Consider the following 52,954-nt stretch of genomic DNA (forward strand, 5'->3'; position numbering starts at 1 on the left):
GCGTTCCCGAAAATATGGTTGATCAACTGCTTGCAGAACCTATGGAGACCTGGACATCTATTTATGATGACGAAATAAAAGCTAGCTTCACCGGAGCGCTTGAAACAAACAAATCCTACACAGATTCTGTAAACAAAGGAAAAACGCTCGAAACAGATCAATCAACGAATACTGAAGCAATTGAGAAAGCCAAATCTGACATCAAAACAGCAACAAAAGATCCAGCAGAAAAAGCTGCAGCTGCACAAGAAACAGCTCAAAGATTCTCTCAAGGTACAGCTGCTCAATTGATAGCAGGTTCAGTCCAGAATATCACACAACTTATTAGCGGTGCGTTTAACTTGGTGAGCGCTGATAAAAAATATAAAGCTGATATGGACAATGCAAGAATCACTAAACTTCAAGCACAATCAAGTGCTGCAAGCCAATATATGAGCACTGATAAATCGCAATATGATAATTTTTTACAAACCCTTTTAACGATTCTCAGTAAACTCTCCGATGCACAGTCCTCGAATACGCGCGCAGGAGGTTAAAATGATGATTGCAAAGGTTGAGTCAAATGCGCTATAACTGAGCATGTTTATTTAGGAGGAGACAATGAGTACGATTCAAGAAATTTTATCAGAGTTTGGCAGAAAAACAGGCCTTGGCAATTTACGCCTCAATGAAGATGGCCTTTGCAGACTCGTTTTTGACGGGACCCTCACCGTTGATGTTGAAAAAACAAGCGCAGGCTTTGTATTACACTCTGTCGTTGGTCAGATCCCTGGCACAAACAAAAGTGAATTTTACGAGATGCTCCTTGATGCAAATGGCCCAGAACAAGTTGTTGGTCAAACGGCTCTTGGCATTGATTCAAACTTAAATGAAGTTTTGCTCTTTCAAAATTTCACAGACATGACACCAACCTATGCCTATTTCGAAAAAGCACTTGATACATTCCTTGGTGAAATTGGCAAATGGAAAGCGCGTTTAAGCGGCGATTGGGAAAATTTTGATGACTCAACCTTGCCTCCTAAAAAAGAATCTGGCGATTACAAGCCTGCTGAATCAGTCATTAAAAAAGAACCTGCCGGTGATTTTGATCCCTCAAAACTGCCGCCTGGCATGATCAAAGCGTAAAGGAGCAACACATTATGTATGCAAAAGATATGATCCTAGAACTAGGCGATAAATTAGGCCTTGGCAAATTAGAACTCGATGAAAACAACACATGTAGTCTTGTTTTTGATAATATTCACGCAATCGACATGAAAGTGACAGATGATGGGAATGAAATCCAGATCTTTTCACCCGTCTCAATTGTCCCTGAAAAAAACAGAGAGGCTTTTCTCTGCCAGCTGATGGAAGCAAACTTGTTTGGTCAAGGTACCGGCGGCTCGCTTTTCTCTGTGATTAAAGAAATTGATCTGCTCTTCATGTATCGTAAATTCAGACTTGAAGTCAGCGATTATCAAAACTTTGAAAAAGGCCTTGAGACCTTCCTCAACTATCTTGAAGCCTGGAAAAAGAAAATCGAAACAGAATATGGTGAAGGTGATGGCTCAACAACGCCTCCAGCTCCCGCAAAAGGACCAACACGCGAACCATCCTCTGGCGGTGGTGGTCTTCCTCCAATGTTAAAGGCTTGAGATTCTCAATCCCGTCATCGCGAGCGAAGCGTGGCGATCTTTTCTCAAGCTCCATAAGATTGCCACGTCGCGACAAGCCGCTCCTCGCAATGACGACAAGTAAAGTAAGATCTCCTTCTAAAAACAATAAAAACCCAAAGGACACACTCATGACACTTTCTCGTTTATTTTCCGTGATCGCATTTGTCGGTCTTTGCACTTTTTCAACTCAATCTTTTGCTTGTAACGGCACCATCATTGATGATGCTCAACAAGCTCTTTTGAAAAAAGACCTCAGACAGTGGCCATCTGAAACTTTCGGGAAAGGGACGCCAACACTGATTATTTTCTATGATTATCTCTGTGGCTATTGCAAAAGAAGTGATATTGAACTGGAAAATTACCTTAAAAAAGGTGATCGCTCGCTCAAGATTGTCTATCGTCCTTTAGGAAAACTCGGTCCCGTCTCTCAAAACATCTCACGATCCGTTCTCTCTGCAGCGCGTCAGGATAAATTCAATGAATTTCATAATGAGCTTGTTCACTATAACGACACCCCAGATGATACCTTCCTCATGAAAACCGCAGAAAAACTAAATCTAGACATCGACAAGTTTGAAAAAGACAAACAGCATCCCGCAATCACAAAAATGCTTGATGAGAATAACCAGCTCGCTAAAAAACTCGGCATCAAAACAGTTCCTAGCTTTTACTTAGAAAGCTGCAACATTCCGCATTCAATGACAGAAGAAGGCTTTGAAAAAGAAATCGGCGATGCAGTCAGCAACACAAAGGCAAAATAGACGCTTTTTGCCTTTATTTGTGATTATTAATGGGAAATACAAAAATTAGTATTGACATTGTGTTTATTTTCCGTAATAAATAGGAACATTATCAAAGAACTCTTTGAAATTCTTACCCTTTCAATTGATTAATGGATTCCATCACGATGAAAATTGCGATTCTTGTCTCAACAGGCTTTACAGAGCTTGATCTTACTCACCTTCAAAAACACCTCATTCAAAACAAGATCTCATTCGATCTTATCTCATCCCAGTCAGGCCTTGTGCAAGCATGGCATCAAAAGACTTGGGGAAACTACTACCCAATCACAGTAAGCCTCAATGACGCTTTGGCAACTGATTACGATGTGCTATTTGTCCCTGGTGGTCGTCATATCTCAAAACTGATGGACCATGGCCATATTGCCCGTTTCATCAAGTATTATTCTTTAAACCAAAAAAAGGCGATCTATCTGGGTGAAGCTATTGAACTGCTTACACTGTCTAAAGATGCAGCACGTCACGTCATCTCAACACCAGAAAGCCTAAAAACAGCATTATCAGAGAAATCTTTTGACCTATCCGATGATGATATTTGTGAATCAGGCCATCTTCTGACAATCAAATCGCCACAACAGCATAATGATCTGGGGCAAAAACTAGTTGCTTTTATATCTAAAAAAATTGAACAATCATCTGACAATTCAAGCACTTTCCAAAAAGCTGCATAATTCAAAAGAGAACCATAAGATGTTTATCCAAACGCAAGACACCCCAAATCCAAGAACATTAAAGCTCTTACCTGGGCATGTTGTTTCTGACTCAGGCAATTACGATTTTCCGGATCTACAATCGGCTCAGATTTCACCTTTGGCGCAACAATTGTTTACGGTTGATGGCGTTGAGCGCATTTTTCTTGGATCGGACTTTATTTCCATTACAAGATCAGAATCTTCAGACTGGATTCTCTTAAAACCATCTCTGCTCAGCATCATTATGGAGCATTTTACCAAAGGCGCTCAAACGATCATTCTAACATCAAAAAAACAAGAGCCAGTTAAATCCTCAGCTCCACAAGATGAAATCTCTCATCAAATCGCAGAAATTATCAATGTCAAGGTTCGCCCTGCTATTGCTCAAGATGGCGGCGATATTACTTTTGAAAGATTTGAAAACGGAATTGTTTATGTTCATCTTAAAGGCGCCTGTGCTGGTTGCCCAAGCTCAACATTAACACTTAAATCTGGAATTGAAAACCTGCTCAAGCATTATGTGCCTGAAGTGATTGAAGTTCGTCAACAACTTGACTAAGAAGAAAGATTACCAATGGGCCCTCTGATATTCCAAAGAAGCTTTTCTCAGACTCTTTTTGTATCTCTTCAACGTCCATTACAAACGGCCCTGTACTCTTTCAGTCGAGTGACGTCCTTATCTCCTCATCCTTTTACACCTCTCACACAAAGACGTTGTATTGGTGATTCTAATGATTGGTGGAATCATGCCCTCAAACGTGTCACAAATAACATGCAATCTGCTTTTAACGATGACAAATCTACCCAGATTCCATTGCTCCAAAAATTTGTACCTCTTATAGGCAAAACATCACTGGAGCTCAGCAGTCAAAGCCAGATCCCCTTAAATCACTTCAATACACTCCCCCAGGATTCGCTGATTGCTCTTCGCCATCTTGTGATTAGACATGCAGGTTTTTCAAGTAAAGATATTGCCTGCCTCATCAATGCATCTCCTTATTTGCAAACGATTGATCTTGAAGCAAGCCCAAATCTCCTGACCTTTCAAGATTTCCGTTCTGATTTTGCATCTAGATTCACAGGAGGCGAGAAACATTATAGCCTCAAGCGCCTCAGACTTGCCAACGTTGGCGTAACGACTCAAGATATTATAACCTTCTTTGAATTCTGTCCAAGATTACAAGAGCTTGAGCTGAACAGAGTTTTACTAAAACCAAACGATCTCAAAAAGACAAACTTCGCTGCTCTTCCTTATGACACAAGAGCAAACCTTAAGGAACTCTATATTTTCAATGAAAATATTGTAGGCTTTGATATTTCTCACATGCTTGCTCATTTTCCGAATCTGAAACGCATTAGTCTTTCAGGTTGCGCCTATGTAACCACTGATCACATAGGCATTCTCCGAAAGCATTATCCAAAAGTCCTTTTTTTATAATCTTTTTTAGCGTTCATAAAAAAATTGAACTACCCGTGAAACACTTTTACACTGATTTCTGTTCAATCAATAACAATAATAAGGATCTTTTATGGTGACTTCCTCTCTTTTATACTGTGCGCGTACATTACCTAATCCCTTACTTCCTGCTTTAACTAAAAGCAATCGATTTGTTCCATTTTCTATTTTTACAACAAGACCTTTTGCGAGTGCGAGCCGAACGGCCTCTATTGCACAAACACAAGTACATACAACGCCCTTCCCTCTGCGAAAAAGACCTGTAAGGCTAAACCCTGACCTCATTGTTGATCATGCCATTATCAGTTACAAAGGCAACAAAGATATCAAGCCTACTTACTTTAGCTCTCTTATCCCAAATGATTTACCGAACCTCTCAAATATGAATCTCTCTGGTGTCGATATCGACTCAAAAGACTTAAATAGCATTTTTGGCGCCGCACCAAACCTTGTGTACCTCAACTTTGATTGGAATACAATCATCAAGCCAGGTGACATTGCAGAGAAACTCTCAACAGCCGCTAAGAACCTTAAATATCTAAAATGCATGCAAACAAAATTAAACAGCGTTGATATCAAACAACTCTTCTCACTCTCTCCAAATCTTGAAAAAGCAAGCCTACACTGCCTTGAAAACATTAAGCCTCATGAGTTTAAACGTCTCAACTTAGCACATGCGACCATTCAAGAGCTCAGCCTCTTTGGAACAAGAGTTGCCCTTGATGATGTAAAACAGATTCTGGGACATTTTCCGAAATTGAAAAAATTAGGACTTACACGTTGCCCTCATATCGACTCGCATGATATTATAGAATTGAAAGAATGCTATCCCCATATTCAATTTGTTTAACTAGTCCCTAACCAAAGGATCAACCATGTCGCAAGCACTCTCAACCGAAGATGCAAATCTTATTTTCAAAGAAGCCCGAACCTATCGTGCTTGGAAAAATACACCTGTTTCGCAAGGTCTCTTGACTGATATTTACAACCTCTGCAAATATGGACCAACAAGTGCGAATTGTTCACCTATGCGGATTACTTTTTTAACAACAGTCTCAGGCAAAGAAAGACTCAAACCGCATCTAGACCCAGGAAACGTTGATAAAACTATGTCAGCGCCTGTGACAGCAATCATTGCTTATGATCTCGATTTTTATGAGCGCATGGATGTCCTTTATCCTCACACCAATGCAAAAGCTTGGTTTGTCGGAAAACCTGACTTCATTAAAACAACAGCAGCCTTAAACAGCACACTTCAAGGTGGTTACTTTATCATTGCAGCACGAAGCTTTGGCCTTGATTGCGGCCCTATGACCGGTTTTAATAATGATGGACTTGACAAAGAGTTCTTCCCTGACGGCAAAACAAAATCTGTTTTCCTCTGCAATTTAGGACATGGGGATGGTACAAACCTTGCTCCGCGCGATCCTAGACTTTCATTTGACGAGGCTTGCCAAATCCTCTAAGATCCGATAGACATATTATAGGATTTTATTGTGAACTACATTCTGACCATTGACACCTCTTTCTCTCAGTCTTGTCTTGCTTTATTCAAAAACAAGGAGATGCTTGAAGAGGTGTTTTTGTCTGGATCACCTCGCGATAATGATTCCCTCCTCTTTCGGCTTGAAGATTTACTAACCCGTCATCAACTCACTCTTAAAGACATTGAAGGCATCGCAATTGCCATCGGACCAGGCAGCTATACAGGCCTTAGGCTCTCAATTGCAGCCGTTAAAGGCATTGCCCTTGTGACAAAGTGCACAATCAAAGCTCTTTCTGTTTTTGATATCTTTATACAGCAGTATAAATCTGAAAACCCCGTTGCTAAAGGCGAGCTTTTATCTGTGATCGACACATCAAAGGGAGATTTTTACTGCCAGCGCTATTCCCAAAATTTCACCGCAAAAGGCGAACCCTTTTTTGCAAAGTTGGATCAATTACAAGATCTCCTCAAAAATGAACCCGCCCTCGCCTTTGTTGGTCAAATTCAGCCTCTCGGAACATCAGGCCTACTGATTAATTTCCCAAGCGCCAGAAGCATGGTTGAGCTTTACTTTGACCCTAACTGCCAAAATACATCAACAACCACTCTAGAGCCCTTATATATGCGCCAAACAGGATTCGTCAAATTGAAGGAAAATCCTGAATGAGTCAACATGACTTAACCCTGTCATTCGAAAAGCTCACAGCTCACCATGCTATTTTACTAGCAGAGCTTCATCCTTTAATTTTTAAATATCAGACATGGGCTCAAAAGGATTTTGAAACTCTCTTTGCCCTCTCAACGATTGAAGGCATTCTTCTGAGGTCACCAGAACAGCCCATCGGCTATCTCATCTGGCAAAATACGCCAAATGAATCTGAAATCATTACTTTTGGGATTATCCCATCGGCTCAAAAGAGAGGCTATGGGCAGATTCTGTATGATCATTATGAAGGCTCCAGATTTCTTGAACACTGCCATAAAATTCTCTTAGAAGTCTCATCCACCAATAAGCAAGCTATTCGCTTTTATGAGAAAAATAGCTTTGTCACAACAAGCATTCGCAAAAATTATTACAATGAATTAGGACGAAAAGTCGATGCCATTCTGATGATGAAGGCGCTGTAAAGCAAACAACACTTGATAAATGATAGGATTTATGATAAATTACCTAATATTAAATTTATAAATTATCGTTTTATTTCATACACACATATAGGTTTTACCATGGCAAGCATCTCACAAACTGTTATTACACCACAAACAGAATTTACATTTCACTTTTACAAAATTCAGTCTTTCTCAAATTCAACAAAGGAATCTCGGTTTCATTTTCAAAAAAGAGTCCAATCAGAAACATTAAGCCTTGATGCCTTCTTAAATCTACTCACCGGAAAAAAGGCATTTCTCTATACGCGAACTGTTATTTATGTAGGAGCTCTCGAACTCGGTCGCATTAATATCGACAGTGAAATGGGTGATTTGAGATATTTTTTGGAAGCCATGTATCATATGGTGCCCGGAAAAATCCTTCCAGAATCATCTCATCTAACTGAAAAAGAATCGAAAAAAGTCGATTTTGCAAAAGCCACTACATTATTAAATACACTCATACCGCTATTTGCTAAGCCTGAATTTGCAAAACACACACAACTTCAAGCTTTGGTTAATTATTTTGTTGGTTATCTTTGTACGTATGGCATTGGCTATTCAAAAGACTTAGAGATTGCCACTAAATTCTATGATAATGCAATAACGTTAGACTATGTAGAAGCCCATACTTTAAAAGCGCTCCTTGAGTTAGAGAAAGAAAACTTCATCCCAAATATTGAGCTTTATGAGAGCAAAGCAAAAATGGACGCCCTCAAAAAGAAGCTCGGACCAAATAGCAATATGGTTATATGGCTTTTTAATAGAAGCACGAGCGCCTCTCTAGGTTTTCACACAGCAAGTAAAAACGGCTCTCTACTGTCTCTTCAAGAACTTGCACATCATTATACTGGCGCGATGGTTGCACAACATTTAGATTATGCAGTCGCAAATTACGCTTTAGCAATTGAAAATGGCGCAACAAACCTAATCCCTCGACACGCCTATTATAAACACTATTACTGTAAGGTAAAAACGACTGACAAAAACACCCTAAAAAAAGAGCTCATCAAATTAATCAATATTCTGGAAAGAGCCGCAAAAGCAGGTACACCTGAGACTTACTTATATTTAGGACACCTTTATAGAGATGGCGCAGGTGTCACTCAAAGCAACCCAAAGGCATTGGACTATTATTATAGAGCCGCAGATCATCATTTCAGTGAGGCATATCCTGCAATTATAAGACTTAAAACAAAATGCAGTACCCCAGCTGATATCAAAGAAGCGATAAGATTATTTGGCAAATGGATGCGCGTTAACCAAAAAGAACTTCAAATTCAGGAAGAAACAAAACTTAAAATTGAATTTAAAACACGGCTAACAAAGACTCTCATGGCCACCTTATACGTATTTACAGAAGAAGACTATTCGACCTCCATACAAGACCTGCAAAAAGCGATACTAAAATATAACATAGAGCCCGGGGTCGAAATCCCAAAAACGCTTGCTGAAGCCAAAACAAAACTTCGAAGACAAGATCACTTATGGGATCGACTTTCTCCTGAAACACAGATCCCAATTTCTAGGCTTTTTGATCAAATTGGCCCCCTTAGAAAGGCACAAATTATGGATTTCTGCCTTCCTCTTTTAGCTGACTTTAAAAGGCATGTCGATTTATTTGAAGATACATCTAGCAAAAGATTATCAGCTGATAGTCTATTCGAATTTCTAAAATCAAAAATACCTGGTTTTGGAACAATGGAAAGAGAAAAACCATTGCTTCTTATTCTATCAAGCCTTTCAGTCTCTGAATTTCTTGCTCTTAGAAGGCTGCTAAATGATCAGGATATTATTGAGGAATATATAGACGCTGTTGCCCTGTACAAGTGGGAAGATAAAAATGCCATAAGGCAAGTTCACCAGAGTCTTATTCTCCGTCAATTAAGATTTGCGAGGGTCACAGAGTTAGACTGTGAAAGCATTCTCCCAGGACAGTCCCAAATTTCGTCAGAACTGCGACTGCTTGCATCAGAAGGTATCCAAAGGATGATGTATCAAGCTGAGAATGATGATAAACAGATTCGAAAAAGCAATAGTTTTATCGAAGTGATTTGGCTTGCGATTGACAGATCCTACCTGAATAAAAACTACCTTGCAAGCAAGAAAATTGGATATTTAACACTAACTGATTATCAAGAAATTCTGATGTATTTCTATACAAACTGCACAAGATTGATACAGAGTACGCCTCATTTAAAAGAAAAATGCCGCATTGAACTTTTAGCTCTGCCTCTCAGTCAGGCTATCGATATTCTAGAGGGCATATGTTCACTGGGTCTCAGCATTACCCCATTCAAAGAGATTTTTTCAACAGCTATAAAACGCAAAGTTGGCGTAAAATTCGAGCGCAATCTGGAACCCAAAATGAACCAACTTCAAAGAATGATGGAAGAATTGCTAAAAGAATTCAATCATGAAAAATTGGAAGCAGATAAAAAGGAAAAAGAAGCAAAAAATCGTGAAGCAGCTCTTGCACAACAACAAAAGTTAGAGCAAGTCAGAGCAAATTTGTGGCAGAAAATACAAGACGAAACAAGTGCAGATATTCAAGCCTCTTCTGAATATTTAGAATCTGCAAAAGACCTTTCTCTAGCGATCAGAATTGAAGCTGAGGAAGTTCTGGCTTTGATGACTGAATTGAATATAACAATTCAAGCAACTAAAGCTTACAGCAATGATTTAAAACAAAAATTGACGGAGCTTAAAAAACGACTCTACACCCTGATCAAAGTTGAAAAAGGCACCGTGAATGAAAATGCCATAACGACCTTCATTAACCCTGTAGCTTCGGTAAACTTCAAAAAGGAAATTCTAGAGAGCCATGCAACTCTTGAAGAAAGCAATAAAGCACGCCAGGAAAAAGTAAAGGTTATTACGACAGAGAAAGCCGAAAAACAGAGACAATATCAAGAAGCGCAAGAGACTGCTGGAAAGATTGAAAGTGCTCAAAAATCAGATAGTTCTTCAAGTGATGACGATAAAGAAACAGCTTTGAGTACACAAAAGTCAATTGCTTCTTTTAAAGAAAAAAGGGCAAAGCAAATCTTTCACGCCCAAGATGATGAATTCGCAGGCAATGCTGTTCGCCTTCTGAATATTCTCAATGACGCTGAGTCCTTTAACGATATTGTAAATCAAGCCACACACGGAGATGATCTGCACGATTTAAAAGCAGAAGATCATAAAATATATGGCACTCGCTATGCATTGAGAGTTAATGATCAATTCAGAATCACTTTCTATTGGTATGAAAATAAAGCTCATCTAGTTTGGTTTGGTGATTATCATACAAAATAATTGCCAAGGGCCGAATTTCAAAGAATTTTGAAAAGTTAGAGTCAGTGACAATTTGACAAGATGATACATAAGTGTTACACTTATAACACAAACCAATATGAGGAGATTGACTATGGTGACCAAAAACCCAAGGATTAACATTACTTTTGATAGGCCTGTTGCATCTTTGCTCTCAAAACTTGCAGAAAGTGAGCATAAATCTTTATCTGGCCTTGTAAGAGAATTAACGCTAGAAGCACTTGAGCTACGTGAAGACTTTCAACTGTCAAAAATAGCAAAAGCTCTAGACAAAAAAAATGCTAAAACTGTGAATCATGATGACGCTTGGAAATGACTTTTGAAATCAGATATTTAGAAGAAGTCGTCGAAGAGCATATTCCTAACTTACCTTCTAGCGCAAAGGCCCTCATCAAAAAGGTAATCGAAGACAGGCTTACCGTTAACCCTATCGCCTTCGGAAAACCGCTCCGATACAGTCTAAAAGGTCATAGACGATTACGTGTAAGCGACTATAGGATTGTCTATCGTATTGACGACAAGATTGTTATCATTATCGCTATAATGCATCGAAAAGATGTTTATGAGGACATTTAAAACAAGCGCTACAAGCGGGGCATCTCTTCAAAACTTGTGAGCAATTCAACCAATTTCGAGAGCTCCTCTGCCTTTGTAAAATGAATTGTAAACTTGCCTTTTCCTGCATGATTTTGTATCTGAACAGGCATTCTGATCTTATGGGAAACTTCATCCGCAAGCCCTTGAAATTCAGCCTTGATTTGCTCTAAGGATGAGTCTGTTTCATCAGAGTCTTTTTGGACATCATCACCGCTTTTAATCATCTTTTTGATGAGCGCCTCAGTTTGGCGAACAGAGAGCTCCTTTGTCACAACTTGTTCTGCAATCGCCTCCATTTGATCGCCAGCGCCTAAAAGTGCACGGGCATGACCAAATGATAATTTCCCATCGCGGACATACTGCTTCACGATGAGAGAAAGATCATTCAATCGCAGAATATTCGCAACATGACTTCTGCTTTTTCCAACAATTTCAGCCAATTCCGCCTGCGTATGACCAAAATCATCCACTAATTTTTGATAGGCTTCTGATTCTTCAATTGCATTCAAATCTTGACGTTGAATATTTTCAATCAAAGCGATTCTGAGTGCTTCCTGATCTGTAATATCGCGTATCAACACAGGAACTTCAGAAAGACCTGCAATCAAACTTGCGCGCCAGCGACGCTCACCAGCGATAATTTCATACTCATTACCTGAAATAGACCGAACCAAAATGGGCTGCAAGACACCATTCTGCCCAATTGATTGAGCCAATTCTTCCAAAGCTTCTTGAGAAAAATCATGACGCGGCTGAAAACGACCCGCTTTTAGAGAGCCAATTGGCAAATTGACCACTTGAATTCCCTTTAGGGTAATAAGCTCAGACTTTTGCGCTGTCTCTGCCAAATAAATGGGCTGATCACTTGGATCAGTTGACGCTCCCCCTTCCTTAACATCTTCTGGCAACTGAGCAGCAACCGCAATGGCTGCCTCACCAAAAAGAGCATCGAGCCCGCGACCTAATCTTTTTGCTGGTTGTTTTTCAATTGATTTTTCTGTTGTCATGCGCTTATTCTCATTTGTTCTGATTTTAATAATTCACTTGCTAAATACATATAGGCTCTAGATCCAGGACAATTCAGATCATAAAGCAAAACAGGCTTTCCGTGCGATGGGGCTTCTGACACTCTTACATTACGCGGAATGACAGTTTTAAACACCTTTTCGCCGAAATGCTCCCGCACATCCTCTTCAACCTGTTCTGATAACTTATTACGACGGTCATACATTGTCAAGACAACACCTAACAAATCAAGCCTTGCATTAAAGGAAGCCTTCACGCGCTGAACTGTCTGCATTAAAAAACTAAGCCCTTCTAATGCATAAAACTCACACTGTAAAGGAACAAGGACACGATCTGATGCTGTTAAAGCATTTAATGTCAAAAAACCCAAGGCAGGAGGGCAATCAATGAGGACATAATCAAAAGGTATCTGCGCTTTCGAGAGGGCATCTTTCAAACGATATTCACGTCTTGTCGCATCAACTAACTCTACCTCTGCTCCGCAAAGCTCTGAATTGGCTGTGACAATGAATAAATTCGGTATTTCTGTTTTCATTGCTGCTTCTTGGATAGTCGCATCGCCAAAAACCACATCATAAGAGCCAATTTTACGCGCTGATTGAGGCAAGCCCAAGCCTGTTGATGCATTTCCCTGAGGATCCAGATCTATCAACAAAACAGTTTTGCCACAAGCAGCCAAAGCTGTTGCTAGATTAACTGTTGTTGTTGTCTTCCCAACACCGCCTTTTTGATTTGCTATCGATATAATCATCTATCCCCCTTGGCCTTATCATTATTGTTCGTCCAGAAGTCATACTTAACAACTATTATTTTAGCTTAACAAGATTATCAAGATATAAAATAGATCCATCTGAACTGACCTTTGATGGATAAAGTCTATCATTGAATTGCCAATTTTTCCTAGCGTCTTTTATCTCATCTTGAATTTTTTTCCCTTTTAAGAAATAACAGGCTCCTCCAGCTTTCAAAACTGGAGCCGACCAAGAAAGCAACAGAGATAGATCAGCACAGGCCCTACTCACCACGATATCCGCCGATGATCGCGGTAAATCTTCAATACGACAATGATGAATCGTCACAGACAGACCCAATGCTCGCTTCACAGCAGCCAGAAAATGAGACTTGCGCTCATCACTTTCAACCAAATGGATATTTGTAAAACCTGCGCAGGCCAAAACCAAGCCAGGAAACCCTGCCCCAGATCCAAAATCATAGATAAAGGCATCTTTGTTCTTGATAAAAGAAATCAATTGCAATGAATCATAGAAATGGCGCCCCCAAATGTCATCTAATGTCGCATTTGAAATCAGATTAATCTGCCTTTGCCATTTGACCAACAGATCAGCATAGTCTCTTAATCGATCCAATGTTTCACGTGGAACATCTTCCTCCCTCACCATATTTTCAATTTTTTCAATGACTTGTCTATAGGTCATGATGCAATAGGGAGCGACTGAGGTAACTGGTGAAGAGATCCCTTCTTAATATACTTCAAAAGAGCCATCACCGCTGCTGGTGTGATCCCAGGAATCCTAGATGCTGCTGCAATTGTTTCTGGTCTTACCGCCATAAACTTAGCCTTCACTTCATTTGATAAAGATCCAACCTGTGCATAATCTAAATCTGCAGGGATCTTGAGAGCCTCATCTGAACGATAAGACTGAATATCAGACTCTTGGCGATCTAAATAGCTCCGATATTTCGCATCAATTTCGATTTGCTCTAAAATTTGAGAATCATACTTCTTGAATTCTGGCCAAGTCCCTAAACAGAAATCCATTGTCACATCAGGATAAGCAAGGAGCTCCAGAGCATTTCTCTTCACACCATCAAGTTTCATCTTAACACCCAATGCTTGAGCCTGATTCGGCGTCAAATGAACGGCCGAAAAATCATTTGTTGCTCGGCTCAAAAGCGATGACTTAGCCTGAAATGCACACGCTCTTTCTGAATGAACACAACCAATCTCAATCCCTTTTTGTGTGAGGCGCGTATCAGCATTATCAGCGCGCAACGTCAGCCTATACTCAGCACGTGATGTAAACATGCGGTATGGCTCAGTTGTTCCCTTTGTGATCAAATCATCAATCATCACGCCAATGTAAGCCTCTGATCGGCTCAAGGTAAATTCTTTTGATGAACCAGATGCCTTCAATGAGGCATTAATACCTGCGATAAGCCCTTGGGCTGCGGCCTCTTCATAACCTGTGGTTCCATTAATTTGCCCTGCTAAGAACAGGCCTGGGACCTTATGAAGCTCCAAAGTTGCTTTCAACTCACGCGGATCAACATAATCATATTCAATGGCATAACCTGGCCTTATCATCTCTGCATTTTCGAGCCCTGGGATATTTTTGAGTATCTCTAATTGAATTTCTTTTGGCAATGATGTTGAGATCCCATTTGGATAGACTGTTGAATCATCCAAACCTTCTGGCTCCAAAAAGATCTGATGACGCTCTTTATCTGCAAATCGCATGATTTTATCTTCGATAGAAGGACAATAACGTGGCCCAATACTCTTAATCTGACCAGAATACATTGGAGACTGCAAAATATTCTCTTGAATCAAAGCATGAACTTCAGGGCTTGTATAGGTCAAGTAACAAGGAATTTGAGGCGTTGTTATTTCCTTTGTCAAATATGAAAAAGGCACTGGGGGATCATCCCCATGCTGCTCTTCTAGAATTGACCAATTGATTGTCTTGCCTTCGAGTCTTGGCGGGGTCCCTGTTTTTAAACGACCCATATTGAGCTTTAAAGAATAAAGAAAGTCAGCCAATTCAATAGATGGATTTTCATCGATCCGTCCAGCCGGGAAAATATCTGTCCCCATATGAATGAGGCCTTTTAAAAAAGTTCCTGTTGTAATAACAACTGCACCAGCCTTAAACTCTGCGCCATCCTCAGTCACAACACCCTGAACAGCACCAGCATCAGAAACAAGCAATTTTCCTGCAGGCTTTGCAATAATCTCTAAATTTGAATAATCCGCTAAAAGATTCTGAATTGCTTCCTTATACAATTTACGATCCGCCTGCGCCCGTGGACCTTGCACTGCAGGGCCTTTACTCTTATTCAAAATCCGAAATTGAATACCACCACGATCAATTGCTTTTGCCATAATCCCATCAAGCGCATCAATCTCACGAACCAAATGACCTTTGCCAAGCCCTCCGATGGCAGGATTACATGACATCTCTCCAATTGTCTCATATTTATGTGTAATCAAAGCAACATGCCCACCCATGCGTGCGGCTGCAGCTGCAGCTTCTGAACCCGCGTGACCGCCACCAATAATAATCACATCATAATGAGTTCTGCTTGATGATTTGAATGGAGTTGAGTCTAAAGACATGAGATGTTCCGTGATTAAATGCTTATAAAGTTCAGTCATTCTATAATATTAAAGACTAAAATTCAATCTCTTTTCATTTTCAAAAAATTTGTTTCACGTGAAACACTTTTTATGTCTTCTTTGACTTTTTTGCTAAATGACTCCAGTGCGCATAAAAAGATTTCCCTATCGAAAGAGCAAAGAAAATGACAGCTGCGGCAAAGACAATTGATGGGCCTGTGGGTGTATTAAAATAATAAGAAGCTCCTATGCCAGAAATATTTGCAAAAATTGCGACAATCGAGGCGCCAATTGCCATTCTTTCAGGCGTTGAAGAGAAAGAATGAGCTGTTGCTGCGGGAATAATAAAGAGAGCTGTGATGAGCAAAACACCTACAATTTTAACAGCAAAAGCAATGATGAGAACCAACGCAAGCAGGAGGAAAAATTTGTATTTTTTTACAGGTATATTCTCAGACAATGCAATGTCTTCAGAGAGCGACATCGCGATTAATTTTGTCCAACTGAAATAGAGAATGAGATAAGTGATTGCAGCACCTGCATAGATAAAAATGAGATCTTGCATTGTTAATGATAAAATATCACCAAGCAAAAAAGTCATTAAATTCAATTTTTGAGACGGCAAAAGAGAGAGTAAAATTAAACCTGATGATAAGCACGTATGTGAGGCAATTCCCAGATAAGTATCGGTTGCTAGCATCTTAAATTTATCAGCCCATAGTAAGAAAAGAGCAATTGCAAAAGAAACTGACAAGATCGTCAAAAAGGGATCGATTTTCATATAAATTCCAAGGCCTACACCCAAAAGTGCACTATGAGAAATCGCATCACCAAAAAAGGCCATTTTTCGCCAAATAACAAAACAACCTAACGGCCCTGCAATTAAAGAAAGGCCTATACCTCCAAGTAATGCATATAATAAAAAATGATCTATCATTTTTTCTCTCTTTTCTCATGTGACGATGGACAATCATGATGGTGATCATGATGGTGATGATAAGGTCTCAAATACTCAGATTCTTCTTTGAACAAAGCCAAATATTCTGGATTGTTTGACACTTCTTCAGGATGGCCTGCACAACAAATATGATGATTCAAACAAATAACATGATCTGTTTTAGCCATCACAAAATTTAAATCATGAGAGACAAGAAGAATACTCAACTGAAGCTCATCTCTTAATTTGCCAAGCAAATTGTAAATATCTCTCTGACCAATAACATCAACGCCTTGAACAGGCTCATCAAGAATCAAAAGGGTTGGATTTGACAGAAGAGCCCTTGCAATGAGCACGCGTTGAAATTCTCCCCCTGAGAGAGATTGAAGCGATTTTTTGAGCGTATGAAAAGCACCAACTTTTTGAAGCGCCTCTTGAACCTCTGCTTTACTCGACGCATGCCATAATTTTAAAAACCGATTTACTGTAATCGGAATGGCAGGCGATACAGAAATTTTCTGAGGAACATAACCAATTTTCACTCCCTCCGATAAAGTAATCTTGCCTTTGTAAACTTCATAAAACCCAAGAATAGTTTTCAGAAGACTCGTCTTACCTGCACCATTCGGACCAATGAGCGTCACGATTTCACCCTTCTTCACATCAAAAGAAATATGGTCAAGAATAAGGGTGTCATGAAACTTAAGAGTGAGTTTCTTAACAGAAAGGAGTCGGTCGCCTCGCTCATATTTGATTGCTTTGCTCACTTTTTACACAGCCTTTACCAATTTGATTTAATCTTTGAGTAGAATAGCATTTGATGCTAGATTAGCAAAATAGTTTCATCTCTCTTCATCACTTTTGTCTCGGAGCCCAAATAAATGCGTCTTTTCATGGCATCTCTTTTTCTGACAGCTTCACTCCTTGCTCCATGTGCGCATGCGCGTGAAAAAATCAAAGTTGTGTCATCTATTAAGCCCCTTTCAGGACTCACCAGGGCAATTGGCGGGGAATATGTCACAGTAGAAACCATCCTCAGCACAAATAATTCTGAACATGTCTATCAATTAAAACCACAAGATATGGCCAATATTGAATCTGCTGATCTTATTTTTTGGGTTGGACCAGCACTTGAGACATATCTTAAAAAGCCACTTAAAAACAGCAAATCAAAAAATATCTTTAGCCTGATAAATATCCCGAATCTTATCACATATAAAACACGTCAAGGCCTTGAGTGGCCTGATTCACATGATCATAAGCACGAACACGATGCTTTAGACGCCCATATTTGGCTTGATCCTAATAACGCTCTTACAATCATCACTTTTATAACCAAAAAATTATCAGAGATAGATCCTACACATGCCAAAAATTACGAACACAATGCGCATGAACTATCGGATAAAATTATTGCGTTTGATAAAAAGACCATCAGTGAACTCTCACGGGGCCAAAACAAAAACTTTCTCGTCTTTCATGATGGTTATCAATATTTTGAAAGACATTACCATCTGAAAGCTGCAGGAGCTATCTCACTGGGTCATGATCAGGGCCTTACTCCGAAAAACATCGAAAAAATTTTAACGATGGTGAACAAAAATCAGGTAAGCTGCTTATTTATAGAACCAGGTCAAGAAGCACCTATTATCGAAAAAATTGCACGCGAAAAACATATCTATCTTGGTCAGCTCGATCCAATGGGAAGCCTTTTACCAGATGATCAAAATCATTATCTAAACATGCTTGAAAAGATGAAAGATAGCTTTAGGGCTTGTTTCACTTACAAACCTGAAGGAGACACACAATGATAAAATGCGCAATCTCAGGCATTACAGGACGCATGGGACGAGAAATCACAAAGCATTTGCAAGATGACAAAGACATTGAAATTTTAGCTGGTGTTGCTCGTAGCGTTCCCCTTGATATGATCGAAGAAATCCCGATTGTGCAAACATTTAAAGCGCTCCCCACAAATTTAGATCTTATGATTGACTTTAGCTCTCCTGTCCATTTAGATGATCTTCTAAACCATGCAATTGAACATAAGCTTTCTCTTGTCATTGGCACAACTGGCTATACAGATGCACAGATAAAACAGATTGAAAAAGCAGGGCAAAGCATCAACATTTTTTATTCGGCCAATATGTCGATCGGTATTGCTCTTTTAAAGTCAATTGTTCAAAAGACAGCAAAGGCTCTTGATGAAGACTTTGACATTGAAATTCTTGAAACACATCATAGACTCAAAGTTGATGCACCATCTGGAACAGCTCTGTCTTTGGGTGAGTCCGCCGCAAAAGGCAGAGGCAAAAAGCTCTCTGACTTGCAAATCTATCCACATCCAAACAGAACCTTACGCGAATCTGGCTCGATTGGGTTTGCTGTTCAAAGAGGAGGCAAGATCGCAGGTGAACATCAAGTCCGCTTTATTGGAGATGAAGAAGAACTCAGCTTTTCTCATCGTGCACTTGATCGCTCAGTCTTCGCAAAGGGCGCCATTAAAGTTGCAAAATGGCTAAAGGGTCAATCAAAAGGTTTCTACACAATGGAAAATTTATTTTCGCCTCAGTGAAAATCAAAATCATTCTTTAAGAAAAAAATGCTATAATACGTCTTATGAGTATTTTGCCAAGATTAGAAATGAAACAAAGCCAATCTTTGATCTTAACGACAAAGATGCAATTGGCATTGAAATTATTACAATTATCAAATATAGAGCTCGAGGCCTATATCCTTGAAGAGCTCGATCAAAATCCCATCTTAGAAAAAGAAGATACAATCACAGAGCTTGATAATGAAGGTGCAACTGATCATGAATCTTCAGAAACCCCTGAAGCTGCTCTTGATGAAAATGCCTCAGGAGATGGGCAATTAGACCTATCAGAACAAGTTCCTCTCGATACAGATTATGACAATCAATGGCAAGATGATCAAAACAGCTCTTTCGGATCAAGTCACACTTCATCAAACCACGGAAGCTCAGGAGAGCATGAAAATTACATTGACCAGATCCCTCAAAAAGAGAAATCTCTTCAAGAACACCTCCAAGAACAAGTAAACATTGATATTCTTGAGCCAAAAGATAGATTTATTGCCTCAAGGCTGATCGATCACATGACAGAAAGTGGATACATTCTTGAGCCCCTTCAAAATATTGCTGATTCTCTACATTGCCCTCTAGAATGGGTTGAGGCCGTTTTGCTCAAAATGCAACAGTTTGACCCGATTGGTATCATGGCAAGAAATCTCCAAGAATGTCTCTCTTTGCAACTAAGAGACAAAGATCTTTACACAGAAAAGTATCAACTTTTGCTCGATCATTTAGATCTTTTTGCTGATCATAAATTTGATCTTCTCATGGAAAAATGTAGCGTCACACGTGATGAACTCAAAAGCATGATTTTAGAGATCCAAAAATTGAATCCAAAACCAGGACATCAATATAGCTCTGAGATGATCGAAGTCATGATTCCTGATGTTTATGTTCGCCGTCATTCTGATGGAACCTATTTTATTGAGCTCAATAATGAAACACTCCCTCGCTTGCTTATCAATGATAAATATCTCTCAAAAGTTCAATCACAAGCGAAATCATCAAAAGAGAAAGAATATCTCATTCAAAAACTCAATACTGCTCACTGGTTGATGAGTGCTCTGCAACAACGAGCAACCTCTATTCTAAAAGTTGCAACAGAAATTGTGAAGACACAAAGAGACTTTTTAGATAAAGGCATCGAGCATCTAAAACCAATGACAATGTACGATGTTGCAACAACGCTTGAGGTTAATGAATCAACTGTCAGCCGTATTACGATGAACAAATTTATCTCAACCCCTAAAGGGCTTTTTGCTTTAAAAGACTTCTTCACAAGGTCTGTGACAAATACTGAGGCAGATTCAGATGAAAGCCATTCAACGGAAACTGTCAAATACCTGGTAAAGAAATTTATCGAAGCTGAAAAACCAGATAACATCCTTCAAGATGATCAAATTGTCGAACTTCTAAAGGAGCGCGGCATGGTTGTTGCCAGGCGTACGATTGCCAAATATCGAAAGATACTGAATATTCCCTCATCGCTTGAAAGAAAGAAATTCAAAAACGCTGAGATTCTTTAAAAGGCATTGAGAAAATAAAAAGAATAAAAAAGAATTCATGGAAACATTTATGAACAGGTCGGAATTATATAGAAAATTTTTCTTAATGATGGTAAAACAAAGTCTGCATTCATATTTTGTGATAGAATAAAAGAAAAGAAAACAAGATATCATTTTAAAGAGGAGGAAACCGTTATGCAAATTGTCGTTAAAGGAAAACAGATTGATGTTGGGGACTCACTGCGCGAACATGTCGAACAAAATGTGAGTGACGTTGTCCGTAAATATTTTCACCAACCGATCGAAGGAACTGTTATTTTCTCAAAAGATGCCTCTTTTTTCAAAACTGAGATTATCATCCATGCGAGTTCTAAAATTTCTCTCCAAAGTTCTGCTGAAGCTGCAGACATTTATCCGTCATTTGACTTAGCTCTTGAGAAAATTACAGCTCGCTTGCGTCGCTATAAAAACAAATTACGCGATAACCATCACAAAACACACAAAGAAGAAGCTATTTCAAATCAATATGTGATTGATACAAACAGTCAAACAGACACAATGATTGCAGACAGTGACGCTGAATCAATGATTATTGCTGAGATGGAGCATCGCATTGAAACAATGACAGTCAGTGAAGCTGTTATGCGCATGGATCTAGGTAAACACGTTGCTTACATGTTCAGAAATGCCGCTCACGGTGACCTGAACATGGTCTACCGTCGTCTTGATGGTAATGTTGGCTGGGTTGATCCTAAAGGGAATGAACAAGTTATGGCAGGAGCCAAATCATAATAACAAAAGAGCCTAAAATGAGCCTTTTAGAAAATGGACATATTTTCTTTCTGCCTCGCATCGAGACAAAGAAAGCTCTCTTAACTGAGATTTCGAAAAGAATAGCGAAATCTTTGAGCCTTGAGGGATCAGCAATCCTCGATCGTTTGGAGAAAAGAGAAAACCTTGAATCAACAGCAATTGGCCTTGGGGTTGCTGTTCCACACCTAAAAACCAATGGGCTCAACGAGACCATAGGTTTCCTTTTCAGGCTTCAAGTACCCATTCATTTTGGCGCTCATGATGATATCCCCGTTGATCTTCTCTTTGTTTTATTATCACCTGAAGATCTTGGAGCGAGTTATTTGAAAACACTTGCGCATGTTTCTCGGCTACTTAAAGACGAGCAAATAGGGGCAAAGCTAAGAGGATGTGAAACCCCTGAGGCAATTTATTCATTTTTTGATGAGCTTGAACGCGAGTCCAATGATTTTAAAAGAGCCGGATAGCAAAAAGACCCGTAACAACGGGCCTTTTTCTCAATATACACCCGCTATTTTTTAAGCTTTTTTGTACTATTCAACGTTCCTTCAGGTGCAAACAGAATGAAAAGCGAAAAGATGATAACAGTTAAGTACCAAATTCCACCCCATATAAAATACGGAACAAGAGGTGCAATATCTTTTGTTTCTTGTAATGCTGCAAAATCAACTGTCATTACTAGATGCAAGAAAAATCCTCCTAAAACACCGAAAAAGTACAGCATATAGAGACAAAAATACAGGATTGGCCTTGAGAATCCAATATTGTGCATTCTCTTAATCATCAGAACTGCAGTTGCATAAAAAGAAGCAATCCAATAAATGACTAAGAGTATCATGACAAAGACCCCAATGATGGCGAGCAAAAAGGTCGAACCAAAAAACATCATGAGCATCTGAAAAGGTAATGTGATCAGATGCAATAAAAACCCAAAGAAAATACTTGTAAAAAGCAGATAACCAAAATAGGGCAATCTTCTCAGTTCGCCTGTTTTAGCCTCACAGAACAAGACACGAAATGGCCTCTTCTCTAAAAAAGCCCCAGGAATACCCCAAAGCAAAAAGACGGCATAGGTAATAAGTTGGTATGGAGTCATCGACATTAATTGATTATTAGCCTGGCTCACTGGATCCAATGGCACGACAAATAAAGCAAGCGTCATGAGTGCAAAAAATGATAAGACTAGTAAAATTGGGGATTCCAACCCAATATGTCGCACGCGCTGAACGGAAAGTGAGAAAGCAACATATATCGACAAAGCAAATAAAAGCCCGAACAGAACCATGAGGGAGCCCCCCTCAGGAAGATACGTTATAAAAATAGTCCCACTGACCAGCATCACAAGAAAACCAACCAGAGAATACAGCAGATAGGGGATACGTTCTAACTCTCCCGATCTGAAATCGAATAATGTTTTGAGTACAGACATGTCTCTCTCCTACAATATAAAATCCCATGAGTCAATCACGGCTCATGGGATCATTATATCACGGAAAAACAATATCCGGCAGAAATATACAATTTTATGTATTTTTTGTGATCAAATCTGTCTCAGCTTTCTTTGCTTCTTCTGTATTAAAAGTCAGCAACCATCCTTCAGGTATACAACACAAAGCAATAAAGGCAACAGGAAGAGGCAAAAGCATCCCTAAAATAAGACAAATGACGCTCCACAAATAAGGACGATCACTTCCCATATTTCTCAACCTTTTAACACCTAAAACAAAAGCTACATACAGGGACAGACCTACAAAAGCGAGAAGAAGAGGAATAAAGAAAACTAAAAACCATCCCATACCCATATTTTCTTGATAGATCACAAAAGGAACAACTAAAATCGTCCCACATACTATAAGGAAGAGAGTAAACAATAGTGAATAGCCCAAATATGGCAATCTTCTTATACTGCCTGTCTTGAGACCTGAAAAAATTACATTAAACATTTTGAACACCTTTTTTATTTTAAATTATATAACGATGAATTAGAAACTTCATGAAGGATAAATATATACAATAAGGATATACTTATCAATGCAATTTCGTTTATAAAGTACCTAGCCATATGCAAGCCAGAAAGATGAGGGAGGGTGGCAATCCCCCTCCTGGTTTACTTTAAGCAACTAAAGCGCTATTTGCTGCTTTTGATTCCCAATATATCCCTCTGGTGCAAGGAATAAAAACAATTGAACAAACACATAAAACAATGTGTAAAGCACATTTAATACAGTACCTAGAATAACAGGGCCCGTGACATCTACATACTCAATTAATGTTACCATAAGGACGGCCATAATGATCAGGGCAAAAAAGTATAGAATTGGCCTTTTAAATCCGATATTTCTCATTCTCTTGATGGTCACAACAATTGAAGCATATAAAACAAGCGCAGACACAATAACGTACGCACCTCCACCAATTATAAGCATAGACACGCTTAAATTCAGGTAGGCTAAAATAGCAATTCCACCAAAAAGAAAAAGGCATCCCAACACAATTGCAATCACAAAAAGAAAAGCATTATACCCCAAATAAGCCAATCGCCCCATACTTCCAGTCTTCAATCCACAAAACATCGTTTTCAATAAGTTCATTTTCATTTCCTATTTTATTTTGATCCATATAAAGATCTTTCTTTATATTTGAAACAGAAAATAAACAAATCAGAAAATATTGTCAATATTATTTTAACTTTTAAACCAAACGCTTGACGGATATGTCCCATCAACCTGAGGGAAATTCTCTAAAAATACTGGTGGCAACAAGGCTTTCTTCTGAGTCAATACATAATGACTTGCCCATAAAAATGTAAATCGAGAGTTAAACAAAAGTGGAACGATGGCCTGCTGCTCATTGTACCCGCGCCAAGTCCATTCGGTTGGATAGGCGTTTGGGAGAAAAATATCATGAAAATGAATATAAACACCCTTTGCAAGCAAAGGCAATATCTCACTGAGAATCACATCAACATCACTACCAGGCAAACAAAGATGAGACGAATCAATCAGCAGAAAATCTCCCTCACTCAGGGTTTCAAAGAGCTTCAAATCCTGATTTTGTAAAATGTCCTGGTGAAAAGATACAGAAACCTTCTTGTTTTGAGATTGTAAAATCTCCTTGCGCGGCACAGGATCGATCAGATCAACCTGACAGGCTTGGTTATTTTTGTCGAGCGCTGATAAAACAAAACGCGTTGAATGCCCAGAGCCCACCTCAATCACTCTCTTCGGCTTCACATCTCTTAAAAGCGCGTACAACATGCTTGCATCAAGGGCAGGGAACCAAGACTGTTCAAATGAAACCCTATAAGGATTAAGCTTCTTGAGCTCCACCAATTCTGGAAGATAGGCCTCCAACAAAGCAGCCTGTTTTTTTAAAACAGACCCCTGAGAATCGAAGAAAGACTCAACTTGACTATATTTCGTTTTTAAAGGGATTTGAGCCGCGTATCGATAAGGAATGAAGTAACCTCTATGACGACCCAAGCAAAGTGTCTGCAGCCCCATAAAAAGACGCCTCACTCTTAAGGCAAGTGATAGTTGCATGATAACCTTCTGGATTCACAAATCTTAAATTTTACGCAAGCGTCTTAAAAAGTTTAAATTATCCCAACCAGGCTGACGATCTTCAAGAATAATCTGCTCACCCTTTTTGGTGCCAACGTTAATCTGTATAAAGCGCGGCAAGATTTGGTCATTAAAATCAGTTAAGATTTCACGTGTTAAAACCTCAGGCGTTGTCTCTTTAGAATTCAAAAAGCGGCAATAATCTTCAAACGTCTTTTGTGTGACCACATCCTTATCTGGAACATATCGAATCAGAATAATCTTATCTGCATATTGATGATTATAATTAAGTTCTATCAAGTAATCCAGGTGCGGTAATGGATTTTTATCCTTCCCAAAGGCAATCTTTCCGTCTTGGTTCGTCTCATTAGGCAACGTCATGTTCTATCTCCCATTGATTAAATTGTTGTAATAAGTGATTTGCTAGTGTCTTTATATCCTGAGCTGCCATACAGTCTGGATGACGTCTCAAAAGAGGGGATTGATGGCGAATGGCATCAGAAACATGAGGATCATCTCGAATAATGCCTGAAAGCTCTGGTGTAAAATGCAAAAAATTCTGGCATGATTTTTGAATCACACCATATGTTCTCTCGCCATCTTTCAATGATTTCGCGCGGTTAATAACAATGTTGATTTTGGCATCTGGATGACTCGTATGCGTTAACTTCACGAAAGCATAGGCATCGGTTAAGGCTGTTGGCTCTTCTGTTGTTAGAACCAAAATCGCATCCGCTGCTGTTGATAATTGCCTGACTGGCCTATCAACCCCTGCCCCTAAATCAATCAAAAGAAAATCATAACTACGACTAATAGAAAACAGATCCTCTTTCAGTTCTGCTAACTTTTGAGCTGATAATGTTGCAAGGCTTCCTGATCCAGAATGACCTGCGAGAATATCAAAACCGCCGTCTTTATAATGCGTAATAGCATGAACAAGTGATGTCTTCCCAGAAATAACATTGCTCAAATCCTTTTCAGGCATCAAACCAAGTTGAATGTCAACATTTGCAAGGCCTAAATCACCATCAAAAAGCAATATTTTATATCCCAATTGACTGAGAGCTTGAGCAAGCGAAACTGAGAACAATGTTTTTCCAACGCCTCCTTTCCCACTCGCAATTGCAATAGATTGGATCGGTAAGTTTGTATGTCTATTCGATCTTGTATGATTTGGCATTTCTTTTACTCTATCTTGTTGACTGATTATAGGCCTGGGCATTGATCGTTTTTTTCGAACCCCCTGAAATCCTTGTCTAAGTTCAGCTTCTAAATCAGAAAACAATAATCTGGTCATCATCAGAGGATTGAATGCATCTAAATCAGCCGTGACATCTTGTTTATCTGAAAAATTTGTGAGTTGAATCGTCTCCTGAAAAGCTGCAGAAATAAGACTTCCATACCGGCGCGTTAAATCTAACTTTGTCATCAACATTTTCGAGGCACCAATATCAAGATAGGAGGCTGTAATTTCTTGCGCTTCATACGGATCTATACCCGATGGCAGTACAAAAACAGGATCAAGATCTATCTCAGAAATCACGGACTGATAGATCCCCATATCCTTTTCCTGAAAAGGGTTAATTCCTGGTGAATCAATCAAAATCAAATCTGTATGGTTATAAACATCAATTGCCGCCTCTAAACAATCCAAATCTTCTAATGACAAAAGCTCTATGTTCAAAAGCTTTGTAATATTTGCAAGTTGCTCCGTAGCCCCTGCCCTCAAAGTATCAAGCGTAATAATACTAACTGATTTTCCCATCATTGAAGCTTTTGTTGCAAGCTTAGAGATGGTGAATGTTTTCCCCACCCCCGGCTGCCCTAAAAAGAAAAGGGGGCGATTCTTAACCTCTGGAGATAAAGCGATCGGAGAAAAAGTAAATCTGTTTTCAAATGCGCTACTAATAGCAAGACCGGGGTCTTTAGAGGGGAAATCTGCAATCTTATCCATAAAGTAATCAGTGATTGGCAGAGGAACACCATGAAAGAAAAAAGCCTCTTCTATCAAGTCAAGTGAATCTCTTTGATCAAAAGAAATCCCTTTCTCTAAACGTCTTTCTGTGTCGTCTCTTTCATCAATAGCAGCTGTGATACGGATTCGTCCATCAGACTCTTCGCGGGTTGAAATAATAATGGCCTCATCACCAAGGCTATCACGAACCGATGCCAGAACCTCTTTCATATGATTTCCAAGAAAAGACTTTAATCGCATTTACTCTGCTTTCCTATATTTGATCAACTGTTTTAATTTTGACCTTAGCGTGAATTTCATTTTGAGACATCACAATGGTTGAAGATCGAAACCGCTCAATAAGAGAGCGCACATAAGGACGCACTGTTGGTGTTGTTAGCAGAACCGCTTGATTCCCCAATCCCAACTGCTTATTAAATTTATCCTTAACTATCTTAATAAATTCTTGCAATTTAGACGGTGGCAAGGCTAATTGCTTTTCATCACCATCGCCAATAAGAGACTCATTGAAGATTTCTTCCCATTCAGGAGACATGGTTATTAAAGGAATAAACCCATCTGAATTTGTATAAGAATCTGAGATTTGCCGTGCTAATTTTGCTCTCACATGCTCTGTCATTAAACTGATGTTTCGTGTAAAGGCAACGGCTTCTGCAACACCTTCTAAAATTGAAGGTAAATCACGAATGCTAACACGCTCTGCAAGTAAATTTTGTAGAACACGTTGAAGATTGCCAATTGTGACCTGGCTTGGAATTAAATCGGCAATTAGTTTTTCGTATTCTTTTCCTAGCTCATCAACAAGATTTTGAGTTGCAGCATAGTTCAAAAGCTCAGGCATATTATCTTTAATCATTTCAGTTAAATGTGTTGAAATCACAGTTTGAGGATCAACAACCGTATAACCTTTAAATTGAGCCTCTTCTTTTAGTTTTGGATCAATCCAAGCTGCAACCAAATTAAAAGTTGGTTCTTTTGTTTGCTCACCCGGAAGATCAACCTTAGCACCAGATGGATCCATTGCAAGCAAGGCACTCGCCCTCACCTCACCTTTACCTGCTAATATTTCCTTGATATAAATTGCATACTCATTCGAATTCAAGTGTAAGTTATCTTGAATGCGAACAGATGGAATAATAAACCCAACATCTGAAGCAACTTGTCTGCGAATGCCTTTGATTTGATTCGTAAGCTTTTTGCCTTCTTCATTATTAATCAAACTCAATAGACCGTAACCAAGCTCTAATCGGATCTGATCAATTGCTAAGGCCTTAGAAACCGATTGCTCATCGGTTTCTTCTTTTTTCATATGCTCAATTTGCTTTGTTTCTTGAGCCTTTGATTTTACATCTTCTTGTTTCTTTTGAAGTTGAAAAGCGACAATCGCAGCAATACATGAAAGAACCAAGAAAGGAAACATAGGCATGCCAGGCAGCAAAGAGACAGCGCCCATCAAAATAGCACTGAGACCCATCGCACTTGGATAATAACTCAATTGACCGAACAAAGCCTTATCAGTTGACCCAACAGTTCCTGATTTTGACACAAGCATACCAGCTGCAATTGAGACAATCAGCGCTGGAATTTGTGTCACCAGCCCATCACCAATTGTCAACAAAGTATAGCTATGAGCAGCATCGAGAAGTGTGATTCCTTTTTGGGTGGTCCCGATAATAATACCACCAACAATATTGATAAATGTAATCATCAAACCAGCAATTGCATCACCCCGCACAAATTTAGCCGCACCATCCATTGATCCAAAGAAAGTACTCTCACTTTCCAAATCTTTTCGCTTTTGTCTCGCTTCATCTTCACTCAAAAGCCCTGAGGATAGATCAGCATCGATTGCCATTTGTTTTCCAGGCATCGCATCTAAGCTAAATCTTGCAGCAACTTCAGCAATCCTGCCCGACCCTTTTGTGATTACAACAAAGTTCACCAAAGTCAAAATCCCAAAAACAATAATCCCGATGATATAATTGTTCCCTGTCATATAGCTACCAAAAGCTTCAATCACCTTTCCTGCAGCCTCACCTCCATTATGGCCATTCGCAAGAATCAACCGTGTTGAAGCTAAGTTCAAAGAAAGCCGTAAAAGGGTTGTGATCAATAAAACTGTTGGGAATGAGCTGAATTCTAAAGGCTTTGAAATAAACAAAACAGTCATCAGAATCAAAACAGATAGGGTGATCGATAAAGCCAAAGACAAATCCAGAAGCCAGGTCGGCAGCGGCATAATCAAGACAACTAAAATACAAACCAAACCAAGAGCCAGCGAAATATCTCCGCGACGCAAATAGGATGTCATCTGATCAAATGATCCATTTGGTTGCCCTGTGATTGTATTTACTTTACCCTGCGACATTTAAAAGTCCTTTGCACCCTAGAGAGAGGCGTTATATTGCTTCAACTTATTACGCAATGTTCTGATTGAAATCCCTAAAATTGTTGCTGCGTGGGTTCTATTTCCCAAACAATGCTTCACTGTGTTAATGATCAGTTTCTTTTCAACATCCGCAACCGTTTTGCCAACAAGACTAATTTCCTCACCATCTAGTTCAATTGTCTTTGCAGGAATTCTGATTTCACTTGACTCATTCACGGTCTCTTGTTTATCTGAAAACGAGGAGGTTAACATAATCGCATCTTTTTCAATTCTTGATCCTGTTGATAAAAGAACAGCACGATGAATTGAGTTTTCAAGCTCACGGATATTTCCAGGCCAGGCATGAGCCTTTAAAATACCTAAGGCATCCGATGACATGGTTTTTGTCTCATAACCATTGGCCTTTGAGTAACGTTCAATAAAATAGTCCGTTAAAGCTTCAATATCCTTCTGGCGATTCCGAAGCGGTGGTATTTTCAAACTCACGACATTCAGTCTGAAAAAGAGATCTTCTCTAAACTGCCCTTTTCGGACTTCTTCTTCTAGATTTCGATTGGACGTCGCAAGGATTCGGATATTGACCTTAACTGGTTTTGAGCCGCCAACGCGATCAATCTCTTTTTCCTGAATTGCTCTTAAAAGTTTTGCCTGCAAACTTGGGTGCATTTCAGAAATCTCATCCAATAATAAGGTTCCGCCGTTTGCTTCTTCAAATTTACCAATCCTTTTTGCAATCGCGCCTGTGAATGCTCCTTTTTCATGACCAAATAATTCTGACTCTAAAAGATTATCTGGAATAGCAGCACAATTGATGGATACGAAAGGTTTATCGGCTCTTTTGCTCTTCTCATGGATATATTTTGCCATGATCTCTTTCCCTGTACCAGATTCACCTGTAATGAGAATAGATGCATCACTCGGAGCTATTTGCTCAGCCATTTTCAGAACATTTAAAAAATTCTGATCACGTGAAATAATCTGGTAAGACTCTTCTGAAACAGCCTCTAGAATAGCAGCAATCAAATCTGCATCCGGCGGTAAAGGAATATATTCTTTTGCCCCTGCTTTAATAGCAGAAACAGCTGCACTTGCATCTGTTCCAACGCCACAAGCAACAACAGGAATATTAAATCTTTCACTTTTTAATGACTGTATGATCTCAGAAATATCACACTTAACATCAATCATCAAAAGATCGCAACTTCGTCCATTACGCAAAGCGTCTAAGGCTTGATCACCTGTTTCTGCATGAGTAATATGAGCCCCTTTATCACGTGCAATTTTGGCAGCTGCCGTTATATATCCCTCGAGTTTTCCAATAATAAAAAGCTTCATGATTCTTTTCCCTAGTCGAAATATTTAATCCGTTTTGCTGTTGGCAGAATTGTATTGAGCAACATTTCCAAACGTCTTGGATTATCCTGTTTTGCAATTGAAATTGTTCCAATCATTCTGAGTTTCATGATTAAAACTTCTTCTTCAGAATTGCGTTCTAACTTATTCGCAAGAGGATTTAAAAACATACTCCCCAAAATCGCGCCATAAAAGGTTGTAATCAACGCCAAAGACATTGAAGGACCGATTGTTGATGGGTCTGAAAGCTGTCCTAACATTTGAACAAGACCAATTAATGTTCCTATCAATCCCATTGCTGGCGCAACATCAGCGCCTTGACGAATAATCGCAATTCCTTTTTGATGTCTATAGGCCATTGACGCAAGATCCGTTTTTAGAATTTCTTCTAAATCTTTTGGTGATGTACCATCAGTCAGATTCACGATACATCTTTGCATAAAGGCATCATCTTTAAATTCTTGAATATAATTTTCAAGCGTTAAAATGCCTTTTTGCTTTGCAATCATCGCAAGCAAAATCATTTTCCGGGCAATTTGCGTTGGGTTGTTTTTACGCTCGAATAACGACCATTTTAATATCTTAGGTAAGGCTTTAAAGTCTGCAAAATGTGTTGCAATCATTGTGACTGCTATGGTTCCGCCAATCACAATCAAAAAAGAAGGTATATCCACAAATAGCATGAGCGATCCGCCCATTAACATACTCACTGACATCAGAGCAACTGCTCCTATACTGCCAAAAATTGTCATATAGTCAAAATGAATATGACCTCGAGAAGCTCGAAGCTCTTTTACAATATCTACGCCTTGATTCACACTTTTATTTTGCTTTGCTGTATTTAACATGCCTACCATATTTCTTCCAAACTATAATCGTTATGCTCTATCTGATTTAATAATCTCAGTCATTGTGATCCCTAATCTATCTTCCACAACAACAACCTCACCCCTTGCCACCAATCTATTATTGACATAAATATCAATAGCTTCACCAATTTTTCTATCAAGCTCAACCACAGCACCACGACCCAATTTAAGCAATTGGCTTACTTGCATCTCTGCTTTTCCGAGAACCGCTGAAACTTGAACTGGAATGTCATAAACAGCATCTAGATCACGGGCAGATCGAAAATCATTTGGATCATTGTCTCCTGGATCTGTTTTTTCATACTCATCAAATACAAGATTTTTAGATCCTGAACCATCGTTTTTAAGTTCAGCAGCAGTGCTTTCTTCCATCGCCGCGACCATTTCATCTATCTTTTCTTCTTCTGTCATTTTATGCTCCTATTTGCTCACTATTTGTTAGGTCTTGATTTTGAACATGACCAGCTTCTACTTTATCAAGAAATGGACCTGCAATCTTATCCAGCTCCTCAATCAATCTTTGCGTATTCTTTTCAATACCGCCTTCTTCCCAATGAATTTGAAAATCAAGAAACCCAGAAGCCTTCTCTGAAAAACAACTGTACTTTCCTTCGTAACCATTTTGAGCCATGATCTCTTTTATCTTCGGCTCAAGAATGATTAGAATCTCCGGATGGAGCGTAATTGATAATTTAGGCCTTTGAATCACAGCTTTCAATTTATCGGTCAAATCTTGCTCTAATTCTGCAAAAGCGTTCTTTTGAGCCAACTTTGGAAAGATTTTTTGCAAAAACGCAGCCATAAAAGCGAGAGCATTTTCATAAAAATGCTCTTCAAGTTTCTGATGTTGTTCAAAGAGCGCATCAATTGATCCGATCATTTTTTTTAACACCTCAAGACTTTGAGCATCAACAGATGACTTCACATCAAACAAAGCCTCTTTTTTTGCAGATATGATAAATTGCTCAATATCATTCTGAGTATAAGCAGGATTTTCATCCTCTTCTTTTTGAATTTGGCCCGTTGAAGCATAGTGCAACCTCTCTTTGAAGCTCAAGTCATCAAGAGGCGCATTAAAATTAAATTTTTTGTGAGGGTAATTCATGTATTTTTTCCATTATTCCCTAATAAACCAACTCATCATCACCTTTGCTAACAGCAATGACAATCTCACCTTTATCAGCTAATTGTTTGGCCATTAACACAACGTTACTTTGGGACTCTTCAACATCTTTTAAACGAACAGGCCCCATCGCACTCATATCTTCACGCAGAATTTTACCAGCCCTTTCTGACATATTGGAAAAGAAGAGATCTTTAATTTCTTCAGAAGCCCCTTTCAAGGCGAGAGCAAGCTGAGATTTATCAATATTTCTAAGCAATGTTTGAATACCAGCCGCATCGAGCTTGATAAGATCTTCAAAGGTAAACATCAAAGCTTTAATTCTCTCGGCTGAATCACGATTTTTGTCTTCAAGCTGTTCCATGAATCTTGATTCAGTTGTTCTCTCAAAATTGTTGAATATCTCTGCAAGCATTTCATGGGCATCTCGACGATTTGTTCTTGCAAGATTACTCATGAATTCCGTTCTGAGTGTCTTTTCAATATCCTCAAGAACATCTTTTTGGATCGACTCCATTCTCAGCATTCTCATGACAACTTCTAAAGCAAAGTTCTCTGGCAAGATAGATAAAACCCGCGCTGCATGATCTGGCTTAATTTTAGATAAAATAACAGATACCGTCTGTGGATATTCATTCTTTAAGTAGTTTGCAAGAAGCTCTTCACTCACATTCCCAAGCTTATCCCACATTGTTCGTCCTGCAGGGCCACGGATATCTTCCATGATTTGCGATACTTTATCTTTTTCCATCACCTTCAGCAAAAGCTTTTCTGTTGATTCAAACGAACCTGTCAAAGAGCTGGTTGATGAAATGCTATCTGCAAAATCAATGAGTAGTTTTTCAATTAAATTGGACGTGACTGTTCCTAGACTCGCCATACAGTTAGAGATTTCTTTAATTTCGTCTTCATCCATATGCCTAAAAAGCTCAACAGCATTGTCTTCACCCAATGACATAATTAAAATCGCTGACTTTTCAGCCCCAGTAAGGGTTCTGAAGTCATCTTTAATTTTTGGCGCTGAGCCTTTGCTTTTTTTCGCTAACGACATTTATTTTCTCTATGCATCCTGATTCATCCAGCCGCGGATAATATTAACCGCCTCGTCTGGATGTTTTTTAACAATTTCACCAACTTTTTTGATTGTTGAAGCCCTAACACGTCCCTCAACCTGGTTCAAGTCCATCATTTGCTCAATTTTTTCATCCATCGCCTCACCTGGCGGTGTTAACCTGGCTTCTGTTGATCCTGTTAAGGCAGCTTGTGCATTTGCGAGTTGTTGATTTTCGTTTGAATTTGCATAAGCAAGTTGATTTGCATCATAACCAGCAGGTCTCTCTAGCAATCTAACAATCATTGGACGCACAATCAGCAAAATAACCAAAATTGCAACGACTCCGAGTATGCCAATTTCACTAATACGAACCATATTTTGTTTTAAAACACCCATGAGACTTGTATCTTCTGGGGCGGTATTCGGCAAATCGGTCTCAGTGGAAAATTGCATATTAATAACCTCAACCACATCGCCTCTTTTTGCATCAAAACCAATTGCGGATTTAACCAATGTCTCAATTTTATCCATTTCTTCTTTTGATCTTGGGGCATAGGTTTTTGTCCCACTTGCATCAGTTTGATAGACCCCATCCACAAGAACCGCAACAGAAAGCTTGTTCAAATGCCCAATTTCTTGAATTTTATTTGTGACTGTTTTCGTAATTTCATAATTGACCGTTTCTTGAGTTCTAGTCGTTTTCTCATTTGATGAATTTCCGGCTCCCGCGCCCGCTGCTCCTGCCGGTAAATTATTTCCAACGGTTGAAGCATCGTTTTGTTCTTTGGTTTGATTTTGAGTATCTTCTTCAACTGTTTGTGTTGATCGAACCACTTGCCCGTCAGGATCGTACTTCTCCGTATTTAAGGTCACACGATCAAAATTCACATCCGCGTTCACTTCTGCTCTCACTTTTCCGTAACCAAGTGAGCGACTTAATAAATTTTCAATTGTATCCGTAAGCCTTGTTTCAATAGCAAGCTTTTGATCTTTGGCTTCAGTTAAAAGATAATCATCTGTTTCTGAATCAGTTCCTCCCCTTGCAAGCAAATTTCCTTTATCATCAATGATTGATATTTGCCTTGGCATCAATTGAGGTACCGCTGTAGACACTAAATGCTGAATGGCTGTGATTTGTTGCTTCGAAAGAGTAACACCTGGTTTGATTTTGATAAATACACTAGCCGTTGCCTTTTGATCTTGCTTATTAAACAATTCTCTCTTTGGCAAAACAAGATGAACACGAGATGTTTGAATTGGCGTTAGAGTACTAATTGTGCGCGCAAGCTCACCTTCAAGGGCCCTGACATGATTCAGATTCTGAAGAAAATTTGTTGTTCCAAAATTATCCATATCATTAAAGAGCTCATATCCAACTGAACCACCCGTTGGCAGGCCCTCACTCGCAATAATCATTCGCAGACGACCAACATCATTTGCAGGCACTAGAATTTCTGACCCATTCAAATTTGAATCGTAAGGAACTCCCAATGATTGAAGCTTTGTTACAATCACAGCACTATCATTTGCATTGAGCTCACCATACAAAAGAGCCATATTCGGTGTTGATAGACTGGTGGCAAGATAGATAAAAAATCCTAAAAGCCCAATTGTCACAACTCCAAGAGCAGCCATTTTTGGCGGGCCTAGATTTCTAAAAATCTGAAAAATGTCGTTCATAGCCAATTTTCCTGCTTGTCTGAATAAGATATATCATCATTACCTTGATGTTCTTTCAAATGATATAAAATATTCGTGAAAGAAAACAGGAAAAAATTGCCTATCTTTATTTTTTCACTTTCCACAATTATTGATTATTTATTGACTTATCGGTCCATGTAATCAGATCATTTTGAGTTTGTTGATAAAGATCATCAAAAGACGTAACAATTGTCATTAATTTATTCTCAGAAACCTGATCTGTTTTTGAAAATACTTTTGATGCAACAATCTTCTGATCCGATCTTCTGACTAAAACGGCATAAATCTCTATATAAATTTCTGGAGCCATTGATAAATCACCTTCATCATAATTGGCTTCAAAATGTCTCAGATCCATTTTTAAGAGATATTGGTTATCTATTGTGCTGTCATTAAAGTCAATCACATTGTACGAGCTTTTGTTTTCATACGAGGCTTTTAAACTTGAATAAAGCATTGCAGGAATCTTATCTGACCAGCGAATATCTGCAAAATAATCGTATACAGTTCCCTGTTTTGTTAAAACGATTTTATCATTATTTAAAAAACTCGATGATTCAAAGCGATCAAGCATTAAGACGGTCTCTTTTTTGGCAGATGGCTTGCCTGAATCTTTAATGGATGAAACGCTCACAATTGATTCTTTTGGAATATCGCGCGTAAGCCCTAAACAACCTGCTAGCGACGTAAGACTAAGCACCACAATTGTGACCTTGAAAAGATTTTGTATATTAAGTTTAATCAAGTTTCACCCCTTTATAAGTTGGATGCCCAAAGAAAAAATCACCTTTATTCTCTTCAAGACTATCTGCAACGCCTTTAATGCTTTTGGTCATATCACGTAATTCAATTGTTAAAGCGTGAATTTCAGGCAAAGTATGCTGTGTAAAACTCTGCAAGGGTTGTTTACTATCTAACAAAATTTGCCCAGCATTTTGGCTGACTGAATTTAAATGCAGAAAAACTTGCGAAAGTTGTTCAACATTTTCATCGCTAAAGACCTTATTTAACCTTGTGGTTAACTCTGAGAAGTGAGCCATAATCTGCGGCAAATTATCAAAAAAAGACTCAATTGATGATGGATTCGTTTTAATCATTGCAACATCATAAGGAGATGTTTTAAGGCGAGGGGAATCTTTAGAACCACCAGAAATTTCAATATAGCTACCGCCTGTAATTCCTTGCATTTCAAGCTGTGCAAATGAATCTTCTTTGATTGGCACTTCCGGTTCTATCATAACACGCACTTTAATCGTATCTGAATTATCTTTTGGAATCGAAATATCTTCAGTCGAACCCACTGTAAGCCCTTTAAATTTAACTGGTCCTCCCAAAGCAAGACCATTAACGGACCCTCTGAAATAAACATCGTAAGGCACGCGCGTATCTTCAAGAGACTCGCCACCAAGCCAAAAAAGGAACATAACAACCCCTAAAAATCCTGAAAACACAAAGATTCCCACGCGAAAATAAAATGCTTTCGTTTCCATCTTGAGGCCTTTCTAACAGCAGTGAATAATTATCTGCTTCATTCTACCTATACTTCTTAAACAAAGATTAAAAGAATAGAACTAATCTAAAAAAATATACACCTCTTTTGGCTTGAGATATCAAAAATGACCGATCATTCACTTCACGCACACGGCACAAGTAATAGATTTACCTATGGTATTTTACTGAATACTATCTATATCATCTTCGAAATCATTTATGGGATCAAATCAAACTCAGTCGCCTTAATCGCTGATGCTTTCCATAATGCTGGTGACGTTTTTTCTCTTGCTCTTGCATGGTTTGGCATATGGTTATCTGAAAAAAAGGCTCCGTCTAAATTCACCTTTGGCTATAAAAATGCAACAATACTCACAGCCTTTATCAATGCTCTTTTAATTCTTGTTGCTGTCGGTGGTATAGGCTGGGAAGCAATCGAACGTCTTAGAATGGATGAAATCTCCATTCAATCAATGACAGTCATTGTAGTGGCATCCATAGGTGTTTTTATTAATGGTCTTACGGCCTATCTCTTTTTTCATGATAGACACACGGATATCAATATCAAAGGCGCCTTTCTTCATATGGCAATTGATGCTGCTATTTCAATTGGCGTCATCATTGGTGGTATTTTGATCTTTTATACAAACTGGAATTGGCTTGATCCCGTTATATGTCTCGTTATTTCTGCGATCATTTTAGTCAGTACGATAAAATATCTGAAAGAATCATTCGATATGATTCTACACGCTGTTCCAGATCGGATTGAGCTGGACAACTTAAAAGCCTTTTTGGATCAATACAAAGGTATTATTTCTTATCATGATTTACATATATGGCCACTCAGCACAACAGAAGCTGCTTTATCGGCTCATATCATTGTTGCAAAAGATAACTTTACAACTTCATTTCGGCAAACACTTGAATCATTAATCGCTCAAAAATTTGATATATCACACATCACACTGCAAATTGAGCTTATAAATGAGTCGCTCGATTGCCAGACAAATTGCCACTCACATACCTAGGGTTAATTTCCTGTCAAGATTCGATCAATAAGCTGTTGAACAGTCGGCACAAAACCATTTGCATAAAATGGATCTTCAGCAAATTTATAGGCATTGTGACCAGCAAACATCAGTTCATCTTCAATTTTTGAGGAATGACTGATTGATTGAAGTGTTTTTTGAATACAAAATGACCTTGGATCGGCTTTTTTACCATTTGAGCCTTCTTCATTTTGAGCCCAATTAGAGAAACGACAAGCACTTAAGCAACCCATACAGTTGATTTGATCTGAAACAATCTCATCTGCTTTTTGTTTTGTCGTAAAAATAATTGTATTATCTGGTGTCTTTAACATTTCATCATATCCAGCAAGCATGAAATTATCTGCTAAAGTTAAGCTATCTGATGAAATATAAACAGGACGTTTTCTCGGCCCAAAGGGTAGGGGGTGTAACATATCACCAATCGGCGTTACTGAATATGGAATCTGACGCTCACCACGACCTCTAAGCTCTTTAATAAAATCATTATTCACAGCTGATGAATAAAAGCCTGTTGGAGAGAATTGGTTTAGAAAAACATCACCCTTTTTAAGCGTCAAAAGGCGCTTTTTCCATGCATCTGAAATAGGGCTTTCTTGTGTTAAAAGAGGTCTTGTTCCAAACTGGAAACCAATCGGTCCAATTTCAGGATTATTAATCCAATCAGCCCAATCACGCAAATACCAAACACCACCAGCCATAATAATAGGCACATGATGCAAATTAAACTCATTCATTTGCTGACGCAATTCAACAATACGTGGGTATGGATCTTGCGGTTTGGTTGGATCTTCGCTGTTAGAAAGACCATTATGCCCACCTGCAAGCCAAGGATCTTCATAAACAACACTGCCTAAAAGATTACTATGCTTGTGGTATGATCTTTTCCATAAAGCTCTAAAAGCACGTGCTGAAGAAACAATAGGATGATAATAAACATTATGTTCAGCAGCAATATCAGCAATCTTATAAGGCATACCAGCGCCACATGTAACGCCATGAACAATGCCTTTTGTTCCCTCAAGAATACCCTTTAGAATATCTTCAGCGCCGCCCATCTCCCAAAGAATGTTTACATGAAGACGTCCTTGTCCACCTGAAATATCATGGGCCTTTTGCAACTGAGCAATACCACCCTTAATACCAAAATCAACCAGTTCAGCATGTTTTTCACGACGTGTTTTACCATGATAAATTTGCGGAATAACCTGCCCATCAGCATCATAACTATCTGCATTGACACCTGAAACCGTTGCAACACAACCAGCTTTAGCCCAAGGGCCAGAACTTTCACCTTTGGTAATTGAAATCCCTTTGCCACCTTCAACTAAAGGTAGAACTTCTTTGCCTGATATTAAGATAGGATTTAAGTCTTTCAAAATTACGACTCCTGTTGCCGGTTTATAGACGTGTATCTGATATTAATTGACGATTTATGATATATCAAAATTGATATAACATATTTACAAATTTAATATCTCCAGAATGATGAGGGAATACCCAATGTTTCAGCTCCAACCATAGATTTTTAACATTCTACTGTCAAGACATTTCATCATAATCTAAAGATTTTACGGATTTAAAAAACCATTATATCTTTAAAATGGTTTTAAAACAACTAAAAAAACAATTAAAATCATAAGGATTGTTGGTATTTCATTGACAATTCGAAAGAATCGAGACGATTTTTGTATACCTTTTACAAGATCAGACCGCCATTTTGCACATGCCATATGAAAAACGCTCATTAAAACAACCAATGTTAGTTTAACATGAAACCATCCCTGTTTCAAAAGATCAGGCATTAGATAAACCATTGTAAGGCCAAATACCCAAGTCAAAATCATTGCTGGGTTCATGATAAATCTGAGAAGCTTTCTTTCCATGATTTCAAATTTCTGAACAGCTTCACCCCCAGGGATTGATTCAACGTGATAGACAAAAAGCCTAGGTAAATAGAATAATCCAGCCATCCATGATATAACTGAAATAAGATGAAGGGCGAAAAAATATTGATAATATGCGATCATTTTATTTTCCTACCATTTATTATTCAGTTGATGCGCACAGCATTTCATACCTTTTGCACAAATTCGAGGGTATGATGCATATTTTTCATGATCAGGACTTGCGAGTTTCGCTTCAATTAAATCAGAAAGCCCTTCAATAAATTGATTTCCAATTGAAACCGCAGGTGCATAAGCAAAAAAGGGAGAACCACCTTCTAAAGCCATAGATCGATAAAGTTGATCAATTTCATACAAAGTTTCTGAATGTTCTGAAACAAATGCAATTGGATAGATCACAATAGGTCTTTTTTCTTTCGCATATTTTTCAATGAGTTCATCCGTTGATGGTCCAATCCATTTCATGGGACCAACACGACTTTGATAGCATATTTCATAATCAATTTTTTGATTATATTTTTGCTCTAAAGATTCTATAATTTTTAAGGCTGTCATTTCACACTGAGATTGATAAGGATCACCAGATTTGACAATTTTTTCAGGCAAACCATGTGCTGATAAAAGCAAAATGGGATTCCCAAATTTTTGTGCCTCAGGATAATATAAAGAAATATTTTGAGTGCTTTGTGAAATAAGGCCTTCATGTTCAGGATAACAACAAATAATCTTTTCTGGTTTATTTAATTTTAAAAATTGACATGCCTTTCGCCAAACACGTAAAAATGACTGAGACGTCGTCGTTGAAAATTGAGGATATAAAGGCAAAATTACAATTTGATCTGGACTATAATCTTGAACATCTTGCGCTGTTTGTAGAGCAAAAGGATGCCAATATCTCATTGATGTAAAAACTTTTACCTTTGAAAAACCCCGTGCTTTAAGAGATTTTTCAAGTGCACTTGCTTGCTTGAGCGTATTTTCTAAAATAGGTGATTTTCCACCAATATGAGAATAGATTTCTTTGGCCTCTTTTTCTCGTTTTTTAGAGATCAAATGAGCCAAGAAAAACCGAAAGGGATTTGGCAGACGAATAATCAGAGGATCTGAAAAAAGTTGAAATAAAAAAGGACGAACAGATTCAAGACGATCTGGTCCACCTAAATTAAAAACAACAACGGCAATTTTAGATTTTTGACTCATAAAATGACCTATCTTTGACAAGATTTAACAATATCAAGGGTTTGATGAACATGGGCAATGGGTGTTTCTTTGATGATACCATGACCTAAATTGAAAATATATTTACGATCCTTGAATGTATCACAAATATTTTGAATCTGTTGAACCATTTGATCACCGCCAGCAAGTAAAAGATGTGGATCCAAATTTCCTTGAACAAGAATATGTTTTGGGATTTTATTTTTAGCCCAGTCCAAAGGAACAAGGTAATCAATTCCTAATCCATCCATAGGTACTTTTTGAATAAAATTCTCATACAAAAAGCCGGCCGCCCTTGGAAAAGAAATAATGGGCACATGAGGATATTTTGCTTTTAAAGTTTCAATAATTTGGACATGAGCTGCAATTATGTATTTCTCAAACTCTTCCTCTGGAAGAAGATTAGCCCAACTCTCAAATAATTGAATAACATCAGCTCCTGCAAGAATTTGATAGTCGCAATAAAGAATTGTTCTTTCAATCAGAAGTGATATGAGTTTTTGAAAATATTCTTTATCTTTGTACATGCATGTTTTTAAGCGATCGAATGTTTTGCTTCCGCTGCCTTCAATCATATAAGTTGCAACAGTAAATGGCCCTCCTGCAAAACCAATGAGTGTTTTATCTGATGTTAAAGTTTGTTTCAATTGTTTAATTGTTTGAAAAATAGGAGAAAGTTTTAATGAAAAATGATTTTCATCCAGATTTAACTCAGAAAATTTGAGATGTGGTTGTAAAGGCGTGAGGACTGGCCCTTGTTTTTCTTTAAATTCAAGATTTTGATCAAGAGCATAAGGGATAACAAGAATATCGGAGAATAAAATGGCGGCATCAAACGGAAACCGTCTTAAAGGCTGTAACGTAATTTCTGTTGCATAATCTGGCGTGAAGCACATGGTTAAAAAATCACCCGCTTTTTCACGTAAATCTCTATATTCTGGTAGGTATCGACCTGCCTGTCTCATAAACCAGCATGGTATTTGAGAGGATGAGGGGGTTGAAAATTCATTAAGGAGTAATTTTGACATTTGATAGATTGTTCTTGTTGGTTGGTTTTTAGTACTATACCTTTTAACTTAATAAATAGAAATATAAATATTAGTAGTTTTAGTGGTATCCTGTGGACTCTGTGGATTAAAATTTACCCACTAAATTATCCACAGATTTGTTAAAATAAAAGTCTAATAAAAATAGTGCCTTGTGAGAATTTATCCGGAATTTTGATTTAAATAAAAAAAACAATTCACAAGGGGGTGAAAGCTCTGATACTTTCGGGGTAGAACCTAATTTTTTCGAAATGTCTGGTTTTATCCTTTTTATCCACATATTATACAAGCTAGGAAAGAGACGAAAAAAAGATGATTCATCATACAAAAGATCAAAAATTTCATGTTCATTTGGTGTCTGATTCAACGGGGGATACAATTTTTTCGGTTGCGAGAGCCTGTCTCTCTCAATTTGCACACCAACAATATGTAGAGCATTTTTGGAATTTGGTCCGGACAGATCGTCAAATGGATTTTGTGATTGAAAGTATCGAGAAAAATCCTGGCTTTGTCATGTATACGCTTGTTGATGAAAAGCTAAGAGATCGCTTAAAGCTTTTGTGTCAAAAGTTGAGCCTTCCAATTGTTCCAGTGTTAGAGCCATTAATGCATGAGTTAACATTATTTTTTGGCGCCCAATCGGTTGGAAGGCCAGGCAGACAATATGTTTTGAATGATAAATATTTTAATCGTATTGAAGCAATTGAATATACTTTGATGCATGATGATGGGCAATTAGGGCCAGATTTATATAAGGCGGATATTATATTGGTCGGTGTTTCACGATCTTCAAAAACACCAACATGCATGTATCTTGCCAATAGAGGCTATCGGGTCGCAAACTTTCCTTATGTTCCGGGATGTCCGCTGCCCTCAATTTTGTTTGATGTCACAAAGCCTCTCATTGTTGGCCTCACAAAAGATCCAGAAAATCTTGTTGAAATAAGGCGGAATCGATTGAAATTGCTTAATCAAGGAGAGCATGTTGATTATGTTGATTTGCAAAAAGTAAAAGCAGAAGTTTTAGAGGCGCGTCGCTTTTATCGCTCGCACAAATGGCCGGTTGTTGATGTTACAAGAAGGTCCATTGAAGAAACAGCCGCTGAAATTATTATGCTTTTACAACGTCGTGATTTAGATAAATTGTCAACTATTGAGCAACAAGAGAAGAGCTGATGATTATATTGGGTTTAACAGGTTCTATTGCAATGGGAAAATCAACTGTTGCAAAGATGTTAAGGCAGTTGAAAGTGCCTGTTCATGATGCTGATCAGGCTGTTCATTCGCTGTTACAACAAGATCACCATGTGATAGAAGTTCTCTCTAAATTGTTCCCTGATGCTTATCATGGCGGATATATTCATCGTAAGGATTTGTCAGCTAATGTTGTGAAAGATCCGGGTAATTTGAAAAAAATTGAGCAGATCCTTCATCCTAGAGTGAAAGATAAAACGCTCTCCTTTATTCATAGGCATTTTCGAAAAAAGACGCCTGTGATTTGTCTGGATATCCCGCTTCTTTTTGAAAAAGAAATTGATCGCAATCCTGATTATGGCATTGATTATGTTATCACTGTGTCAGCTCCTCATTTTATTCAGCGCTCTCGATTGATGGCGCGTCCAAATATGACTGCGGATAAAATCAAAATTTTAACTGAGAATCAAATGCCAGATCATCAAAAACGAAAAAGGTCTGATTTTATTGTTGAGACTGGTCTTTCAAAGGCCTATACTTTAAAACAGATTCGAAAGATTTTGAGTGAGATTCAAAAATGACAAGAGAAGTGGTTTTAGATACAGAAACAACAGGATTTGAGCCTTCAAAAGGCCATCGCCTTGTTGAAATTGGTTGTATTGAGCTCATCAATCATTTGCCAACCGGTAAAGTTTATCATCAATATATCAATCCAGACCGTGATGTGCCGGCTGATGCTTTTAGAGTTCATGGTCTTTCAACAGAATTTTTGGCAGACTATCCGCAATTCCCAGAAATTGCTTCAGATTTTTTAGCTTTTATTGGTGATTCACCATTGGTTATTCATAACGCAGCTTTTGATATGAAGTTTTTAAATCACGAATTGAAAGCTTATTCTTTTCCTGAAATTGCTTATGATCGTGCGATTGATACGGTATTGATTGCGCGTAAAAAATTTCCAGGATCTCCTGCGAGCCTTGATGCTTTGTGTAAAAGATTTAAAATTGATAATTCATCCAGAACGTTACATGGTGCTTTATTAGATTCTGAGCTCTTGGCTGAAGTTTACCTAGAGCTTTTAGGTGGGCGTCAGTCAGATTTTGGTATGCAGATGATGGGGGCAGGGCCAACAGAAGGAGCTCAGCAAACATCTCAGCTGGTTCGTGCATTAGGTCCAAAAGAAAAAAGGGCATCACGTCAATTTCAGCTCTCTCCAGAAGAATTGAAAGAGCATGAATCAATGATTGCAGGATTAAAAAATTCGATTTGGTTATCATAATTTTTCTCTTTAGCCTGATTTAACCTTTATTTGATAAGATATGAGTACGATAGAAGTGCTATAGGATTTTGGTGTCTCAATAGGTTGAATCAATGGATAAAAATTTCTCAAATGATGATTTGCTGAATCTCTCAAATAGTGAATTGTTGAAAATTGTTATTAAGATTGCAGCGATTGTGATGCTTGTAAGAACGATCATTATGGTTGTGGTTTTGCCCTCATTTGCATCGCTGGGTTTTGTTTGGTCGTCCTTTTGGGAAAATCTTTTAGTTCCTATTTTATTAGGTGGTATTGTATCCCCCATTATTGGTTTTTGGATTATTGGTCCCTATGTAAGAGAAAGAGACCAAGCTTTTAATCTTGCAATGGATGAAAAATCCGAGAAAGAAGCCTTTCTGTCAGACCAGTCTAAGACGCTTGAAAAAGTGATTGAACAAGCAACAACAGAGCTGAAACGAACTCAGGAAAGATATGAATTTGTAGAAAAAGCAACAAATGATGGTCTTTGGGATTGGGATGTTTCATCTGATTCGATTTATTTTTCGCCGCGCTGGAAAGAAATGATTGGCTTTAATGATGCTGATTTTCCAAATGATAGAACGGCTTGGATAACACGGATACATCCAGATGATCGTGATTGGGTTGCCTCTATTCTTGATTTTGCATCAAAATTAGATTCAGAAACAACAGGCGAATGTACTTATCAGATTCTGCATAAGGATGAGTACTATATTTGGGTTCAGATGCAATGGATTCATACCCAATCAGTTGAAGGTGGCCGTGTTCTTGGCGCGCAAACAGATATTACAGACAAAAAGAAAATGGAAGAGCAATTGATTCATGATTCTCTTCACGATGGTCTAACAGGCTTGCCAAATCGAAATTTATTACATGACCGTATCAGTCAAAATTTAATTCGCTTTAAACGAGACCCAAATGAGCGATTTGTATTATTGTTCATTGATGTTGATAACTTTAAGCGAATCAATGATACTTTGGGGCATTTAGTGGGTGATCAGGTCTTAATCAAATTAAGTGAACGTCTTTTAGAGGTTTGTCGTGAGTCTGATACTGTTGCTCGTCTTGGCGGGGATGAATTTGCTATTTTAATGCCTTATTTCCAATCACAAAAAAAATTAGAAGCAACCATTAAGAGACTTTTGTCTTATGTGAATAAGCCTTTGAAATTAAGTCGAACAACGGTTAATCCTAATATTAGCATTGGTGTTGTTGTCTCTGAAATGTATCATCGAAATTCAATGCCTGAGAAAATTCTGATGGATGCTGATTTGGCTCTTTATCGGACGAAAGAATATTCTAAAGGCAGTTATTCTATTTTTGATCTGAAAATGCGGGATAAAATGTCTGAACAATTTGAGATCGGAAATTCTTTAGATCAAGCTTTGGCTGAAGATGAGATCATGGTCTTTTATCAGCCAATCGTTGATGTTGGTCAAAGTGTCATCAAAGGCTTTGAAGCGCTTGTGCGGTGGAAACATCCAAAACATGGTTGGATTTCACCAGCAAGTTTTATTCCGATCGCAGAAGAGTCAGAATTTATTCATAAGTTGGGGCACTATGTTGCAGATCAGGCATTGCTTCAATTACAAGAATGGAATTTGTTGTTTAAGAGAAACGATTGGCTAATGAGTGTGAATGTGTCTGGACGTCAATTTGATAGGCAGGATTTGATTTCCTATCTTAAAAATAGCCTCGAAAAGTACAAGATTGATCCGCGTCAATTACAGGTTGAATTGACAGAAACGATATTGAGTGTTCGTCATACTGAGCTAGAAGATGATTTAAAAACGTTAAAAGAAATGGGAGTTAAGCTTGCGATTGATGATTTTGGCACAGGAATTTCTTCGCTTAGTACATTTTTTAGATACCCTTTTGATGCCATCAAAATTGATAAATCATTTGTGGATGATATTGAGACCAATGAAAGATCAAAAATTATGGTGAAATTGATCCAGACATTAGCCAATACAATGTCTATCCAAACAGTTGCGGAAGGGGTGGAAACATTTGGCCAGATAGATATGCTTAGAGGCTTTGGTTGCCATTATATTCAAGGTTATTATTTTTCAAAACCACTTGATGCCGTTGAGATGACCCAGCTTTTGTCTGAAAACATGAATCCTGCCAATTGGAATATCCTAGAGGGAAAACCTCTAAAATTCAAAAAAGCCTCTTAGTTTTGAGTTACGCGCTAGGGAGCAATCTTTGCTCCATTGCTTTCTTTTCAATGAGCAGTGTAATTTTTTCGAGAGCTCTATTTTCAATCTGACGGATTCGCTCACGACTGATCTCATATTTCTGTGATAATTCATCAAGCGTTTTTGGTTCATCAAGAAGGCGTCTTTCTTCAAAAATGGCGCGCTCACGATCATTTAAAGTACCAAGAGCCTCATTTAAAAGAGCCAGACGTTTTGAGTCTTCATCATTTTTTGCCATGACAAATTCTTGGCTTTTTTGATTTTCATCAACCAAAATATCTTGCCATTCACCGCTTTCTTCACCATCCATGCGCATGGGAGCATTCAATGAATGATCGTGGCCAGCAAGTCTGCGATTCATATTGATCACTTCTTGTTCAGACACATCGAGCTGATTTGCGATTTCTCTCACATCATCAGGATGAAGATCGCCATCATCAATCGCCTTTAAATCGCCCTTTAAGCGCTTAAGATTGAAGAACAGCTTTTTTTGAGCAACGGTGGTTCCGATTTTAACGAGTGACCATGAGTGGAGAACATATTCCTGAATCGAGGCTTTAATCCACCACATCGCATAAGTTGCAAGACGAAAACCCCGATCAGGATCAAATTTCTTGACGGCTTGCATCATGCCAACATTGCCTTCAGAGATGAGTTCAGATAAAGGCAAGCCATAACCACGATAACCCATTGCAATCTTTGCAACGAGTCTTAGATGGCTTGTGACAAGTTTGTGTGCCGCTTCACGATCGCCTTCTTCTTTCCATGATTTAGCAAGAGTATATTCTTCTTGCGCTTCAAGCATTGGAAATTGACGGATCTGTTGTAAATAGCGTGCAAGTCCTGTTTCGGTGTGTAAACTCGGTAATTGATAACTCATCGATCGTTTCCCTATTTCCTCAAGGTCTTTCGTTTCCTTATTATATCATGTTTTTAAATTTATTCAATTGATAAATTCAAATGTTTGCCTTGCAAGCATTTGAAAGATCATCAAGAAGTTGCCTGAAATCCTCAGGTAATTCTGATTCAAAGGACATGTCTTCTTTTGTGCTTGGGTGAATGAAGTGAAGTTCAGCCGCATGCAAAGCTTGTCTTGGAAAAGCATTTAAGATTTTTGTGATTGCAGCAATCGGAACGGTCAAAGGACGTCTGTTTGCATTATAGGTTGGATCGCCGACAAGGGGCGTTCCGATGTGACTCATATGAACACGGATTTGATGGGTTCTGCCTGTCTGAAGATGGCACTCAATGAGGCTTGCTTGGTTTTTGAAGTTTTTAACGACTTCATAGTCTGTGATTGCCTCTTTGCCGCCAGATTTGAGTACAGCCATTCTCATGCGATCTGTTTTATGACGGCCCATTTGTGTTTCAATCTGCCCGATCTGCGGTGAAGGAACGCCCCAAACCAGAGCGTAGTATACGCGGGAGAGATCTCTTTTTGAAAATTGAGCACTGAGTTTATGGTGTGCATCATCATTTTTGGCAATGACAATAAGACCGCTAGTATCTTTATCAAGCCTGTGGACAATACCGGGTCTTTTGATCCCGCCAATGCCAGAAAGAGACTCTGCGCAGTGACCCAAAAGAGCATTGACAAGAGTCCCTTTAGAGTGGCCTGGGGCAGGATGAACAACCATACCAGCAGGCTTGTTGATGACGATTAAGTCATTGTCCTCGTAGAGAATTTCAAGGGGAATGTTCTCAGCAATAATATCAAGATCCTCAGCTTCAGGTACATGAATACTAAATTGATCGCCAGATCTTACGGCTGTTTTTGCTGTTAGTTTTAGGTCACTATTTTCTTTAATGACGTGACCTTCTTTTAAAAGCTGTTGGATGCGGGAGCGTGAAAGATCTTCGCATCTTTTCGATAAGAAAAGATCGAGACGCAACCCTGATTCTTCTTCAAGAACAGGTTCTAAATTGATTTTTGATAAAAGTTCGGTCATACTCATTCACAACTTCATAAATAATAAGGTTAATAGAGAGGTAAGGCTAGATGAGAGATAATTCAATAGGATATTTGAAAAAAATTGTCATCGTGATGGGAATCCTTATCGTCGTTGGCTTTGTTTTTCTAGGTGTCGAGTTGTCAAAACGCATCGCTGCTAAAAAGAATATCGCTGAGACGATAACCCAAGATTCTGTTATAACATATTTGAATTTGCCCAAAAATGCTAGAGTTATTAAGTCATTCATGGATAGTGGTCGACTCAGTTTGTTTGTTTCTTACTCTGAAAATGGATCAGAAACAGCACAGAAGACACAAAGAATATATCTGATTGATACAAAATCAGGCGCTATTGTTCAAATTTACGATTTATCATCCGAATAAGGAGGCTTCAATGTTTACAAAGATTGGTATTATTGGCTCAGGCCAAATGGGCAGAGGGATTGCACAGAGCTGTCTTCAAGCAGGGCTCGAGGTCATGCTCACAGATTTGAACCAAGAGGTTCTCGATCAGGCAGAGACTTTCATGATTGCGCAATTTGATCGCATGATTTCAAAAGAAAAAATGACAGAATCTGACAAACAAGCTTGTTTAGCGCGCTTGAAAAAGAGCCCTTCTTATGATCATTTTAAAACCTGTGATCTGATCATTGAAGCGGCAACAGAAAATGAGCAAATCAAGAAAAATATTTTCTCAAAACTCCTTCCCTATCTATCACCACAGGCTGTTGTTGCATCAAATACATCATCGATCTCAATCACAAGGCTAGCATCGGTGACGGATCGCCCTGATCGATTCATCGGCATTCATTTTATGAATCCTGTCCCTGTGATGAAGCTGGTTGAGGTGATTAAAGGGATTGCGACAAATGATGAGACCTACGAGCAAACTTTGGCCTTTATTGAAAAATTGGGGAAAACAGTTGCACTCTCTGAAGATTTTCCTGCCTTTATTGTGAATCGCGTATTGATGCCGATGATCAATGAGGCAATTTATACCTTGTATGAAGGCGTTGGTACAATTGAAGCCATTGATAAAGGAATGAAACTAGGGACAAACCATCCGATGGGACCTTTAGAGCTGGCTGATTTCATCGGGCTTGATACGTGCCTTTCGATCATGCAAGTTCTCTACGAAGGCCTTTCAGATAGCAAATATAGACCATGTCCTTTGCTCGTAAAATATGTTGAAGCTGGCTGGCTTGGTCGTAAAACCAAAAAAGGCTTTTATGATTATCAGTTCGAGGTCCCAAGGCCAACGCGGTAAATGAGGATTTTATTTTTTGGGCGCTTTCAGTTGATCCAATTTTGTTTCATGCCCATTTTTTTGAACGCTTTGTGCTTTGTCATAACTTTCCATTAAAGCTCTGTATGGAGGGACAATATTGTCTACCATAATGCTTGCAAAATCAAGGGCATCAGGACGGTTCCATGTGCTCATGATTTCTCCTAATAAAGCAAAAGTATCAATTGGTATAGCGCCAGCTTGAACAACACGAGCCAATGTGATATCTGTTGCCATTTTGCTCCAATTCCCTGAAGCATCAACAACGCAAAATACCTTATATCCTTTTACAAGAGCGCTTAATGCTGGAAAGGCCATGCATACACTTGTGAGTGTTCCTGCGATGATGAGTGTTTTACGTTTTGTTTTTTCGATAGCACTTACCCATGCTGGATTATCCCAGGCATTGATTTGTCCTGTTCTTGGAATGTAGACTGCATTCGGATTTGCTTGATGAATTTCAGGAATAAGGGGCCCATTAGGTCCATCAGGAACCGATGCTGTTGTAAATGTAGGCATTTTAGCAAGGTGAGCTAATCTTGCTAAAGCAGTTGCATGATTCCGAAGAGTTGGTTGATCCATGTCCCGGACGAGTTGGAATAAGCCTGATTGATGGTCGATGAGCAGCATGACTGCATCATCAGGATCAAGCATCCATTTGTTCTTATCAACGGCTTTCTTATCGAACATGTTCTTCATAGGCTCCCTCCTTTGTTAAATTTTCCGCTCCGAAAATCATTATAGGCTTGATAGATTTCTTCTTGGGTATTCATGACGAATGGTCCCATGCCAACAACAGGTTCATCAATTGCTTCACCGCTCATGAACAATAATTTTGTTTCTTTTTGAGCTTTTAGAGAGACAATGTCTCCTTCATTTCCAAGGATTGCTAATTCATTGGTTTGAACAGATTTGCCCTCAATTGAAATATCTCCATTCATGACAAAGAGCAGTGCATTAAAGCCAGAATTTATAGGAATATCGAGTGAGCTATTGGCGGCTAGGCATATATCATAGAGGTGAATGGGTGTAAAGGTTTTGGCGGCACCCTTTATGCCATTAAACTGGCCTGCAATCACACGTACTTGACTTTTATGATTATCTAATTTGACAACAGGTATCGCTTTGTCCAGGATCTCTTGATAACGAGGGGCAGACATTTTATCTTTGGCTGGCAGATTCACCCATAATTGAATCATCTCCAGCGTTCCCCCTTTTTTCGTGAAAGCTGCACTATGCTTTTCTTCATGTAAAACACCACTTGCAGCGGTCATCCATTGCACATCGCCCGGACCAATTTTACCTTTGTTACCAGCTGTGTCACGATGTTCAACCTCTCCTGAATAGACAATTGTCACAGTTTCAAATCCGCGATGCGGATGTTGTTCAACACCACGAGGACCATTATCAGATGGAGAGAAATCAGTAGGACCCGCATAATCTAACAAAAGAAAAGGGCTTATGCCTGTGTCTTGGGAATATGAAAACATGCTGCTGACATAAAAACCATTGCCAACCCAATGTTTTTCGGTTTTTCGTGATGTTTTGTGAATTGTCCTGTGACTCATATCAACCCATGTTTGTTTATGATTTTGTCTTATTATAGTTGAGATTCTTTAATATAAAATAACTTATGTGCTATTTAGATTATGGTTAAGATTTTGCTAATCAAAATATTTATATACTTTTCTATCAGCTTTTTTAAAGAAATGGAGTATATTATGCCAAATGAACCTTCAGCACTCGGTAGACTCGTTGTTTATAATCCTCATATCGCTCTTGAGCCTAGCGAAGGGAGTGAAGGTAGGGTTTTTTATGTTTTGGGTGAAAAATTAATGGCCTCTAAGCATAAAAGGGAAGGAATAGATGTTCCGCCATCTCCTGAGGGATCGCCTCAGAGCTTGAAGAAAAGAAGAGTAACGATATCCAATCCAAAAGAATCACAAAATGAAGAGTCTGAGGACACTGCAAAAGCTTCAGCTCGTGATGTAAAAAAGCTTGAGAAACTTTCTTTGGAGAAGCTATCTGCTAAAATAAGTCGAAAACAACCTCAAGAAGAAAAGATTGGATCTATTAGCGTATCTTCAACAGTTGAAGATAACAGTGATGAGACAACTACAACCGGCGATTCAGGTACATCAAGCCTGCCCGTGAGACATCACTTTAAAAAAGTAACATGGGAAGATGCTCAATTAAAAGGAATTTGTAGATCCTTTGCCCAGAAAGAAAATAATTTTGCTGTTTACCTTACAAAAGATAGAGCTTTAGCAGCGGCGAGAAAGGCAACTATTTATGATACGGATGATCCAAAACGTATTCATGCAGAACCGCCTGTTTTTAAGCTGAGAGCAACTCCTCTGAAATTAAAAGGGGTTGAAGATCAAAGCGTTTGGGAAATTCAAACATTAGAGAAAGTTTTCTTTTTGGGTCGCTCAGGGGAGACTTTCATTGAATATCAAGAGATCAAAAAATACGATCGTACTCATACAAATACAGATGATTTTGTATTCACATCTGCTAGTATCCAAGATAACATCAGTGTGCCCGTGAAAATTTCACAAGACTTGAAAGCGCCGATTGTTTTGGCGGTCCTCACCTTTATCATGCAGATTGTTCAAACCGTCATCAGTGCCTATCTGCCTGACTCGGGCTGTTCATCAGACACGACTGTTCCAACAATCACAGTGCCAACAAGCCTATCATAATAAAGGAGGCGCTCAAAAGAGCGCCTCCTTTATTTAAAGTTTAGAAACAGGTTCATCCGCGAAGAGAGGATGGTTTTCATCAATTATAAAGTAGAAAGGGTGTCCATTGATGTCTGTGTCTTCAAAGACAGTAATCCGAGGTGTGGGTCGATTGGGGATTTTAACAACATCAAGAATGGCCCCAGCCCATCCAATAGC

At 38.6% G+C, this 52,954-nt stretch carries 56 protein-coding genes; 27 read left to right on the forward strand and 29 right to left on the reverse strand.

Translation table 11 applies throughout. The annotated features are described in order from the left end of the window. The 14 genes from KBF71_01025 to KBF71_01090 all read left to right on the forward strand — a co-directional run. Positions 1–536: hypothetical protein (locus KBF71_01025; protein MBP9876900.1), on the forward strand; the 536-nt coding region annotated here is incomplete at its 5' end. A gap of 64 nt (positions 537–600) precedes the next feature. Beyond that, a complete protein-coding gene (locus tag KBF71_01030) occupies positions 601–1,125 on the forward strand; it encodes a type III secretion system chaperone (protein ID MBP9876901.1) in 525 nt (174 codons plus the stop codon). A 14-nt stretch (positions 1,126–1,139) separates the two neighbouring features. After that, positions 1,140–1,634 (forward strand): type III secretion system chaperone, encoded by a 495-nt coding sequence (locus KBF71_01035; GenBank protein ID MBP9876902.1) that lies wholly within the window; start codon positions 1,140–1,142, stop codon positions 1,632–1,634. A gap of 149 nt (positions 1,635–1,783) precedes the next feature. Further along, positions 1,784–2,416, forward strand: coding sequence for a DsbA family protein (locus tag KBF71_01040; GenBank protein MBP9876903.1), 633 nt, complete (start codon positions 1,784–1,786; stop codon positions 2,414–2,416). A 146-nt stretch (positions 2,417–2,562) separates the two neighbouring features. Next, positions 2,563–3,126, forward strand: a complete 564-nt coding sequence (locus tag KBF71_01045; protein MBP9876904.1) for a DJ-1/PfpI family protein — start codon at positions 2,563–2,565, stop codon at positions 3,124–3,126. Between the two features lie 19 nt (positions 3,127–3,145). Further along, complete coding sequence (locus KBF71_01050; protein ID MBP9876905.1) at positions 3,146–3,706, forward strand: NifU family protein; 561 nt, start codon at positions 3,146–3,148, stop codon at positions 3,704–3,706. Positions 3,707–3,721: 15 nt separating this feature from the next. Then, positions 3,722–4,585 carry a hypothetical protein gene (locus KBF71_01055; protein MBP9876906.1) on the forward strand — a complete coding sequence of 288 codons (864 nt, stop codon included), beginning with the start codon at positions 3,722–3,724 and terminating at the stop codon, positions 4,583–4,585. Positions 4,586–4,676: 91 nt separating this feature from the next. Next, entirely contained in the window at positions 4,677–5,453 is a 777-nt protein-coding gene (locus tag KBF71_01060; protein MBP9876907.1) for a hypothetical protein, read from the forward strand. 25 nt (positions 5,454–5,478) lie between these two features. After that, on the forward strand, positions 5,479–6,069 hold the full coding sequence (locus KBF71_01065; GenBank protein MBP9876908.1) for a malonic semialdehyde reductase: 591 nt from the start codon (positions 5,479–5,481) through the stop codon (positions 6,067–6,069). Positions 6,070–6,099: 30 nt separating this feature from the next. Further along, the gene (gene tsaB, locus KBF71_01070; protein MBP9876909.1) at positions 6,100–6,756 is read left to right on the forward strand and encodes a tRNA (adenosine(37)-N6)-threonylcarbamoyltransferase complex dimerization subunit type 1 TsaB; all 657 of its coding nucleotides are present in this window, start codon (positions 6,100–6,102) and stop codon (positions 6,754–6,756) included. Then, a complete protein-coding gene (locus tag KBF71_01075; GenBank protein MBP9876910.1) occupies positions 6,753–7,217 on the forward strand; it encodes a GNAT family N-acetyltransferase in 465 nt (154 codons plus the stop codon). Before tsaB ends, KBF71_01075 begins: the two co-directional genes overlap by 4 nt. A gap of 99 nt (positions 7,218–7,316) precedes the next feature. Next, positions 7,317–10,538 (forward strand): hypothetical protein, encoded by a 3,222-nt coding sequence (locus KBF71_01080; GenBank protein MBP9876911.1) that lies wholly within the window; start codon positions 7,317–7,319, stop codon positions 10,536–10,538. Positions 10,539–10,650: 112 nt separating this feature from the next. Continuing rightward, positions 10,651–10,872, forward strand: coding sequence for a hypothetical protein (locus KBF71_01085; protein ID MBP9876912.1), 222 nt, complete (start codon positions 10,651–10,653; stop codon positions 10,870–10,872). Continuing rightward, the gene (locus KBF71_01090; protein ID MBP9876913.1) at positions 10,869–11,132 is read left to right on the forward strand and encodes a type II toxin-antitoxin system RelE/ParE family toxin; all 264 of its coding nucleotides are present in this window, start codon (positions 10,869–10,871) and stop codon (positions 11,130–11,132) included. Before KBF71_01085 ends, KBF71_01090 begins: the two co-directional genes overlap by 4 nt. Before the next feature lie 8 nt (positions 11,133–11,140). Here the strand turns inward: KBF71_01090 and KBF71_01095 are convergent, their stop codons facing one another. From KBF71_01095 to KBF71_01120, 6 genes are all read right to left on the reverse strand, one after another. Continuing rightward, positions 11,141–12,160 (reverse strand): ParB/RepB/Spo0J family partition protein, encoded by a 1,020-nt coding sequence (locus KBF71_01095; GenBank protein ID MBP9876914.1) that lies wholly within the window; start codon positions 12,158–12,160, stop codon positions 11,141–11,143. After that, on the reverse strand, positions 12,157–12,930 hold the full coding sequence (locus KBF71_01100) for a ParA family protein (GenBank protein ID MBP9876915.1): 774 nt from the start codon (positions 12,928–12,930) through the stop codon (positions 12,157–12,159). The genes KBF71_01095 and KBF71_01100 overlap by 4 nt, the downstream gene beginning before the upstream one ends. A gap of 55 nt (positions 12,931–12,985) precedes the next feature. Further along, on the reverse strand, positions 12,986–13,615 hold the full coding sequence (gene rsmG / locus KBF71_01105) for a 16S rRNA (guanine(527)-N(7))-methyltransferase RsmG (protein ID MBP9876916.1): 630 nt from the start codon (positions 13,613–13,615) through the stop codon (positions 12,986–12,988). Then, positions 13,612–15,537 (reverse strand): tRNA uridine-5-carboxymethylaminomethyl(34) synthesis enzyme MnmG, encoded by a 1,926-nt coding sequence (gene mnmG / locus KBF71_01110; GenBank protein MBP9876917.1) that lies wholly within the window; start codon positions 15,535–15,537, stop codon positions 13,612–13,614. The genes rsmG and mnmG overlap by 4 nt, the downstream gene beginning before the upstream one ends. Before the next feature lie 109 nt (positions 15,538–15,646). Continuing rightward, positions 15,647–16,474, reverse strand: coding sequence for a metal ABC transporter permease (locus tag KBF71_01115; protein ID MBP9876918.1), 828 nt, complete (start codon positions 16,472–16,474; stop codon positions 15,647–15,649). Next, a complete protein-coding gene (locus KBF71_01120) occupies positions 16,471–17,229 on the reverse strand; it encodes a metal ABC transporter ATP-binding protein (protein MBP9876919.1) in 759 nt (252 codons plus the stop codon). Before KBF71_01120 ends, KBF71_01115 begins: the two co-directional genes overlap by 4 nt. A gap of 138 nt (positions 17,230–17,367) precedes the next feature. Here KBF71_01120 and KBF71_01125 point away from each other — a divergent pair, with 138 nt between their 5' ends. The 5 genes from KBF71_01125 (at position 17,368) to KBF71_01145 (ending at position 21,852) form a co-directional block, all read left to right on the forward strand. Then, a complete protein-coding gene (locus KBF71_01125; protein MBP9876920.1) occupies positions 17,368–18,285 on the forward strand; it encodes a zinc ABC transporter substrate-binding protein in 918 nt (305 codons plus the stop codon). After that, positions 18,282–19,049: a 4-hydroxy-tetrahydrodipicolinate reductase gene (locus KBF71_01130; GenBank protein ID MBP9876921.1), complete on the forward strand. Its 768-nt coding sequence runs from the start codon at positions 18,282–18,284 to the stop codon at positions 19,047–19,049. The genes KBF71_01125 and KBF71_01130 overlap by 4 nt, the downstream gene beginning before the upstream one ends. A 68-nt stretch (positions 19,050–19,117) precedes the next feature. Further along, positions 19,118–20,593, forward strand: coding sequence for an RNA polymerase factor sigma-54 (rpoN, locus tag KBF71_01135; protein MBP9876922.1), 1,476 nt, complete (start codon positions 19,118–19,120; stop codon positions 20,591–20,593). 174 nt (positions 20,594–20,767) lie between these two features. Continuing rightward, on the forward strand, positions 20,768–21,364 hold the full coding sequence (raiA, locus tag KBF71_01140; GenBank protein ID MBP9876923.1) for a ribosome-associated translation inhibitor RaiA: 597 nt from the start codon (positions 20,768–20,770) through the stop codon (positions 21,362–21,364). A 17-nt stretch (positions 21,365–21,381) separates the two neighbouring features. Next, positions 21,382–21,852 (forward strand): PTS sugar transporter subunit IIA, encoded by a 471-nt coding sequence (locus KBF71_01145; protein MBP9876924.1) that lies wholly within the window; start codon positions 21,382–21,384, stop codon positions 21,850–21,852. 44 nt (positions 21,853–21,896) lie between these two features. Here the strand turns inward: KBF71_01145 and KBF71_01150 are convergent, their stop codons facing one another. The 15 genes from KBF71_01150 to KBF71_01220 form a co-directional block, all read right to left on the reverse strand. After that, positions 21,897–22,814: a hypothetical protein gene (locus tag KBF71_01150; protein MBP9876925.1), complete on the reverse strand. Its 918-nt coding sequence runs from the start codon at positions 22,812–22,814 to the stop codon at positions 21,897–21,899. Positions 22,815–22,908: 94 nt separating this feature from the next. Further along, complete coding sequence (locus KBF71_01155) at positions 22,909–23,328, reverse strand: hypothetical protein (protein ID MBP9876926.1); 420 nt, start codon at positions 23,326–23,328, stop codon at positions 22,909–22,911. A 177-nt stretch (positions 23,329–23,505) separates the two neighbouring features. Beyond that, positions 23,506–23,976 (reverse strand): hypothetical protein, encoded by a 471-nt coding sequence (locus KBF71_01160; GenBank protein ID MBP9876927.1) that lies wholly within the window; start codon positions 23,974–23,976, stop codon positions 23,506–23,508. Positions 23,977–24,069: 93 nt separating this feature from the next. Continuing rightward, complete coding sequence (locus KBF71_01165; GenBank protein MBP9876928.1) at positions 24,070–24,927, reverse strand: class I SAM-dependent methyltransferase; 858 nt, start codon at positions 24,925–24,927, stop codon at positions 24,070–24,072. Between the two features lie 24 nt (positions 24,928–24,951). Further along, a complete protein-coding gene (locus tag KBF71_01170; GenBank protein ID MBP9876929.1) occupies positions 24,952–25,329 on the reverse strand; it encodes a hypothetical protein in 378 nt (125 codons plus the stop codon). After that, entirely contained in the window at positions 25,316–27,163 is a 1,848-nt protein-coding gene (locus KBF71_01175; GenBank protein MBP9876930.1) for an AAA family ATPase, read from the reverse strand. Before KBF71_01175 ends, KBF71_01170 begins: the two co-directional genes overlap by 14 nt. Before the next feature lie 13 nt (positions 27,164–27,176). Then, entirely contained in the window at positions 27,177–29,291 is a 2,115-nt protein-coding gene (gene flhA, locus KBF71_01180) for a flagellar biosynthesis protein FlhA (protein ID MBP9876931.1), read from the reverse strand. 18 nt (positions 29,292–29,309) lie between these two features. After that, complete coding sequence (locus KBF71_01185) at positions 29,310–30,647, reverse strand: sigma-54-dependent Fis family transcriptional regulator (GenBank protein MBP9876932.1); 1,338 nt, start codon at positions 30,645–30,647, stop codon at positions 29,310–29,312. Between the two features lie 11 nt (positions 30,648–30,658). Further along, on the reverse strand, positions 30,659–31,522 hold the full coding sequence (locus tag KBF71_01190) for a MotA/TolQ/ExbB proton channel family protein (GenBank protein MBP9876933.1): 864 nt from the start codon (positions 31,520–31,522) through the stop codon (positions 30,659–30,661). Between the two features lie 21 nt (positions 31,523–31,543). Next, positions 31,544–31,945, reverse strand: coding sequence for a flagellar motor switch protein FliN (gene fliN / locus KBF71_01195; protein ID MBP9876934.1), 402 nt, complete (start codon positions 31,943–31,945; stop codon positions 31,544–31,546). 1 nt (position 31,946) lies between these two features. After that, positions 31,947–32,639, reverse strand: coding sequence for a hypothetical protein (locus tag KBF71_01200; protein MBP9876935.1), 693 nt, complete (start codon positions 32,637–32,639; stop codon positions 31,947–31,949). 19 nt (positions 32,640–32,658) lie between these two features. Then, positions 32,659–33,708 carry a flagellar motor switch protein FliG gene (gene fliG / locus KBF71_01205; GenBank protein MBP9876936.1) on the reverse strand — a complete coding sequence of 350 codons (1,050 nt, stop codon included), beginning with the start codon at positions 33,706–33,708 and terminating at the stop codon, positions 32,659–32,661. Positions 33,709–33,717: 9 nt separating this feature from the next. Then, positions 33,718–35,391 (reverse strand): flagellar M-ring protein FliF, encoded by a 1,674-nt coding sequence (fliF, locus tag KBF71_01210; protein ID MBP9876937.1) that lies wholly within the window; start codon positions 35,389–35,391, stop codon positions 33,718–33,720. 127 nt (positions 35,392–35,518) lie between these two features. Then, complete coding sequence (locus KBF71_01215) at positions 35,519–36,157, reverse strand: membrane integrity-associated transporter subunit PqiC (protein MBP9876938.1); 639 nt, start codon at positions 36,155–36,157, stop codon at positions 35,519–35,521. After that, positions 36,150–36,902 carry an MCE family protein gene (locus tag KBF71_01220; protein MBP9876939.1) on the reverse strand — a complete coding sequence of 251 codons (753 nt, stop codon included), beginning with the start codon at positions 36,900–36,902 and terminating at the stop codon, positions 36,150–36,152. The genes KBF71_01215 and KBF71_01220 overlap by 8 nt, the downstream gene beginning before the upstream one ends. Positions 36,903–37,028: 126 nt before the next feature. On the opposite strand from KBF71_01220, the gene KBF71_01225 reads away from it, so the two are divergent. Then, positions 37,029–37,931, forward strand: coding sequence for a cation transporter (locus KBF71_01225; protein MBP9876940.1), 903 nt, complete (start codon positions 37,029–37,031; stop codon positions 37,929–37,931). A gap of 2 nt (positions 37,932–37,933) precedes the next feature. Here KBF71_01225 and KBF71_01230 read toward each other — a convergent pair whose 3' ends face one another. The 4 genes from KBF71_01230 to KBF71_01245 all read right to left on the reverse strand — a co-directional run bounded on the left by KBF71_01230 (position 37,934) and on the right by KBF71_01245 (position 42,105). Continuing rightward, complete coding sequence (locus KBF71_01230; protein MBP9876941.1) at positions 37,934–39,331, reverse strand: nitronate monooxygenase; 1,398 nt, start codon at positions 39,329–39,331, stop codon at positions 37,934–37,936. Between the two features lie 219 nt (positions 39,332–39,550). Further along, positions 39,551–39,982 (reverse strand): protoporphyrinogen oxidase HemJ, encoded by a 432-nt coding sequence (gene hemJ, locus KBF71_01235; protein ID MBP9876942.1) that lies wholly within the window; start codon positions 39,980–39,982, stop codon positions 39,551–39,553. Positions 39,983–39,991: 9 nt separating this feature from the next. Continuing rightward, on the reverse strand, positions 39,992–41,059 hold the full coding sequence (gene hemH, locus KBF71_01240; protein MBP9876943.1) for a ferrochelatase: 1,068 nt from the start codon (positions 41,057–41,059) through the stop codon (positions 39,992–39,994). A gap of 8 nt (positions 41,060–41,067) precedes the next feature. Next, positions 41,068–42,105 (reverse strand): uroporphyrinogen decarboxylase, encoded by a 1,038-nt coding sequence (locus KBF71_01245; GenBank protein ID MBP9876944.1) that lies wholly within the window; start codon positions 42,103–42,105, stop codon positions 41,068–41,070. A gap of 330 nt (positions 42,106–42,435) precedes the next feature. Here KBF71_01245 and KBF71_01250 point away from each other — a divergent pair, with 330 nt between their 5' ends. The 4 genes from KBF71_01250 to KBF71_01265 all read left to right on the forward strand — a co-directional run bounded on the left by KBF71_01250 (position 42,436) and on the right by KBF71_01265 (position 46,794). After that, the gene (locus tag KBF71_01250; GenBank protein ID MBP9876945.1) at positions 42,436–43,299 is read left to right on the forward strand and encodes a kinase/pyrophosphorylase; all 864 of its coding nucleotides are present in this window, start codon (positions 42,436–42,438) and stop codon (positions 43,297–43,299) included. Continuing rightward, entirely contained in the window at positions 43,299–43,898 is a 600-nt protein-coding gene (locus tag KBF71_01255) for a dephospho-CoA kinase (protein MBP9876946.1), read from the forward strand. Before KBF71_01250 ends, KBF71_01255 begins: the two co-directional genes overlap by 1 nt. Beyond that, positions 43,895–44,596, forward strand: a complete 702-nt coding sequence (dnaQ, locus tag KBF71_01260; protein MBP9876947.1) for a DNA polymerase III subunit epsilon — start codon at positions 43,895–43,897, stop codon at positions 44,594–44,596. The genes KBF71_01255 and dnaQ overlap by 4 nt, the downstream gene beginning before the upstream one ends. Positions 44,597–44,688: 92 nt before the next feature. Further along, positions 44,689–46,794 carry an EAL domain-containing protein gene (locus tag KBF71_01265; GenBank protein MBP9876948.1) on the forward strand — a complete coding sequence of 702 codons (2,106 nt, stop codon included), beginning with the start codon at positions 44,689–44,691 and terminating at the stop codon, positions 46,792–46,794. A 7-nt stretch (positions 46,795–46,801) separates the two neighbouring features. Here KBF71_01265 and rpoH read toward each other — a convergent pair whose 3' ends face one another. Further along, complete coding sequence (gene rpoH, locus KBF71_01270; GenBank protein ID MBP9876949.1) at positions 46,802–47,695, reverse strand: RNA polymerase sigma factor RpoH; 894 nt, start codon at positions 47,693–47,695, stop codon at positions 46,802–46,804. A gap of 76 nt (positions 47,696–47,771) precedes the next feature. Next, entirely contained in the window at positions 47,772–48,764 is a 993-nt protein-coding gene (locus tag KBF71_01275) for an RluA family pseudouridine synthase (protein ID MBP9876950.1), read from the reverse strand. A gap of 50 nt (positions 48,765–48,814) precedes the next feature. Here KBF71_01275 and KBF71_01280 point away from each other — a divergent pair, with 50 nt between their 5' ends. After that, positions 48,815–49,150, forward strand: coding sequence for a hypothetical protein (locus KBF71_01280; GenBank protein MBP9876951.1), 336 nt, complete (start codon positions 48,815–48,817; stop codon positions 49,148–49,150). A 10-nt stretch (positions 49,151–49,160) separates the two neighbouring features. Further along, the gene (locus tag KBF71_01285) at positions 49,161–50,033 is read left to right on the forward strand and encodes a 3-hydroxybutyryl-CoA dehydrogenase (GenBank protein ID MBP9876952.1); all 873 of its coding nucleotides are present in this window, start codon (positions 49,161–49,163) and stop codon (positions 50,031–50,033) included. A gap of 9 nt (positions 50,034–50,042) precedes the next feature. Here KBF71_01285 and KBF71_01290 read toward each other — a convergent pair whose 3' ends face one another. Together KBF71_01290 and KBF71_01295 are read right to left on the reverse strand one after the other, a co-directional pair. Continuing rightward, entirely contained in the window at positions 50,043–50,705 is a 663-nt protein-coding gene (locus tag KBF71_01290) for an isochorismatase family protein (GenBank protein MBP9876953.1), read from the reverse strand. A gap of 41 nt (positions 50,706–50,746) precedes the next feature. Beyond that, positions 50,747–51,619 carry a pirin family protein gene (locus KBF71_01295; GenBank protein MBP9876954.1) on the reverse strand — a complete coding sequence of 291 codons (873 nt, stop codon included), beginning with the start codon at positions 51,617–51,619 and terminating at the stop codon, positions 50,747–50,749. Positions 51,620–51,772: 153 nt separating this feature from the next. On the opposite strand from KBF71_01295, the gene KBF71_01300 reads away from it, so the two are divergent. Next, positions 51,773–52,756: a hypothetical protein gene (locus KBF71_01300; GenBank protein MBP9876955.1), complete on the forward strand. Its 984-nt coding sequence runs from the start codon at positions 51,773–51,775 to the stop codon at positions 52,754–52,756. Positions 52,757–52,954 lie beyond the last annotated feature (198 nt).

This window comes from Alphaproteobacteria bacterium (assembly GCA_018063245.1).
GTDB lineage: Bacteria > Pseudomonadota > Alphaproteobacteria > JAGPBS01 > JAGPBS01 > JAGPBS01.

What these genes read in the sequence shown, in the direction of transcription:
- rpoN (MBP9876922.1), top strand. Translation starts at nt 19,118, where the DNA reads ATGAAACAAAGCCAATCTTTGATCTTAACGACAAAGATGCAATTGGCA.
- KBF71_01265 (MBP9876948.1), top strand. Translation starts at nt 44,689, where the DNA reads ATGGATAAAAATTTCTCAAATGATGATTTGCTGAATCTCTCAAATAGT.
- KBF71_01065 (MBP9876908.1), top strand. Translation starts at nt 5,479, where the DNA reads ATGTCGCAAGCACTCTCAACCGAAGATGCAAATCTTATTTTCAAAGAA.
- KBF71_01285 (MBP9876952.1), top strand. Translation starts at nt 49,161, where the DNA reads ATGTTTACAAAGATTGGTATTATTGGCTCAGGCCAAATGGGCAGAGGG.
- fliG (MBP9876936.1), bottom strand. Translation starts at nt 33,708, where the DNA reads ATGTCGTTAGCGAAAAAAAGCAAAGGCTCAGCGCCAAAAATTAAAGAT.
- KBF71_01035 (MBP9876902.1), top strand. Translation starts at nt 1,140, where the DNA reads ATGTATGCAAAAGATATGATCCTAGAACTAGGCGATAAATTAGGCCTT.
- KBF71_01125 (MBP9876920.1), top strand. Translation starts at nt 17,368, where the DNA reads ATGGCATCTCTTTTTCTGACAGCTTCACTCCTTGCTCCATGTGCGCAT.
- KBF71_01190 (MBP9876933.1), bottom strand. Translation starts at nt 31,522, where the DNA reads ATGGTAGGCATGTTAAATACAGCAAAGCAAAATAAAAGTGTGAATCAA.
- KBF71_01145 (MBP9876924.1), top strand. Translation starts at nt 21,382, where the DNA reads ATGAGCCTTTTAGAAAATGGACATATTTTCTTTCTGCCTCGCATCGAG.
- KBF71_01030 (MBP9876901.1), top strand. Translation starts at nt 601, where the DNA reads ATGAGTACGATTCAAGAAATTTTATCAGAGTTTGGCAGAAAAACAGGC.
- KBF71_01300 (MBP9876955.1), top strand. Translation starts at nt 51,773, where the DNA reads ATGCCAAATGAACCTTCAGCACTCGGTAGACTCGTTGTTTATAATCCT.
- KBF71_01150 (MBP9876925.1), bottom strand. Translation starts at nt 22,814, where the DNA reads ATGTCTGTACTCAAAACATTATTCGATTTCAGATCGGGAGAGTTAGAA.
- KBF71_01130 (MBP9876921.1), top strand. Translation starts at nt 18,282, where the DNA reads ATGATAAAATGCGCAATCTCAGGCATTACAGGACGCATGGGACGAGAA.
- KBF71_01225 (MBP9876940.1), top strand. Translation starts at nt 37,029, where the DNA reads ATGACCGATCATTCACTTCACGCACACGGCACAAGTAATAGATTTACC.
- KBF71_01100 (MBP9876915.1), bottom strand. Translation starts at nt 12,930, where the DNA reads ATGATTATATCGATAGCAAATCAAAAAGGCGGTGTTGGGAAGACAACA.
- KBF71_01255 (MBP9876946.1), top strand. Translation starts at nt 43,299, where the DNA reads ATGATTATATTGGGTTTAACAGGTTCTATTGCAATGGGAAAATCAACT.
- flhA (MBP9876931.1), bottom strand. Translation starts at nt 29,291, where the DNA reads ATGTCGCAGGGTAAAGTAAATACAATCACAGGGCAACCAAATGGATCA.
- KBF71_01200 (MBP9876935.1), bottom strand. Translation starts at nt 32,639, where the DNA reads ATGAATTACCCTCACAAAAAATTTAATTTTAATGCGCCTCTTGATGAC.
- raiA (MBP9876923.1), top strand. Translation starts at nt 20,768, where the DNA reads ATGCAAATTGTCGTTAAAGGAAAACAGATTGATGTTGGGGACTCACTG.
- KBF71_01250 (MBP9876945.1), top strand. Translation starts at nt 42,436, where the DNA reads ATGATTCATCATACAAAAGATCAAAAATTTCATGTTCATTTGGTGTCT.
- KBF71_01185 (MBP9876932.1), bottom strand. Translation starts at nt 30,647, where the DNA reads ATGAAGCTTTTTATTATTGGAAAACTCGAGGGATATATAACGGCAGCT.
- KBF71_01050 (MBP9876905.1), top strand. Translation starts at nt 3,146, where the DNA reads ATGTTTATCCAAACGCAAGACACCCCAAATCCAAGAACATTAAAGCTC.
- KBF71_01060 (MBP9876907.1), top strand. Translation starts at nt 4,677, where the DNA reads ATGGTGACTTCCTCTCTTTTATACTGTGCGCGTACATTACCTAATCCC.
- KBF71_01275 (MBP9876950.1), bottom strand. Translation starts at nt 48,764, where the DNA reads ATGACCGAACTTTTATCAAAAATCAATTTAGAACCTGTTCTTGAAGAA.
- fliF (MBP9876937.1), bottom strand. Translation starts at nt 35,391, where the DNA reads ATGAACGACATTTTTCAGATTTTTAGAAATCTAGGCCCGCCAAAAATG.
- KBF71_01040 (MBP9876903.1), top strand. Translation starts at nt 1,784, where the DNA reads ATGACACTTTCTCGTTTATTTTCCGTGATCGCATTTGTCGGTCTTTGC.
- rsmG (MBP9876916.1), bottom strand. Translation starts at nt 13,615, where the DNA reads ATGACCTATAGACAAGTCATTGAAAAAATTGAAAATATGGTGAGGGAG.
- KBF71_01220 (MBP9876939.1), bottom strand. Translation starts at nt 36,902, where the DNA reads ATGGAAACGAAAGCATTTTATTTTCGCGTGGGAATCTTTGTGTTTTCA.
- KBF71_01075 (MBP9876910.1), top strand. Translation starts at nt 6,753, where the DNA reads ATGAGTCAACATGACTTAACCCTGTCATTCGAAAAGCTCACAGCTCAC.
- KBF71_01165 (MBP9876928.1), bottom strand. Translation starts at nt 24,927, where the DNA reads ATGCAACTATCACTTGCCTTAAGAGTGAGGCGTCTTTTTATGGGGCTG.
- hemH (MBP9876943.1), bottom strand. Translation starts at nt 41,059, where the DNA reads ATGAGTCAAAAATCTAAAATTGCCGTTGTTGTTTTTAATTTAGGTGGA.
- rpoH (MBP9876949.1), bottom strand. Translation starts at nt 47,695, where the DNA reads ATGAGTTATCAATTACCGAGTTTACACACCGAAACAGGACTTGCACGC.
- KBF71_01245 (MBP9876944.1), bottom strand. Translation starts at nt 42,105, where the DNA reads ATGTCAAAATTACTCCTTAATGAATTTTCAACCCCCTCATCCTCTCAA.
- KBF71_01115 (MBP9876918.1), bottom strand. Translation starts at nt 16,474, where the DNA reads ATGATAGATCATTTTTTATTATATGCATTACTTGGAGGTATAGGCCTT.
- KBF71_01170 (MBP9876929.1), bottom strand. Translation starts at nt 25,329, where the DNA reads ATGACGTTGCCTAATGAGACGAACCAAGACGGAAAGATTGCCTTTGGG.
- fliN (MBP9876934.1), bottom strand. Translation starts at nt 31,945, where the DNA reads ATGACAGAAGAAGAAAAGATAGATGAAATGGTCGCGGCGATGGAAGAA.
- dnaQ (MBP9876947.1), top strand. Translation starts at nt 43,895, where the DNA reads ATGACAAGAGAAGTGGTTTTAGATACAGAAACAACAGGATTTGAGCCT.
- KBF71_01155 (MBP9876926.1), bottom strand. Translation starts at nt 23,328, where the DNA reads ATGTTTAATGTAATTTTTTCAGGTCTCAAGACAGGCAGTATAAGAAGA.
- KBF71_01280 (MBP9876951.1), top strand. Translation starts at nt 48,815, where the DNA reads ATGAGAGATAATTCAATAGGATATTTGAAAAAAATTGTCATCGTGATG.
- hemJ (MBP9876942.1), bottom strand. Translation starts at nt 39,982, where the DNA reads ATGATCGCATATTATCAATATTTTTTCGCCCTTCATCTTATTTCAGTT.
- KBF71_01055 (MBP9876906.1), top strand. Translation starts at nt 3,722, where the DNA reads ATGGGCCCTCTGATATTCCAAAGAAGCTTTTCTCAGACTCTTTTTGTA.
- KBF71_01175 (MBP9876930.1), bottom strand. Translation starts at nt 27,163, where the DNA reads ATGCGATTAAAGTCTTTTCTTGGAAATCATATGAAAGAGGTTCTGGCA.
- KBF71_01045 (MBP9876904.1), top strand. Translation starts at nt 2,563, where the DNA reads ATGAAAATTGCGATTCTTGTCTCAACAGGCTTTACAGAGCTTGATCTT.
- KBF71_01095 (MBP9876914.1), bottom strand. Translation starts at nt 12,160, where the DNA reads ATGACAACAGAAAAATCAATTGAAAAACAACCAGCAAAAAGATTAGGT.
- KBF71_01290 (MBP9876953.1), bottom strand. Translation starts at nt 50,705, where the DNA reads ATGCTTGATCCTGATGATGCAGTCATGCTGCTCATCGACCATCAATCA.
- KBF71_01090 (MBP9876913.1), top strand. Translation starts at nt 10,869, where the DNA reads ATGACTTTTGAAATCAGATATTTAGAAGAAGTCGTCGAAGAGCATATT.
- KBF71_01160 (MBP9876927.1), bottom strand. Translation starts at nt 23,976, where the DNA reads ATGAACTTATTGAAAACGATGTTTTGTGGATTGAAGACTGGAAGTATG.
- mnmG (MBP9876917.1), bottom strand. Translation starts at nt 15,537, where the DNA reads ATGTCTTTAGACTCAACTCCATTCAAATCATCAAGCAGAACTCATTAT.
- KBF71_01085 (MBP9876912.1), top strand. Translation starts at nt 10,651, where the DNA reads ATGGTGACCAAAAACCCAAGGATTAACATTACTTTTGATAGGCCTGTT.
- KBF71_01295 (MBP9876954.1), bottom strand. Translation starts at nt 51,619, where the DNA reads ATGAGTCACAGGACAATTCACAAAACATCACGAAAAACCGAAAAACAT.
- KBF71_01080 (MBP9876911.1), top strand. Translation starts at nt 7,317, where the DNA reads ATGGCAAGCATCTCACAAACTGTTATTACACCACAAACAGAATTTACA.